Source organism: Shewanella frigidimarina (assembly GCF_003797125.1).
Lineage (GTDB): Bacteria > Pseudomonadota > Gammaproteobacteria > Enterobacterales > Shewanellaceae > Shewanella > Shewanella frigidimarina.
In genome coordinates, this window is the sequence record NZ_RKKE01000002.1 from 849,388 (window position 1) to 907,058 (window position 57,671).

The window sequence follows — 57,671 nt, forward strand, 5'->3', positions numbered from 1 at the left end:
TTGTATAACCGGCATTAAAACCGCTACCGCTAGTATTGGCCGCTGCGGCCCAAGGTTGGTAATTACTGCCTTTAACACCCGAGAATTCAACCGTATCTGTAAGCGCATTGCCAGAGGTTAATGTTTTTGTTTTAAATAACATCACTGCTGTTTTAATTGAACCTGTGGCACCTTTGATTGCTGCAATATGTGCATCTGTTTTTAAATTAATAAACTTAGGCGCTGCGACAACTGCCAATACACCAAGAATAATAATGACAAAGACAAGCTCTATAAGGGTGAAACCGGATTGACGAGAGGAAACGATACTGCGGTTAAGTTTGATCATATGATGAATGCCTCCCGATACAGTAAATAAACTGTTCAGCTAGAAAGAGTTTACTTAAAACAATTACATGAGACATTATTTTAACCTAAACACGAGCTTAAGTTATAGAGGCTTTCATCATAGTTTTGCGTATTGTGTTATGCCTTGTTGTATTGAGCCTTGTTGTATTGAGCCTTGTTGTATTGAGCCTTGTTGAGCACCTAGGTTATTTAGCCTTTAATGCCTGTTGCGAAAACAAAATACCATCCCAGCCATGTTGCATAAACTGACGAATATTTTGATGATCCGTCCCTTGAGGCGTTGCCACTACATCTCGGTAATGTTGGCCAAACATAGCCAAGGTTTGTTGCACCGTTAACTGATGAGTTTGCCCAAACGCAAACACCTTACAAGAACCTGAATTTTGCCCTGCTTCATTAAGCTGATCACCATTTTTAAATGCACTTGAGGTGAAGTCATAATGACCATCAATAACAGCCATAGTATCTTCAAAACGAATGGTATCTGCTTGTGATGTTAGCGATGAAATAAACGGGTTAATATCCGTTGATGCCATAAGTTATGCCCTGCCCTAATTTAAAGTTAAAACAAAAATCGAATTAAAAGAAAAATAAACACTACAAATCACGATGACTGTAGATCAAAACCTTATCAAAATGATCACATTTACTATAGTGAAAAAGACTCAAGCGAACGATTAAAAACTCGAAAGCAAAACGAGGCCCAGACCCTCTGTAACTGCCTACTACAATGTTAAATTCAATAGCGTTTACAAGCATAAACCATCGACAATTAATCCAACTTTAGTGCAGCAAAATCTGGCCGTGGTAGCTTTTCCAATATACTGTATAAATAAATCACCACTAACGACAATAATGCGCCGATGATAAACAACCAATACCCACCAAGATGATCCAGTATGATCCCGCCGCCCAGTGGTGCAAATGCAAACCCCAAATCATAAAATGAAGCTGCGCCAAAGTACGCGCCACGTAAATGCTTAGGAGCTAGCCTGTCAATGTGCACGTTCATCGTTGGGAATAAAATGGTTTCAGCTAGGCTCATTACAACAACGGCGCCAATCCAGCCCCAAAATAAATCAATGGGGTTATACGCTAGCCAAACTTGCGAACAAACCAGCAGCATCAATCCAAACTGAATTCGGTGTACCAAACTGTAACCAGCCATTAATCTTAATAATAAAAATTGGGTAGAGATAATGACTAAGGCATTGGTAAAAATCATTGCCGAAATCAGTGTCAATAAATCGGGGGCATTTGAACGAGTAAGATATTGGATCAACGAACTGTCCATTTGCGCATAAATAAACATACACAAAATATTCGCAAAAATAAGACCTTGCAGTAATTTATCTTGCCATAAAATCGACATTATTTGCCGCCGATTCATTGCGGCAGGTTTACGCTTAACAGCAGCTGTTGCATCACCCATAACAGGAATGAGTCCATCTGCAACCAGCTCTGGAGCCGATGAATGAGTCTGGCGAGCTTGATGCCTAAAACCCCAGAATAATAATCCCAACAAGGCAGCAAAAGCCGCCGCAGTAATATAAAAACTCGACTGTTTTCCGGTTAAGCCTAACCATACACCTAACATTGGCCCGACAGCGCAACCTACGTTAACGATAAAATACAGAGATTGCATCGCCAGTTCACGGGTTTTGGGATCGTCAATAATGTCGCCAATGGTGGCAGACGTTAGCGGTCGCCATATAGCTGTAGCAATAGAACACAGAGTCATGACGACCACATAGCCTTTGACTGAATCGACTTGTGCCAACAATGAAAACGAGATGATATAAAGCACACCAGTAAAGTACATTAACTTGTGGCGGCCGATTCGGTCGGACAGTGCACTACCAATAAAACTGGTAAAAACCGATATAATCGCCGCACTCGACAGCACTAAACCAACTTCGGTCGCGCTTAAGGCAAATTTTTCATACAAAATGACAGCCAAAAATGGCCACACCATGTAATAACTGCCGCGGGTAATAAACGAGCCAAATAACAGTATCCACATTAATCGTGGAAATTGCTTAAAGCGTGCTACAGAAATATCGCTATGCACTTTTTATCCTTAAAGAGTGATGCTGAAATAGATTATGACAGACTGAATTGATTACATGATTATTAAGGTTAATCTTAACGTGGCGAATTCGATTGAACCACTATTTATTACCTAATCCTATGTTATTCTTCATCATATAAGCTAATAGCTGTTTTTCATCAACCCTATTTGACAGTGATAATCCTTGCGCCACACCTTGTTGATCACTTTGGTTACGGTGCTGCCCTAACTTTTGCTTTCCTTGTAATTCATCAATGACAATCTTAAAGCCAACAATACCCTTGGCTAATTTTTGTTGATAACCATCGGGAATAAAGCCATTACCTTCTAGCAATGAAGGTTCGTATTGTTGGATGGTAGATTCAAGTACTCGGGCGGTGGTCGCATCATCAATTAATTCAATAATGCCTTTTACATGTACTACGCTGTAATTCCAGGTCGGAACAGCTGGATGGGAGTCATACCAGGTGGGTGAGATATAAGAGTGTGGGCCATTGAAAATACACAGCACTTTTGTGTTTTCTATGTATTTCCAATGGGAATTACTACGAGCAAAATGGCCATACAAGGTACCATTTTCGCCCTCTGAGGCAATGAGTAATAAAGGTAAGTGCGAGCCCTCTAAATCGTTAGACACAACAGTCGCAAAACCATATTGGTTAATAAACTGATGGATTAACTCCCTAGACCCCATATCCCACTTATCAGGCACTTGCATAATTCACTTTTCACTAAAATAATCAATAACCTCTTATAATGAATGTGATGACTAAATGCCATCGTTTTATGGGTTTGTAGCGATTATTACAAATGGCCTACTTTGACCAAAATCACCGTGTCTTGCTCCACATACGGATTATGCTGACTTAAATGCGGACTGCGGATCCACGTACCTGCAGGATAACGACCAAGTTCATCGATAAACTCTCCGCTAATGACATAGATTTCTTCACCGCCAAAATGACAGTGCGGTTGAAAGTGTGTCCCCGCAGGCCACTTCACTAATGCAGTCGACTCAGTACCATGTTGGTGTAGCGGCATAACCTGCAACTGACCATGACCCGGCAACCATTCTGTCTCATTGAAATTAATGGCCACTTGTTGTGAGTCTGTAGGTTGAAACTGGTGCAGCTTAACCAACAACGTACAACCTTCTACGCTAAATGGCGCATGGACAAAACCTTCAGGATTACGCAAATACGTGCCTGCAGGATAGTCACCGGTTTCATCAGAAAACACCCCGTCGAGCACTAAAATCTCTTCGCCTAACGGATGAGGGTGTGAGTTAAATTTAGCACCAGCTTGATAGTTTACAATGCTGGTCGCATGGCCTCGTTCGGCTTCTTCACGCGCTAAGCGTTTACGTAATACGCCCGCAGCGGGGCTATTTTGCCATTCAAGATCGGCAGTGTTAATCACCACTCGTTGGCTAAAATCCATGTTTAACATATTGCTACCTTACAACCGTTTAATTGCCATTAGTGTAAGGCTTTAACAATCGATAAAACAGCAGGTACTTTATGGTACCTATAGATATTAATAAGCCAATATTAAAAGTGTATTGATAAAAAAAGCCCATTCAACAAAGTGAATGGGCGTTAATTGTGGTCATTCAGTAGTTAAATACTGTTATTCAGAATCGCTTGGCGTTGTTTTTTATAGGCTTTAGCCGATGCAGGGATCGGTGTTGTACGCCCAGTCTCTAGCCAGTTCTTTAATCGGTTGGCATCTGCCATGTGGGTGTATTTACCAAATGAGTCCAGTACCACAAATGCCACTTTACGCTTGTTCATTTCAGTTAACATCACTAAACAATGGCCCGCTTTATTGGTAAAGCCCGTTTTGGTTAATGCAATATTCCAATTGTTTTTAAATACCAGTTTATTAGTGTTTTGAAAATCTAAGGCATAACGTGGTGATTCAAAGTTAACGTGCTTTTTAGTGGTCGAGCTCAGCTTGCCTAATAACGGATATGTTTGACTGGCTTTAAGCAATAATATGAGATCGTTAGCGCTAGATACATTGTCAGGTGACAAGCCTGTTGGTTCAACATAACGAGTTTGGCTCATGCCCAGAGCGGTCGCCTTGTCGTTCATTGCACGCACAAAAGCCTTAAATCCACCAGGGTAATTATGTGCAAGTGAGGTGGCTGCACGATTTTCTGACGACATTAATGTTAATAACAACATGGTTTCACGAGTCACCACGCTGCCTAAACGCACACGTGAATAAATATTGCGCATCACAGGTGAGTCAGTAATTTTTACGGAGATTTTTTCATCTAATGCAAGCTTGGCATCCAATGTCACCATGGCCGCCATTAACTTGGTCACTGACGCTATAGGCACAGGTTGATTTGGATTACTTGAATATAAAACTTCATTGGTGGTTAAGTCGACCAACATAGCACTACCGGAGGCTAACTCTTGCTGAGGTTTGTTTTGCACGGCTTGTGCTGCAAAAGACATTGGGCTGCTCAACGAAGTTGAACATAATAAGGCACAGGCAAACAAGAAACGAAATTTCATCACTCTCACTTGAAAAGATAGACCGGATAATTCACTGAGTATACGATAAAGGATTAGAGCGACAATAGATAAATAGTCATAATTAGTAAGTTTTTAGTAACTTTTTATCATAGATCAAACCAAAAACATTAGTTATGACTAATATTTACTCGTTTTGATTACCACTGTCATCACCTTGCATTGAATCTATCATTATCCATCGTATTCGTTAATGTATGCGTCTGGCACCAATACCGCTTTTTGTTTACTTCATGTTAAGATTAAATAAATCGTTTAAAAAGAGAGTATAGATGGACATTAACTTGCGTTTTTTTAGTCGATTAAATCCATGGCTCAATAGCTTATTTACCTCTAAAGCTACCCTAAAAACAGAGATAGATGAAGCACAACAAGGGCAGATGTCGCTCAAGACCATAGCCAACCAATATCCGCTTCAAGCCCGTCGTGGCCCAATTACTCAGGTGATGCTATATCAGTCACTTTATGCGAGTGATGATTTTGTTGGCCGAGAAAAACAACTCAACCAAATTACCGATGTGATAAACCAATGGCGTAATCATCATGGAGAAATCAGTGCAATTGTCTCGCCAGCGGGATCTGGAGGATCATCTTTTTTAGGCCAACTGCCACCTTTACTGCAAACCATTATTGCAGATGACGTTAAAAAAGCACCGATGCCTAACGTAAAACCGCTGCCGTCCAAGTGGCTTCTGATGAGCTTTTTCCAAGCGCCATTAGGCGCAAATGGCGCCATAGCCCATGTTTGTTATTGTTTTGGCATTACGCCACCAAACACCATCACAGAGACAATTGCCGCCATTAACCAACAACCACCACAGCTAATTATGATAGATGATATGCACAAGCTAATGTTGAGAATGATGGGTAATAATCAAGCCTTGGTGACCTTTGCGACTATCGTGATGGAAACGCGTAAACATCATTGTTGGATCATGGGCTGTGAAATATTTGCATGGCAACGATTAAGCGCACAGTATCAAATTCATCACTTTATTAAGCATGTTTTTCAGCTCGATTATTTCAGTGAAACCGAATTAGCCACCATACAAACAAAGCATCTGCTTGATTTAGGGTTAATCAGTAACGACGTGATGAACAAAGAAACGACTACCACACCCCCTAACAACACCAATAAAAGTACTAAAGAGCAAACAGAGCAAGCAAACATTGAGCAAGTGGATATTGTAAATCCTTATAAAGACCAACTAAAACAGCTGTACACTATCAGCCAAGGGCACCCCAAATTAGCATCATTGTTGCTACAGTATTCTCTCGCGCACCAAGTCGATATCGGTTCGGATAATAGTTCAAATAGTCGTTCAAATAATGGCATTGATATTTGCCGCATTAACTCATCTGTATTGCAACAATGCCAAGACAATGACCTATTTTCAGTAGCTGAAATTTATGTTCATGGTGGCTTACGTGTGAGTCAGCATGCGCATATTTTTGCCATTACGATTGAACAAAGCAGCTTGCAGTTAGAATATTTAGCTCGCCAAGGACTTATTATTGCACAATATTCGCAACAAGATTTTGCCGAGCATTTCTACTTTATTACTCCAACATTAAGCAAAATTATCGCCAACCATTTGGTGAATAACAATAAGTTGTTTAATTAAACGAGGCGACTATGGAAGATTCACGTAAAGCATTACAAGCATTTTTAGATATTATTTCGTTTGATCGAATAATCAGTATTTTACTGCTGTGTCTAATGGCGTGGCTGTTATTGGTATTGATCCAATTTTGCTTAAATCAACTGAATAAAGCGTTGCCTAAATACCGCTTAATTTGGAATCGGTCATACCCTTTTGTGCGTTTATTTGTATGGCTTAGTGTGATTGTTTATTCGATCGTTGGCATTATCGACCCGCATGAAAATCTCATTCTAGCCGTGGTCGGGTCTATCAGTATTGTGGTGGGGTTAGCGACACAGGAACCGGCTAAAAATATGATTGCAGGGTTTATTATCATGATTAACCCGCCATATCGCGTTGGCGACATGGTCACATTGTCAGGCCATTACGGCGAAGTCATTAAGCTAGAATGGAGCGTTACCTGGTTGCGTACTTTTGATGACAATACTGTCATGATCCCCAATGCTGAAGCCTTAAAAACGGCAGTGTCTAATGCCAACAGTGGCGCTTTAGACGAAATGGTTGTGGTAAAATTTACTTTGCCTATGCTTGTTGACCACAAAAAAGCCATTGCCCTTGCCCGCGAAGCCACACAGTGCTCACCTTATACTTTTCTAAATAAGCCCATTATTGTCAATTTAGGTAACGAATATGACTTAGGCGAGTTTTTACAAACCATTACCGTTAAGGCCTACGTAATGGATGTACGTCTAGAGAAAAAGTTCATGAGCGACATTAATATCAGAGTATTGAGTGCGTTTAAAAAAGCACGTTTTTATGATGGACAGCAAACGCCGACACACTAATTTGCGCTATAATCGAGCCAATTAGAGAAGAAATAACAGATTTTTTAGCATTGGGAACACTATTATGACACAAGATGAAATGAAAAAAGCAGCAGGTTGGGCAGCACTGCAGTATGTCAAAAAAGACACCATCGTCGGTGTAGGTACAGGCTCTACAGTTAATCACTTTATTGATGCACTTGCCACCATGAAAGATGATATTGAAGGTGCGGTATCAAGCTCTGAAGCATCAACTAAAAAACTCATTGAACTTGGCATTGAAGTATTTGATTTAAACAGTGTTGATTTGATAGATGTCTATGTTGATGGCGCGGACGAGATTAACGACCGCATGGACATGATTAAAGGCGGCGGAGCTGCATTAACTCGCGAAAAAATTGTCGCGGCGGTAGCAAAACGGTTTATTTGTATTGTAGATAATACCAAACAAGTGCCAATTTTAGGTGAGTTTCCATTGCCTGTTGAAGTCATCCCGATGGCACGATCTTATGTGGCACGTGAGTTGGTAAAATTAGGTGGAGATCCAGTTTACCGTCAAGGCGTAATAACCGATAACGGCAACGTTATTTTAGATGTCTACAATATGAAAATTCTAGACCCTAAAGTGATGGAAACTAAAATCAACGCCATCGTCGGTGTTGTGACAAATGGTTTATTTGCGAACCGCGGCGCCGATGTACTACTCGTAGGCACCCCTGATGGCGTTAACACCATCACACTGTAAAAGCTAAAATATTCGCTTAGCCTATCTGATTGTTGAGCAAACACATTTAGCGTAAAAAGTTAACATACAGAGTTAGCTTAATTAGCTAAAAAAAATGGCCAAGCAGCAATGCTAGGCCATTTTATTATCTGTTTTGTCACTGTGACAAAACCTTACACTCTAAACTGGCTAACCGCTTCATGCAGTGCTTTGGCTCGTATTCTTACATCTTCAGAAGCCGCGGCATTTTCTTCAGCCGCTTGTGATGATTCATCGGCAATATCACGGATAACTACCACGTTTTTACCCACCTCTGCAGCTACCATACTTTGCTCTTCAATTGCCGCAGCAATTTGAGTACTCATGTCCATAATATTGGTCACGTCATTGGTAATTGTGCGTAATACTTCACCCGCGATGGCAGCTTGTTCAGCACTTTCTCGCCCTTGTTGCTGACTTTCTTGCATAAGCTCAACAATAGAATGAGTTCGGGATTGTAAGGTTGAAATGATGCTGGAAATTTCTTGAGTCGACGTTTGTGTTCTTAAGGCTAGCGTACGAACCTCATCGGCAACAACCGCAAAACCACGACCTTGCTCCCCCGCTCTTGCTGCTTCAATCGCCGCGTTTAATGCTAATAAGTTTGTTTGATCTGCAATGCCCCTAATCACATCAAGCACGCTACCAATCGTGACACTGTCTCGCTCAAGTTCGGTAACCACTGAGGCTGAATCGGCTAATTGCTTAGCTAGCAGGGTGATTTTTTGAACGGTAAGTTCTACACCCTGTTGACCAGATTGAGCGTTCTCATGAGTTTGACTGGCTTTACCGGCCGCCAGTTCTGTATTTTTGGCAATTTCGTCAATGGTAGCCCCCATTTCGGTAACGGCTGTGGCCACCATGTCGGTTTCATTAAGCTGACGTAACACACCTTCCGAAGCTGTCATTGCATTTCGAGACAGCTCTTGGCACGACTCATTCATTGCAGTAACCGACTCGTCCACTTGCTGGATCAATTCTTGGAACGTTATTACCATTTGGTTGAAATGATAGGCGATTTTCGATAATTCATCATTACCTGACTCATCGCAACGCATTGATAAGTCCTTACTTTTTTCAATTGACGAAATTACATCGGTTATATCTTGTACCGGTTTAATAATGCTACGAATAATTAAATAGGTGAAAATACACAGCACTGCAGCGATTAACAAAAATATACTTAAACCAATAATAAAAGCCTGCTTTTTACCATGCTCTATTTCGGCTAACGTTTCCTCACGTAGGGTAACGGTATCATTATCTGTTTGATGGATTTTCTCACGTAACTCGGCCATTTTACCGTCTTCGTCCGTTAAACCAAATAGCACTTCTTTATCAACTAATTTTTTAAAGTTAACTTGGTAATCTTTAACATCTGCAGTCAATAGCTCTTTTTGAGAAAACATTATATTAGACTGTTGTATTTGAGTTAAAAAACGGGCGATTCCGTCATCAAAAGCTTGTATATATTTAGGGTCACGGCGGAGCATAAAGTCTTTCTCACTTCGACGTAGCTGTAGCATCGCCACCAGCAAAGCATCCTCTGCATTATCACTCAGCACAATTTCGACTTTTTTAACTGCCGAACGCAAATCACCATATAAACCTGACTCTGGAGTTAGCCCTATCTCTACTTTTAAGGCAATAATCTCGTTGAATATCGTTTTATAATCGTTGAGGTTCTTTTTAAAATGATCTAAAGCATCGACATTCATGCCTTGATGCTCTAGCGCGACACGCACTTCGGCCATATAAACCACAATATCATCCATGCTATGTTTAAATTTTTCAATATAAACAGTGTCTGCACGATGGAGAAAATCCTTTTCTTCAGTACGTAACTCAAGCACTTTCTTTTCAATTTCAACAATGCTGTTTGATGCTGTTGATAATTCCAACAGGACTGATTCAGAATAATTTTGTAACCCGAACATAGCCAGCACTGAGGATATTGAAATGAGCGAACTTAAAATAAGTTTCGATCGAATAAGCATATTTTCTACCACCTAAAAGTAAGATTTAACGTTACTGTTATTATTGTATGATCTGATAAGGATTTTTAGATCATTATTGCAACATAAGTATAGCAACTAGTTATCGGCTAATATAAAAAAATCTTAAACATATTCCAGAAAAGTGATTATTTATAACCACTCATATAAACCTTTTGCCGACTTGAGGCTGTCAAATAACTACACCATCATATTGGACATGTTGTGACATTAAGGATGCCGCTATTAATCAGTCAACAAACGAGCAATTAAGCCACTTAGCGGCACTTGACGATAATCAGTTGGTCGCAATAGCGGTTACTGGATGCAAGCAGGCATTCCAGCAACTCTATAGCCGCCATCATAAGCGGGTTTACGCCATTTGCTTTAGATTGAGTGGCCAAGCTCATCTTGCTGACGATATGACTCAAGTCTGTTTTATACGCTTATGGCATAAATTGGACCAATTCAGAGGCGACAGCCAATTTACCACTTGGTTGCATCGCTTGTGCATCCGCCAAGCGATTAACGAGCTAAAGGTACAGCAATCGTGGTGGCGACGCTTTATACCGACAGAGCAACTTGAGCCGCTGGACATACCCACGGTTGCATTTGATGAGTATCACCAATTGGATAAATGTATTGCAAAGTTACCTCAACGGACTCGTATCGTATTTGTACTGTGTGCGATTGAAGGTTATCAACATAAAGAAATTGCCGCCCTACTCAACATTGCCGAGGGCACCAGTAAAGCGCAGTACCATAATGCTAAACAATTTTTACAGGAGATGCTTGCATGAACCAGTCACCGCAAGACCTCGATAGTCTAATCAAGTCATTGCCGCTAGAGATGCAACCGACAACCGATTTGTGGCCAGAGATTACAGCTCAGTTGTCGCCTCAATCTCAGCAAAAAACACATCTGACTCGACCTTGGCTTATTGCCGCTAGCGTTGCGGTTTTGTCTTTGCTAGCGATGCTGCTTTGGCAACGCCCTGATGGTAATTCATTGCTGCCGCAAACAGCCACAATAACGACAACAGTCCCAGGGGCCACATTGAATACAGAGGCAACATTAGCTGAGTCAACGTTAGTCGAGTTGGTCGATCAAATCGCTTTGACTCATCAGACTCAACTGGATGTTTTTAATCAAAACCAATACACCGTGAGTTGGCAATTATCATCAACTGATGCTCCACAACAGATACAGAGCGATATTAGCCAAGCACTAGCCGAGCTGGATACCGCCTCAAAACAAGTACAAGCCGCATTGAAGCAACAACCAACTAATCAACAAATGTGGCAATTATGGCGCTGGATCATGCAACGTCAAATAACCCTATTACAGCAAGGCCAAAAGCTCCCATTTACGTCTAAACGGACATCACAAGGAAATACAATATGAGCATTCTTAAATACGTGTTAATCGTGCCGTTAATCGGTATCAGTTTTATTTCAATGGGCAAAGAAGCCGTTGACCAGCAATTAAGTGTTTCTGATAACCCTTCTGTCAGCATGAAAATACAACGCGGTAATGTTGAGCTAGTCAGTTGGGATAAAAATAGCATTCAAGTAAAAGGTGAACTTGATGAGTTAAGCCAAGGCTTAATATTTGAAGTTAAAGGCAATAGCGTTATTGTTGAAGATAAATTACCACGCAGTTATCAAGGCAGTAATAAACAAGGATCACAACTGACCATTTACCTGCCTAAAAAACTTGGTTTAGATGCCGAGGGAGTATCAGCCAGTTATCAATTATCACAGCTAAATGGCCAAATATCGTTAGCGTTAGTTAGCGGCAACATTAACGCCCAACAACTTAGTGGCAATACTAAACTCACCACGGTGTCAGGCAATATTAATACCTCTGAGTTAGCGGGGAAAATTAACCTAGAAACGGTATCGGGCGATATCACTGACAACAATAGCCACGGCGAAGCTGAGTTGCGCTTAGTGAGTGGCGAACTGAAAAGTCAAAGTGCCTTTACACAATTGTCTGTCGACCAAGTGTCTGGTGATATCACCGCAACAGTTAGCCAAGTCACTGAGTTAAACATTGTTACCATCAGTGGTGATGCACAAATAACCTTAGGGGCCGATTTAAACAAAGCTCAACTCGAAACCATAAGTGGAGATATGGCACTAACATTTACTGCTATGCCTAACATCAGTTTTATGATTGATGGCGGCCCTGGTGGAAAAATTGACAATCAATTAACCGATGATAAACCGCTAAAACAAAAGTACTCACCAGCCAAAACGTTGCAGTTCAAAACTCAAGCTGGCACAGGTCAAGTCAACATCAATACCATTAGTGGCAAAATTAGCCTAACTCAATAAGTGTAAATAACATTAGCTCGAGGTAAGCGATGCTTATAAAAGAGCAATGTCCTCGCAATTGATTCTGTATTCAGAAAGTGATTTGCAATGAGCAGATAAAAAAGACCCGGTAATCATTATATGGTGACAACCGGGCCTTTTTATATATTCAAATGATAACTACACAGACTTGACTTCAGCATCGGTTAAAAAGCGCCATTCACCTGCGGCTAAGTCAGCATTTAACTCGATAGCACCAACCGCTTCACGATGTAAATTAACCACTCTATTACCCACAGCGGCAAACATACGCTTAACTTGATGGTACTTACCTTCACTAATCGTCAATCGCACATGAGTTGAGTCAATAATATCGAGCAAAGCAGGCTTAGTCAGTCCGTCTTCATTGCGCAGCTCAACGCCATCGGCAAATACCTGGATTAAACTGTCATCAATAGGTTCGGCTAATTCCACCCAATAGCGTTTGCCACAATCTTTCTTTGGCGAAGTGATTTTATGCGACCACTGACCATCACTAGTAATTAACACTAAGCCTGTGGTGTCGACATCTAATCGGCCAGCAATGTGCAAAGTATCCATTTTCTCAATATCAATCAAACTCAATACTGATGGGTATTCTTCATCAATGGTTGAACAGATGGTGTCTACCGGTTTATTTAACATGATGTAACGTTCGCCAATCACGCTAATTAACGTACCGTCTAAATGCACTGCCATTTGTGGTAGTACTTTAAAACCTGAATTTTTTACCACAACACCATCACAGGTAACATCACCACGGTGCAAGGCTCTCTTGGCCAATGACCGAGTTAGTTCGGTACTTTCACAGATAAATTTGTCTAAACGCACAATGATTACTCAATCTAAAAATATTGGCGCTATTATGCTGCTTACACGCTCAAATAGAAATCAATCACCAACATTTTTCACTGCTAAGGTAATTTTTGGTTACACATCCTCACAAAAAACACGCTAAAAATGCCCCTTTGCGGCTTGTTTTATAGACGGATAAGGCTTTAACATACAATTCACAATAAAAGTAATAGCTTTTCCCTTTGGATAAAGGGGTTATTACTGAATTAAGCGACACTGATCGCAATGCCCCATTGAAGGGCTCTTTACATCAAGCAAAGGAAACAACATGAGAAAATTGGTTATTGGCGGTCTATGCGCCTCATTAATTGCAGGCTTGAGTGCTTGTAGTGATGACAAGGCAGTCGTTACGCCTGCTGCAGATGTCGCAAAAACAGCTACTGCTGCTGCAGTAGAAAAAGCACTTACATCTGGCATCACGTTTGACAACATCGACAAGTCAGTGCGCCCACAAGACGATTTTTACATGTATGTTAACGGCGCATGGATGAAAAATGCAGAAATCCCTGGCGACCGTACCAACATTGGTGCATTTTACGACCTACGTGAAAATGCACGTGATGACGTTAAAGCCATCATTGAAGACTTAAGCGCGACGCCAAACCTAGCCGATGGCACTGATGAACAGAAAGTAGCTGATTTATATCGTTCATTTATGGACGTTGAAACGCTAAATAAATTAGGTATTGCGCCAATTCAAGCTGATTTAGATAAAATTGCCGCACTAAAAGATAAAAAAGAATTAACCGCGTTTTTTGGTGAAAACCAAGCAAACGGTGGTGGTACACCTTTAGCATTCTATGTTGAAATTGATGCTAAAGATTCAAGCCGTTACGCCACACACATTTGGCAATATGGTTTAAGCCTGCCAGAAAAAGATTACTACTTTAATCAAGAAGAACGCTTCGTCAACATCCGTAAAGCTTACGTTGAACACATTGAAAAAATGTACAACCTTGCTGGTTTACCTAATGCAAAAGCAAACGCTGAAGCCATTCTTGCACTTGAAACTCAAATTGCAGAAAAGCATTGGGACGTTGTTGAAACGCGCGACAGTACTAAAACATACAACCTATACCAAGTTAAGAATTTGCCAGAATTAGCATCAGAAATTAACTGGGATGGTTATTTAGCAGCGCTTGGCGGCGACAAGCAAACTGATATTATTATCAACCAACCAAGTTATATCCAAGGTTTAAACGAGGTGCTTAAAAATAACGACCTTGATACTTGGAAAAACTACATGACTTGGATGGCATTGACACATAATGCCAGCAATTTATCTGAAGCATTAGATAATGAAAACTTTGAGTTTTTCTCTAAGACACTTAATGGTCAAGAAGAGCAAGAAACTCGCTGGAAGCGTGGCGTGAGCACGGTAAGTGACACGCTAGGCGAAGTTGTGGGTAAAGTGTATGTGAAACGTCACTTTGCACCAGAAGCTAAAACCCGTATGGAACAGTTAGTTGAAAACTTACGTGGCGCTTATAGTTCAAGCATTGACTCACTAGATTGGATGAGTGCTGATACTAAAGTTGCTGCAAAAGACAAACTGGCTAAATTTAATCCTAAAATTGGTTACCCGAACAAGTGGGATGACTACAGCAAACTGACCATTAAAGCAGATGACTTAGTGGGTAATGCTAAACGTGCGGCGATTGTTGAGCATAACAAAGGCTTAGCTAAGTTAGGCCAACCAATCGATAAAGACGAGTGGCACATGACGCCACAAACCGTTAACGCTTACTACAACCCAACCATGAACGAAATCGTGTTCCCTGCTGCGATTTTACAACCACCATTCTTCAACTTAGAAGCTGATGATGCGGTTAACTATGGTGGTATTGGTGCGGTTATTGGCCACGAAATGGGCCATGGTTTTGATGACCAAGGTGCTAAATTTGATGGCGAAGGTAACATGCGTGACTGGTGGACCGAAGCTGACTTAAAAGCATTCGAGTCAAAAGGCAATGCATTAATCGCTCAGTACAATGGTTATCAAGTATTTGACGACCTACACGTAAACGGCAGCCTAACATTAGGTGAGAACATTGGTGACTTATCAGGTGTGACTATCGCCTATAAAGCTTACAAAATGTCACTTGATGGTAAAGAAGCACCGGTTATTGATGGCTTAACAGGCGATCAACGTTTCTTCATGGGCTTCACTCAAATTTGGCGTGTGAAGATGAAAGAAGAAGCAATGCGTAACCGCGTAGCAACTGATCCGCATTCACCAGGTCATTTCCGTGCATTAGGTGCGTTATCTAACATGCCTGAGTTCTACAGCACTTATGACGTGAAAGAAGGCGACAAGATGTACATTGAGCCAGCTAGTCGCGTAAAAATTTGGTAATCACCAAGGCGAATGACTGACTTAGGTCACATTTACACAAAAAAAAAGGGCATCGAAAGATGCCCTTTTTTATGATAAAAAAAATAACCACTTGATAATAAAAACGAATACAAAACATAGCCAAGTTAATATATATCATTAAACCTTGTTCATTCAGCCCCTATTCAGCCAAAAAGCGGTACATTGGATTAACAGACATTATGCTGGAGCTATTCAATGAATAAGTTGTTTCGTACCTTCTTTATATTCTTAATTTTACTGTCTACACGTGGTGCTATTGCCCAGCCTAACGAGCTTAAATACACCAAGCTAGCTCAGCCATCTGACTTCAGCCAAAAATCATCTAATGATATTGAGCAGCTAATGGCGCTTTATGATCACAACACCGACTTGGTGACACAAGATAGTGATAACTTGCATGCTCTGATGTCACGGGCACCGGCGGCGCAGCAAGAACTGATTGACCTACTTCACTTCATTGACCAATCAAGTAATACCAAAACCATTCTTCCTGCTACCAAAAGTTATCAGCGTGCGGCTCAAAAAGTGCAAACTAAATTTAATGGAGATGCCAGCCAACTAACCGATATAGCACGGGCAAGTGTGGTGGCCTATGACGTAAAAAGCTTGCTATCAAGTTACCAACAGTTGAGCCAATACACCGAAATTGTGCAATTGAAAAATCGTTTTGCTCACCCTAAAGTGTCAGGTTATCGTGATTTAAATGTATTAGTGAAATTACCCGTAAGCCAAATGGTGGTTGAAGTACAATTTCATTTAAATGATATTGCCGACATTAAAAGTGGCCCTGAACATCATGTTTATGAGCAAATCCAACAGATTGAGTCTCAGGCTAAAGCCACATCAAGACGCTTAAATGACATAGAACAAGCCACTATCGCTAAACTGCGTCAAGACTCTCACAAGCAGTATCACAAAGCGTGGTTAAGCTACAAACGTCAAAGTTTATACAGTTCACAACGCCAAGTTGCATAGTATCCACACCACCCTTTAGCGCTCATATGAGCGCTTTTTTTTTGCCAAACAAGATCCGCAACAATCACATCTGCTATACTCGCGCCCATTACGAAACGATCTGCTGGACAATGCAATGAATGACATTATTGAACAACTACAAGAATTAAGCGAAACCGTACCGGTGCCGTTAGAATTGCCAACTTTTGAGCAACTTGTAGAAGTTGAAGAACAGATCTTAATTGGTTTACCCAATGATTTAAAAGAATTCTTACTGTATGGCAGCGATGTTATTTATGGCACGCTTGAACCTGTTACCGCAGCCGATCCATCTTCACATACCTACTTACCTGAAGTAGCTTGTTATGCTTGGTCTATTGGATTACCTCGAGAACAAATTGCCATTTGCCAAATCGGTGATAGCTTTTATTGTATTGATGAAGAAAGCCAAGTGTTGTTTTGGAAAAAAGGCCGATTTAGCGACAAAGTATGGGAATCATTTTGGCATTGGGCCGAAGACGTGTGGCTTAATCGATAGTCTTATCTATTAGCCTAGGTTGGAGTTAACTAACCCAACGCGAGATCATAAGCGCTTATTAAACAAATTATCACTAACAATGAGAACTATCATGTCGAAAAACACCGGTTTAAATGCAATTGAAATTCAATGTTTACGTCAGTCTTTAGGCCTAACAACTGAACAGGTTGCTAGCATCACTAAAGCCAGTAATGAAGACGTGATGGCATGGGAATCTGGCGAGCAAGAAGCGCCGATTCCGGCTCAAAAAAAGTTACTAGAAATCGATGATATTATCGAGATGCAAGTACTAAATACCTCTGACGGTATTGAAGAGCTATTTAAAAAAGAGCCTAAGCGTCGGTTAGCGTTTGTGGTGTATCCGACTCAAGCGCTATATACCCAATACAATCCAGAATTTTTAAGCACTTTGCCATTAACTGAATTATACAATGTTGCAGCTTGGCGTATTAAAAAAGAATGCAAACTTGTACTTGAAGTGGATGTGAGTTTGGTGGCACTAGATGCTGAAGCATACAAAGCTTATCGCGCTGATAACGGCATGAGCGAAAGCCGTGAAAGCCGTGCGAAATGGGCTGCTACTCAATTATAAATAGTCTGTATATTGCCAGTAAATAACCAAAAGGAAGCCTTGTGCTTCCTTTTTAATGACTGTTATTTCGTTGCATTAACAAGTGGTGCTGTTTTGGCGAGTGCTGCGGCCAAAGCAGGACGTTGCTTTAATCGATCGCGATAAGCGGACAGCTTAGGCGGCAGATGTTGTTCGAATCCCAAAGCCCAACCTAAGGTTTGTGCGAGTAAAATATCGGCAACCATAGGCGAGCTACCACACAAAAAGCCAGACTCTGGTATCCAAGTTTCTGCAATAGCAGCAGCTTGATCAAACTCCCATTTAGCCACAGCAAACATGGCGTCTACGCGCAATTCTTTTGGCAACGCAAAACGATGCTTCCCCATGCTCCACAGTGGTTGTTCAAGTTCGCTAATCACAAAGCTCATCCAGCGCTCATGAATACCCGACGCTTGAGTACCCGGTTTTGGTAACCATTTACCTTGGCCGTACTTTTCAGCTAAATAACGCATAATGGCCGCGGATTCAGTTAACACAAAGTCACCATCGGCGAGTACTGGCATTTTGCCACTAGGGTTGAGGGCTAAAAATGCGTCACCTTTATTTTCACCTTTGGCAAAATCAATAAAATGAAATTGCCATTCAACGCCTAATTCTTCTAAAAGCCAAGATACTCGGAGTGCTCGACTTTTTTGAGTTCCGTATAACGTAATCATGTTGAATCCTTTTGGGGTAATCCAATCAATTCGTACAATAAAAAAAGCCACATTGCACCTTAAGTGAATGTGACTATCGATATCTTATGACGTTGCCATTAGAACTTCATTGTGACTTTAGTATAAATATAACGGCCTAGTGGGTTATGTACGCCCATTGCGTAACCATAAAGGTCAGCATCGCCATCACCAATCGCAAATGATGGCTCTTCATCAAACACGTTATTTACACCTACAGATAACTTAACAGTATCGTTGAAACGATATGAACCAGACATATCAACTAACAACTGTGCATCAACAGTACGAGTTTTGTTGTAGTCTTCAAACTCACCGATATAGCTTAAGTTAACGTTAGCCGTAAAGTCGTCCATGTTCCAGTTGGTTGTTGCCAACCAACGGTGTTGTGGATACTCGTACTCACCGGTGTAGTCAATCGTTGTTCCATCAACTTCTTTTTCAAAGCTGATTAAGTAGCTGTACTCTAAACCAAACTTAATATCACCATAGCTGTTTAACTCAAGACCGTAATGGCTAGATAAATCGATACCTTGTACTTCTTGTGAGCCAATATTGACAAATGCTGACTTGATTACGTCAATTGAGCCAAATGTTTCGCCCGCTTGCGGTGCATTACGTAAACAAATAGTGCTATTTTGATCATTACAGTTTTCGTCGTAAAGATCTTGGTTTTGCAATGAGTCAATTTTGTGATCTTGGAGAATATTGTATAAATCAAAACCAATATCAAACTGCTGACTTGGTGCCCAAATCATACCGACGTTCCAAGTCTCAGACTCTTCCGCTTTAAGATTCGGGTTACCGGCAAATATAAAGTTGTAGTCAAGCAATTCACAGTCGACGTTATCAGCTGCACAACGATAGCTATCGGTTAAAAAGTCACTTTTTTCAGAAGGGCCTAAACCAATTTGCGCTAATGATGGTGCACGGAAACCTGTGGACCAAGAACCACGTGCAGTTATCTCGTCACTAATACCCCACTGGAAAGCAATTTTAGGGTTAGTGGTTGAACCAAAGTCACTGTAGCTGTCATAACGACCGGCAAGTTGTAATTCAAAGTTATCTGCAATAGGAATTGATAATTCTACATAGGCAGCATGTTGATCACGCGAACCAAATGCAGACACCGCTTCAGTACCAAAAATAAGACCGCGTTGGAACTGCTCATCAGGAATGTCACTAACGCTTTCTTCGCGGTATTCTGCACCTGCAGCCATCATGATATCGCGATCTGCGATGGTAAATGCATGTCCCGAAATACTCGCATCATAAGCTGTGATGCTCGACTTACCTTGTCTTACTAGACTTGTGGTGATGCGATCAATCACATCTTGCGAGTTCATAGTGCCGCCAAACGGGTTGTAGTTACCGGCATCAATTTCGGCTTGTAAGTAATCGGTTCTTACCCAACCTTGTGAGCGGTCACCAGTTTGAGTAGATTCACTGCGGCCACGTTGCGCTGATACTTCCCAGTCCCAATCATTGATAACGCCACGAAGACCGGCAACAATACGCATGGTATCTGATTCGATATCCCAACGACGTGCGCCAGCATCAACTGTACGGTAACGACCGATATCAATGTCTTGTCCAAATGGATTGTTAGGATGAGAACCTGGCACGGTTAAACCAGCATCTTCATCTAATGGCGTTGGTGCACCACCCGCTTCAGAGGTGTTATGTTGTACAGATAACTCTAAAAATGCAGTTAAATCTTCTCCGAGCATGTAATCAAATTGGCCAATAGCACCAACACGCTCAGACGTTGGAATGGTTAAATTGTATGGACCGTAATCAAACAAACAACTGCCACTTGCTGTGGCATTCTCAGCGGGGCAATCAGGATCGATGGTTTTCACACCATTAACATAAAAATACCCTGGAAAGCCTCGTGATGAACGGTAATCTTCACCACCGTAAGGTGATTGGTTTGCAGTGCCAAAACGGCCCATATCGCTTGCTGACAAAGTGCCATTAGTAAAGTAATCAAGAATAACTGACGCACTGCCTTTGTCGGCTTTTACGCCCCACACTAAGCTGGCTGTGGTTTCGTCATAACCCGTACCGCTGTCGTCGCCATAACCTAGGTTAATTTCAAGCCCTTCGATGTCTTTTCTTAATATGATGTTAACCACACCAGCAATAGCATCAGAACCATAAATAGCTGAAGCACCGTCTTTAAGAATATCAATGCGCTCAATTGCTGATACAGGGATGTTGTTGATATCAACAAATGAATTCGAAATCCCTTCAGCAAAGGCACTCGATCCCACTCGGCGACCATTGATAAGTACCAAAGTGGCATCTGGCCCTAAGCCACGTAAACTGATTGATGCGCCACCGTTAGCGGTAGAATCTTGGCTGTTACCACGAGTAGAAAATGCGCCAGAACCGTTTGCAGGCATACGTTCAAGCAATTGTTGTAGGTTATCAAAACCCATGTTGGCAATATCGTCTTTATTCAACGATTGAACTGGCGATGGTCCTTCAATATCAGTCCGTTTGATACGAGAACCGGTCACTTCAATTCGTTCAACTTTTGATTGTGCACCTGCTTCGGCAGCTTGAGAAACGAGTGCGATAGGGGCAAGGGACAGTGAAACGGCGATGGCGCAAGCACTACGCAATAGGTTAGTTTTTTTCATGATCATCCTTAACGTTAATTTATTGTTTTACATCCTTGACTGCTGCACACTGCCGTTTAAAACTATAACGACGTGCAACTCGTACGGATTTATTTTTACGTAACCAAGTTAAGTTATTTCTTAACAAAGTCAACACAAGCCAGTAATGTAAATGTAACTAGTTACTTACACAAGAATAAATACTTAAAAAAAGTGAATTTAAAAGCTTTTGATATGGAGATCAAATGAGTGACAAAACCCTAGTTAGTGCCCACTTTCATGCAAACCTAGGTCTGTACTGGTTATTGTCTGGCAGCGTATTCATTTTCCTAAGTGTCGTTGGTATTCCATTGTTATTATTATGGTTTCCCCTAGGATTACTGGCGACAAAGCGTTACATCAATAACATGGGTGCTGAATTAACCGAGCAAAAACTCATCGTCCGCAAAGGGTTGTTTACTCGAACAGAAAATACTGTTCCATTGGATAAAATCACCGATATGGCACTTATCCAAGGTCCCATTATGCGCATATTTGGCATTCATAAACTTACCGTAGAAACCGCCGGGCAATCTGGCGCAGGGGCGTTAATTAGCTTAATTGGCGTCATAAATGTAGTCGATTTTAGAGCACAAGTACTGGCACAAAAAACACAACTCAGTGAACGGCAAAACAGCGCATCAGCTCGTCCAAATACCGATGTATTAATCCTCGACAATCTACAACAAATGAACGCCACCTTATTGCGAATAGAACGATCATTAACCGCTAAACAATCAAACTAGGTCTTTTTTAACATGCTTAATCAACAAACTGCATCAGCCTTACCGTGGGTCTCTCGTGTTAGCACACTGTTTAAAGCCACAGGACCAGGAATCTTAATGGCCGCCGCCGCAATTGGCGCTTCTCACCTAGTGGCCTCAACTCGAGCAGGTGCCGAATTTGGTTGGCAACTGGCGTGGCTCATTTTATTAGTCAATATCGTTAAGTATCCTTTCTTCGCCGCTGGCGCTCGCTACACCGCAGCAACTGATGAGAGTTTATTGCACGGTTATCAAAAGCAAGGGCGCGGGTATTTGATGCTGTTTACTGGGCTTAATGTTATTGCCGCCATTGCCAGTACGGCTGGGGTATGTATGTTAACGGCGGCAATGTTAACCCAGTTTATTCCGCTATCAATTGACGTATTAGCGCTGATTGTATTGGCCAGCTCATTAGCATTATTAATTTTCGGCCACTACAAACTGCTTGATAAAATGACTAAAATTATCATGCTGGCTCTTACGCTAACCACCTTAGTCGCCGTGGCATTAGCCTTTAATCGTTATAGCGGATTCGGCACTCCAGTGGTCAGTGAATCTCCTTGGCAATGGGCATACGTCGGTTTTTTAGTAGCGATGATGGGTTGGATGCCAGCTCCGATAGAGGTAAGTACTTGGAACTCGTTATGGTTAATAGAAAAACGTAAAACCCAAACGGTAACTGCCAAGCAGGCTATTTTTGATTTTAATCTAGGCTATGTCACCACGGCATTACTGGCGATTGTATTTTTAGCGTTAGGCGCATTAGTGATGCACGGCAGTGGCGAGCGTTTTTCAGACTCAGGTGCGGTATTTGCCTCACAATTGATCACCCTTTATAGCCAAGTCATGGGCAATGAAAGCCGCTATCTAATTGGGATTGTTGCATTTTTATGTATATTTAGTACCACGGTTACCGTGATAGATGGCTACAGTCGCACACTTGATATGGGCTGGCGATTACTGTCTCACAACACGTCACCACGCAGTTATTTAACCCAGGTGATGCTCGGGATCAGCGCGCTTGGTTTATTACTCATTTTATTCTTTAAAGGCGCCTTATTACCGCTGCTTGAATTTGTGATGATCCTTGCCTTTATGACTACCGTTATTTTTGCATGGCTTAACTTCCGTTTAATGACAAGTAACACCTTGGCTAAAAAACATCGTTATGGCCGTGTGATGGTTGGGTTGTCTTGGATTGGTTTATTGTATTTAGTTAGCTTCGCTATCTTGTTTATTTATTGGTATTTCACAAAATAATCTCACTAAAAGCCTAGAGGCTAGGACGCTACGCGGCTAGATCCTATAAAATCAACAGCCTAACAGCGAAGCGACACTAGCTGCGTTAGAAATCGATTGCAGCTCAAGCAGGATTAATCTGACTAATCAGTGATTACCCGCTATAATAGTGTTTCGTCAACTGACCTAAACCATTTATGCGCAGCCGCGCCAGAGAACCTTATGATTAACAATGATATTCTTCGCCGTATTCGCTTTGTGTTTGACTATTCAAATGCCAAAATGATTAACATTTTCAGCCAAGCCAAAGTAGACATGTCTTCAGAGCAAATTATTGCGCTGTTGAAAAAAGAGGAAGAAGAAGGTTATCAAGCGTGTAATGACACATTAATGTGCCAATTCTTAGATGGTTTGATCATTCAAAATCGTGGTTTAAAGCCTGGAGCTGAAGTACCAGTGCCTTTAAAGCAACTGACTAATAATCTTATATTCAAAAAATTACGCGTAGCGCTAGAAATGCGTGAAGAAGATATTATTGCCGCATTAGCTTTAGCAGATTTTTCAATGACTAAATCTGAACTAGGTGCGCTATTCCGTAACCCTGACCATAAAAACTATAAACCTTGTGGCGACCAGGTGTTAAGAAACTTCGTTAAAGGTTTATCAATCAAACATCGCGGTAAGTAATATTCGTTAGGATGTTGAGATAATACTTTATTAATGCGTAGCTTAGGCTGCGCATTTTTGTTTGTGGCGTTTACATTTAAACAATAATAATTTTGCATTTACACCATGCGATTGTTCACATAGTAATGACACAATAGTAAGTGATGAGTAGAAGTACCTAACAATAATGTGATTTTACTCACTTAACAGACCACAAAAAAGATCAGACGTGATAATCTACAAGCACAAAAAACCAGCCCAATTCTAATAACGATCTAACTGGATCTCACACATTAAGGTTCCCCATGGACGATAACAAACGCCCCCTCTATCTTCCTTTTGCCGGCCCAGCGATTCTTGAATCACCCCTGCTTAATAAAGGCAGTGCATTTAGTGAAGAAGAACGAATTTATTTCAACCTCGAAGGCCTCATTCCTTGGGTCATTGAAACCATTGATGAGCAAGCCGCTCGTGCTTACGCACAGTTTAAAAACTTCACCAATGATCTCGATAAGCACATTTATTTGCGCAACATTCAAGATACTAACGAAACCTTATTTTATCGTTTAGTGCGTAATAACATCAGTGAAATGATGCCAATTATCTACACGCCTACGGTTGGTTTAGCCTGTGAACGTTTCTCAAAAAACTATCGTCGTAACCGTGGTTTATTTATTTCGTATCCTAACAAAGATCGCATTGATGATATTTTAAATAACTCAACCCGCCATAAAGTCAAAGTCATCGTGGTGACGGACGGAGAACGTATTCTCGGTTTAGGCGACCAAGGCATAGGCGGTATGGGGATCCCAATTGGTAAATTATCGCTATACACCAGTTGTGGCGGCATAAGCCCGGCGTATTGTCTTGCGGTGACCTTAGATGTTGGTACTGATAACCCACAACTTCTTGAAGACCCTATGTATATGGGCTGGCGTCATCAGCGTATTGGCGGTGATGAATATGCTGAATTTGTTGAAGAGTTTATGCAAGCAGTCAGCCGTCGCTGGCCAGATGCCTTAATTCAGTTCGAAGATTTTGCACAAAAAAATGCCATGCCATTACTTGAGCGTTATAAAGATCAATATTGCAGTTTCAATGATGATATCCAGGGCACGGCAGCTGTTACGGTTGGCTCACTATTGGCTGCTTGTAAAGCCGCTAACAGTAAACTCAGCGAGCAACGCATCACCTTCTTAGGTGCGGGTAGCGCAGGTTGTGGTATTGCCGAAGCGATTGTGGCAACAATGGTGTCTGAGGGCATTAGCGATCAGCAAGCTCGCTCACAAGTGTTTATGGTCGATCGTTGGGGCTTATTACTCGATAATATGCCTAACCTACTCCCTTTCCAACAGAAGCTAGCTCAACCTTGTGCCACGATAGAAGCATGGGACAATTACAGTGACAATATCTCGTTACTTGATGTAGTTAACAATGCTAAACCAACGGTACTTATTGGAGTATCAGGCTCTCCAGGGTTATTTACTGAAGAAATCATTAAGGCAATGCACAGCCATTGTAAACGTCCGATAGTATTCCCATTATCGAATCCGACAAGCCGTGTAGAAGCGACTCCTAAGGACATCCTTAATTGGACATCGGGCCAAGCACTCGTGGCAACGGGCAGCCCATTTGAACCAGTAATAGTCAATGGCGAAACTTTTGAGATAGCGCAGTGTAATAATAGCTTTATCTTCCCAGGTATTGGCTTAGGTGTATTATCTTGTGGTGCAAGACGTGTATCTGATGAAATGTTAATGGCTTCAAGTCGTGCTTTAGCGGAATGTTCACCATTAGGTAAAGACGGTGTTGGCTCGCTATTACCTCGCCTTGAAGATATTCAAACTGTTAGTAAATATATTGCTTTTGCTGTTGCTAAAGCAGCTATTGATCAAGGTTTAGCATTACCTTGTACCGATGAGTTACTGCAACAATCGATTGAGGCTAACTTCTGGGAACCTGAATATCGTCGTTACAAACGTACCTCATTCTAACAATGATTAAGTACGACTCAGCGCTTTAGAATGATAAAGCGCTGATCATCATTACTGTGATAGCAAAACTCATTAATTGAAACGGTTATGCGCTTTTTAACCATAAAAAAATCCCAACCTAAGTTGGGATTTTTTGTATCCGCTATAACAGTAAATTTATGCCGACATCACTAGCTTAAAACTATTTAACAATGGACGGTCGGTGCGCGATTTTTTAAGCTTACGTAAACACTCTTTCAACGACTGCTCCGCTAAGCGACCGAATACACCATCATATTCGTTATTATTCATCTCTTCTTCAGAGTCCGCACTGTCAGCAATTTCTTGCGCAACACGGCTTAACTGCATCCACGCATTGGCAATATAAAAGCCATGAAACTCTGCTTTAGTCATTAACTTTTGCGCACTCGCTGGCAATGCATCCCAAGCATGAGTAAACGTATTGGCTTTATCTTCAATAAGTTCGGTAAACAAGCCTTCATAGGCCTCAAGTAATGTTTCAGGTAACTTATCCATCGGCAGCACTTTGTTTGCTACGTTATACGAAATTTGTTTTGCTACTTCTTGATACTGCGGGTCAACTTTTGTCATGGTTATCTCTCAATTAAAATTCTCCACATAGATCCGCATCAGAATGTTTGATGGCACAATAATCAAACTATTTAGTGAAATTAGGCCAGATCAAACGCATTCTTATGTCATATCAATGCAGTGATATGTCTTTTTCTCATGTAAATTAAAACAAGCTGGTTCAATTATGACATGATTTTTTACTGTTTGTATTATCAGTTTTTAAAGTAATACTCCGCCGATATATCAACCTGATGGGCAGATACTCCTTTAAAATTGGACTTTAATCTGCAGGTCACATTAATTTATCCTTGATAAAAGGCCTGTTGTGCACAATAATTGCTCATCGATAGTAAAGATACATACAAAAGTATTACAACAACGCTCACACAATAATTATTGTTGCCAACAAAAAAACTATAAATAAGCAGCTTATTAACTTGAAAACATCACTTCAGATTCACTTTTTTATTGCCATTTTTATAGCAATATTTTTTTTACCCACATCAGTCTTTGCCGCTTATTACGACAACGTCAAAGCTGATGCTATCTATAAAAAAATAGATTTAGCTGATTATGTTGATCAGGTTTCAGGTGAAGAGTTACTCAACGAATATAAGCGGCTCATTGCCTCTGACGATGAGATCCGTCAAAAACTCTATGTCCGTTTATACTGCTGGAACCAGCCTTCTACTACAGATAGTGAACTTGCCAGCGCCATTAAGTATGCAGAGCAACAACTGCTGATATATTCAGTACCCTATCCATCAGCAATTCATACTGATTTATTATTATGTTTAGGTTATTACAAACAGTTTTCAGGTCAATTAGACGAAGCTCTTGACGATCTTTCTAATGCAATAAATAACGCATACGAACTTGAAGATCCTCGACTTATCGCTGACGGCCGAAGCATTCGAGGGGCAATGCTGTCATATCAAGGCAACTATTCATCTGCATTAGAAGATTTAATTACATCGCAACAATTGTATGAAAATCTTAATTTAACTTATTGGGCAAATGATAACTTAAGTGAACTTGCTGCAAGTTATCGGCGTTTTGGTGATGCTGAAACCGCTCTGAAATACCAAATAAAACTTGAACAAGCTTACCTTAAGGCCAATCAACAAATAGAAGCTGATAATATCAATAATCAGATCGCGTTTTCACTTCTAGAGCTTGGGCGTATTGACGAGTCTACGGCACGATTTAAACAGTCGCTTACCTTCTGGAAAACCCAAAAAGATAACATTGCTATTGCAGATGCCAAAACCAATATTGCAGGAAACCTGATTAAACTAGATAAAATAGATGAAGCACTAGTGCTGTTAAAGGAAGCAGAAAAAGAAATCCCAGTCAGTAATGATGGGCCGCATAGTTCATTAATGTTATACCTAGCACAAGTATATTTAGCTAAAAATGAATTAGATAAAGCCCTTGAATACAGTCAGCTTGCATCAATTGATTTTAACCGTGGTGGCAATCAACGCGGTGAAAATGAAAACATCTATCTCAAAAGCGATATCTACCAAGCTAAAGGTGATATTGAAAATGCATTAAAAACATTACAAAAATTTATTAAAATGCACATGGCACTTGATAAGCAAAATATGTCTGATCGCAACTCAGAAATGCAAGCGCGCTTTAATACCAACAAAATTCAAACCGAAAACGAATGGTTAATACAACGCGACAAAGATAAAGAGCAGCAGTTACAGATTTTACAGCGTAACGAAAGCATGCAAATTATCATTATTATCTTAGTTGCGATTATTTTAATTATCGTATCAATGTTTGCTTACAAGCAAGTTATACGAAAACAACTCTTTAGGCGTTTAGCCCTAACCGATGAGCTGACTAAATTGGCCAATAGACGTGATACCTATTCTCAGGGGCATTACTTCTTAAAATCATCCAAACTATCAGGTAATCCGTTTTCCATTATCTCTTTTGATGCTGATCATTTTAAAATGGTCAACGATACATTAGGCCATGATATGGGCGATAAAGTGCTAGTAAAGCTAGCGTCAATTAGCGCAAGCATGATGCGCGATACCGATGTTGTTGGACGTGTTGGCGGTGAAGAATTTTTGATTTTACTGCCTAATATCGACAAAACTAAAGCCATTGAAATCGCTAATCGTTTAATTGAAACCATTGCTGATTACGATTGGACTCAGATTGCGCCGAACTTACATCAAACCGTCAGTGCCGGGGTTGCCAGCTATAGTAATGAAGAAGACTTGTCACCATTGTTACTAAAAGCCGACAAAGCGCTCTATTCTGCCAAAGCTGCAGGTCGAAATTGTGTCAAAGCTGAGTAAAACGCGTATAATTTTAGCGTGTTTACTCAATGATAGTGTTATGACAACAACGACCGTAGCATTAACTCCAAATCCTATTCCTGATCTAGGAACCGATCTAACAACTGAGCCCTGTCCATTGACCGCGGCTCAACTTGATGTGCTCAATAGACAAATCAAGCTTTGGGGTAAAGAACTTGGCTTTGCTCATATTGGTGTTGCTGATGTCGACTTAAGCCAACATGAAGCAGCATTACAAGATTGGTTAGATAAGGGGTATCACGGTGAGATGGGTTATATGGCTAATCATGGAATGATGCGCGCTAGACCTGCAGAGTTACATCCAGGAGCCATTAGAGTGATTTGTGCTCGGATGGACTATTTACCACCTGACGCCGGCTTTGCCAGTAATTTAACTGACCCAAATCTTGGTTATATCTCTCGTTATGCGGGTGGACGTGACTATCATAAACTCATCCGACAACGGCTTAAAAAGCTCGGCGATAAAATCAACCAGTATTGCCAACAACTAGACTTTGATGCGACTGATTTTAGACCATTTGTGGATTCTGCACCTATTTTGGAACGTCCATTAGCCGACAAAGCCGGACTAGGCTGGACTGGCAAACACTCGTTAATTTTACACCCTGATGCAGGCAGTTGGTTTTTCCTCGGCGAGTTACTCATTAACTTACCATTGCCGTTAGATATCCCGATTGAAGAAGGCTGCAACACTTGCGTAGCCTGCATAAAATCATGCCCAACTGATGCGATTGTCGAACCCTATGTTGTCGATGCAAGACGTTGTATTTCTTACTTGACCATTGAATTACAGGGTGCTATTCCAGAAGAGTTTCGCCCGCTTATAGGCAATCGTATTTATGGTTGTGATGACTGTCAGCTAGTGTGTCCGGTAAACGCTAAAGCACCACTGACTAAAGAGACTGATTTCCATACTCGCACTGCGCTTATTCAACCCGATTTACTGACTTTATTTGCTTGGTCTGAAACTTATTTTCTCAACCAAACAGAAGGCAGTGCGATTCGTCGAATAGGTCACAAACGTTGGTTACGTAATATCGCGATTGCATTAGGTAATGCTCCCGCTAATCCGGCCATTATTGAGGCATTGGAGCAACGTAAACACAGTGAAGAAGTGGATGATATGGTACTTGAACATATTGAATGGGCATTAGTGCAACAAATACAAAAAGCGCCACAGTCGGCGCTTTCACGGAAAACTCAACGAGTGATTAGATCAATACAAAAGGGTTTACCAAGAGACGCATAAACGAAAAGCGACAACTAGGTCCTAAGCATTAGAGTCTAAGGTAAAACCCACTTTAATAGTTACTTGCCAGTGGGCAATAAGACCTTCTTCTAAGTGGCCACGAGTTTCGATAACTTGAAACCAGCGCAAATGTAGTAAACTTTTATTGGCTTCTGCAATCGCATTTTTAACAGCCTCATCTGAACTGATTGGTGATGAACCAACAAGTTCAATGACTTTATAAGTGTGACTCATAATAGCTCCTATTGTTAACTGCACATCTTTAGTTTTAGTGTAGTAAACAATAGTACAGTTCACCGCAAAATCACTGCGTAATAACCAGTAAAATGGAGTAGCAGAACCAATCTAACTCAATTGATTTCTGCAAGTTAATCAATTTGAATAATGCCAATAGCTGCTTTTTCTAAATTGACCACTTCGTCACGTACTGCTAACGTAAGTTGGTTAAGCTTTGCGCATCGTTAGCCCAGTCGACCGCCATAGATTTTGGACGAGAACATCGCCATAAGTCAACGGAGGCTTAATGCAGCGAGAACAATAACGTTCACCCAACCAAATTAAGTAAACCTAACCCACTCTAATTATTCACAAAAATACTCCACCATGTCATTTCGCTCAGCTTCGCCGTGAACTAGCACGTCGATACCCAATTTAAGCTGACGTGAAATAGTGTCTTGAGTGACTTGCTCAAGCTGTAATCACGGCATTGATTCATCTTTCGCTAGCGACTGCGTAACGCCCGCATGACAGTAGTTCAACACCTGCATCTGCTTGCCACTGCCAATGAGTGGTTTTAATTCACTGGCACGTTTTTCAACTCCGTTAATGTTGCTTCACCGCGCCAATAACGCTCTAAAATAAACTTCAATTCACGCTGACGGCCTATGCGAGGAAACCCTAAACTTGAAATTTTCATACTGCTTTACTTTTCGTTGAGCAAAAAATATGGCTATTTATGCAGAAAAACCGCATAGGCGTCTGGACGTCTAGAAGTTTATTGTGTTACTCTGCTGTCAAGCAATCGAATTGATTTCATCAGCTAGTTGAGCAAGATTCATGTGGAGAGAAAATGATAGAGCTTAGACACCTTCGCACCTTGATGGCGTTAAAGGAAAGTGGCAGTTTAGCGGGTGCAGCTAAAAAAAGGTTTGTAACCCAGTCGGCGCTTTCTCATCAAATAAAAGAGTTAGAAACACGGATAAACTCAACTATTTTTGTGCGTAAGAGCAAACCATTGACGTTTACTCACGAAGGTTCACGTCTGCTGAATTTAGCGGAAGAAATCTTACCAAAAGTGATTGCAACCGAGTCGGATCTTAAACGCGGTTTAGAGAGTGAAAGCCAACAACTTAAGCTTGGCATTGAATGCCACAGTTGTTTTCGTTGGTTAATGCCTGTTATTGAGCAATTTAAACAACATGCACCAGCAGCTCAAATTGACATTTCGAGTCGTCATTTATTTGATTCACTCAATGCATTGGAAACAGGCAGTTTAGACATAGTGCTAACATCAGACCCTGTGCCAGGACATAGCGTCGCTTATCAGCATTTATTTGATTTTGAAGTAAAATTAATTGTTGCCAGTGATAACGAATTAGCGGCACAAGCGTTTGTCACGCCAGCGCAATTGGCAAAGCAAACCTTAATTAGTTACCCCGTGCCTTTAGCGCGTTTAGACATATACAAACACTTTTTAGAGCCTGCTGGTATTGAACCTGGCGAGCAAAAACAGTGTGATTTAACCTCAATGTTATTGCAACGAGTTGCCTGTAATGACGGCGTAGCAACCCTACCAACTTGGTCTATCCGAGAGAGTCAGGGGCTAAGCCTTACTGCGGTTAAATTAGGATCGGAAGGCCTGAAACGTCCATTATTTGGGGCTTATCGTCGCGACGCCACTAATGCAAATTTAATCCAAAAGTGGCTCGAACTGGTAGCGAGTGAAGGCATAAATCTACAACGGGTTGATTAATAAGCCTCGTTTAGATAGCACGCGTCGAAGCACAAGTCCTGGAGAATCAGGGTTTTGTGTTTGACGTAAATTATGTGCAATCAAAAATTCTTCGCGTAAATCTTCATCTAGTCCTAGTGACGCAAATGCTTCAAGCGATAACTGCTGCTGTTGTTTATCAATAAGTGACTTCAATACTTTTAACGATACTGGCCGAGATAACTCTGCATTTAAATAAGCAAAAGCCGTTAACGCAATCACCTGCCCAAACACACTAAACAACGCTAACGTTTGCATTTCATCCGCATCGATTTTAGTACCAACACCAATGTCATTGTCTTCGCGCAACAGTTCTATGCAATCCATCGCGATGATTTCATTTAATGCCCAATAACCTTGAACGAGTTTTTTGTAAGGCTCTGAAAGTTCATCAAGTCTTTCTTTAAGGTAAAACGAAAACGCGTAGCGATAAATGTTCACTTGGCCCAATCGGATTAAGGCATCTTTTACACTACGGCTTTTTGTTGATATGACACCTGCTGTTTGCGCGGTATTACTGCGTAACAATAAATGGGCTGCCAAAGCAGGATCCGCTGAAATGATATCGATAACGACTCGAATATCAGCTTCGTTAATCAGAGATTTTTTTAATGGAATTAATATGCCACGACGACCAATGACTTGCTCTTCATTGCCAATAATAGCTTGAACTTGAGTAAGGACTTGTTGCTCAAGATTAGTCATATTCATCAATTACCTTTTCTTAGAATAAATCACTTTATTCATTAATTTAACGATATATTAAAACGAAAGCCAGTAATAGTTTACTGGCTTTCGAAAGGTTATTCGCTAAAAAAGATAATCTAGAAACGATAACCCGCGGTAAGTCTAATTGAGCGACCAGTACCAGAATAATAACCACTGCCATAAGCCGAGTAATAACCGGTGCCAACATAATCTTCATCAAGCAAGTTATCTACACGTAAGCTACCATTCCAACCTGAATAGGTATAGTTAAGCGCAAGGTTTGTTAGCACGTAACTGTCTAACTTATCACCGGTATTGCTGTTGTCGCCTTCCATGTAACGCTCACCAGTGTAAACACCTTCAACAAAAGCTTGCCAATTATCAGCAAAATCATAGCTTACGAATGCTTTACCTGAATGTTTTGCTACCCATGATAACGCTTTACCGTCATTCTCACCTTGAGTGAACTCAGCATCAATATAGTCGTACGAAGCTCCTAGCAGCCAGTCATTAGATAACTGTACATCATAAGCAGTGCTCACACCAAAACGGCGAGATTCATCGGCGTTTACGTTAGCACCACCACCATAAGGCCCATCAGTACGACCGCCTTCGTAAACAATCTCATCTTCTAACTCAAGTTGATAAGCATTGATTTTTAATGTCTGAGTCGTAGTGGTAAAGTCCCAGCCCGCTTCGTAAGAACGACCTGTTTGTGGATTCAAACCTTTTACATCAAGCGGGGTGTAAGCTTGCTCATCGACTTTAGCAAAACGGAAGTTATCATTTGCACGGACATAAAAACGATTTTCACTGCTTGGGCGATAATTTAACCCCAACTCCAACGCATGGGCGTCATTATCGATTTCAATGCGATTCGGATAAAGTAATTGGTCATATAAATCGTCTGTCACTTCAGAATAACGACCACCGACGACATAAGATAAAGTCGGCGTGATCGGTACCGATGCTTGCACATAGGCGCTCTTTTGTGTCTGTTCATTATTTCGTTGCGTATAGAGCGTATCGAAATCTGCTTCACCTTTACTCACATCAATACCGGCAACAAAATTTAAATCGCCATGTTCTAAATGATAGTTAGCAGTAGCTTTAGGCGAGAAACTCAATAGATCGCGCTCAATACGCCCTGCTCCACCAAATAACAAGCTCGAGGTTGATGTATCTGAGTAGGTTAAATCAGCACCTAAGGCCCAGATTTTATTCAGCTGATATTGATAACCACTGCGCAATGCTGTGGTTATTTCATGAGAGAACTCACCTTCAGAAAATGATGCTACTTGGCGAGGATCGGCTTCATATTGCGCCAGCGTTAGCGCACCCGGTGCTTGGCGATCGTTATCAAAATGATTCACTTCAACAAAGAAGTCTTCGATATCTGTTTGATATTGCAAGCGACCTAGAATAGAGCTGGTTTCATTGTCATTATTATCGCGGTAATTATCGCTTTCGTTATAGCTCGCCGCTAAAAAGTAACGCCATGCATCGTTGATAGCCCCTGAAATATCACCTTTAGCTTCATAGGTATCAAAACTGCCACCAATAACCTGTAAGCCACCACCAGTTTCTGTTGGTGCTTTGGTAATGATATTGATAACGCCGCCAACGGCTTGGTCACCATATAATACCCCTGCGCTACCCGATAAAATCTCAATACGCTCAACTAAGTTAATCGGGATCGATTCAATACTCGGCGCTGAAATATCGATATTATTCAGTCTGCGTCCATCGACCAAAATTAAGGTGTTATTAGCGGCTTGTGATGCAGAAAAACCACGCATAGAAAATACAGTGCCCGAGTTATTATCCGACACCTGAATACCAGATTGTCCACGTAATAAATCGGTTAAATTGGTGGCGCCGCTCATTTGAATATCAGCAGCATCAATGACATTAACATTGGCTGCAATATTTAATGGCTTGGCAGCATTACGGCCAATAACCACAATGGTTTCATCCATGCTGATAGCCGAAGACGAGGGGGATGTAACAACTGATTCAATCGCAACAGCATTAACACTTGCGACACTGAAGACAGCACTTAATAACAGTGCGATTTTTGTTGGTTTAGTACCCATTTACCTTTAACTCCTGAAAGGAAAAATGGGGCAGTAGCGCCGCAATATAGAGCACCACTTTCGTCCTATTATATAGAAAAGTTCTATAAAATAAGTCACTAGCGGTATCACATTACATTTCGAGATCTGCCCACCGAAATCATCGAAATCACCTTTAAGGCCGGTCTCCGGACTGAGGTTGTGGCGTTACACTAAAGGTAAACGCACGCGAGCCGAGATGATTAACGCAACACTGTTGCGCACCTGACTCTCACCAATCACCGTTGCGGGGGCAGTACCAGATTTACACTGGTTTCCCGATTATCCTGCTTTGGTCTATCGATCCAAAGCAAGCACCGTAAAGATTGACTATTAAATTATCATGATTTGATATTCAGCTCATGATTGAAAAATATGTGTTGTTATGCCGGCATTAGCATTGAGTACCTTGGTACTGTCTGACGAATGAGTGGCATCATAAAATATTCACGCGGCGATTATAACGGATTCAAAGGTAAACTTGATACTAACAAAAGCTTAACTCACAGATTATTCAACTTGTCTGGCATTCAACATGTTGGGAAGTGACACAAGAAATGGCCAACAACGCTATCAACACGGCACTAATTATATTAACACGGCGCTAATATATGAACATGTCGTCAATGTTAGCGATAAATGTCGACGTTAGGGTTGGCTCATGAAGGCACGATAATTATCGATTGTGATTGGAACGGTCTCGATGGTAAAAATAGCTGTACGAATAGATTTATGGATTAGGTAGACATTCTCGTCATCACTTATCACCGTAAAATAGCCCATCTCACCTTGTGGACGAGAGATATAAGACGCTTCAACCACTGCGGAAGAATGATGAATATTAGGCATACTGGTGCAGCCTAATAAACCATGTACAGCCTCGAGCCCGCCTACTTTAGAGCTGCCCAGCTGTTGATAAACAATTTTGCCTTCACAATTTTCTTGATATGTCGCTGCCATCGAATCTAAAAACTGGTCCGGTTCCACATCATTTGCTAAGCCTTTAAACCCCTGCATGCAGACTAAACGAGACCAATCATTTAATGATTCATTGGATGGAATAAACTCAGCCATTGTCATATCGCCACGTTTATCGCTGAATGCAAGCTTCCAATCTAATGGCGGTAAAAAACCAAATTTTGCAGATAAGGCCGTGAGCTTTTGGACATCCTCAGACATCACCATAGCACCTGATGAGTTATCAACGTCGTCAAATGTCATCAGTGCAGGAGATATAGCCGATGCACCGCTCGGGAACAGGAACATAATCCCCAGACAGCCCGAGCAGCCGATAATTGCAGCAATCTTGTTCATCCAAATGAATCCTTATTTGGTCAAGAAAGAGATAAGTTGACTAAAAATCATTCTAATTATGTATATCCTATCCTGAACATACAACAATTGACACTTATCGATAACCTTTACATTGTCGGTAAATGTTAGTTTAGTTCTTCGTCGTCTTCGTCTTCATCTTCTGCATCGAATAACTCTTCTTCATCAACGGCAGATTCTGCAGCAATAGCGGCAGCTAAGCTTTTAGCCTTAAGATGCTTTTCAGTTTTACGCTTGTTACGATCAGCTTGCTTAGATAAAAAACCTTGTAGAGCTTGTTCGCCCCATGCTGTTGCTTCTGCTTCTGAAGCAAAACCATCTTGGCTTTTTGATACTATGGTTTTTGTCGCTGTCATACGACGAGTGATTTCGGTTTTCCAAGTGTTTTCGATTTGAATAACACGTAAACCATATTTTTTGCTATCGCTCATAATCTATTCTTTCCTACTTAAGGTATCACAGGCTAAAACCCATGAAATTTCAGCCGCGCAGTGTACTCGAAACGCACGAGTTTGGGCAGCTATTTAATGGTTATTTTTGCAGCTTATTTGAAAAACTAACTCAGTGGCAAGCGTAATGCTGCCACTGAGAAAAATATGATGAATAAAATCTCGCTGCGCTGAGGTTATTGTTTCACTAATTGGTTAGAACCAACAATCATCATTTCACATTTATGGCAGTCAAACACCAACTTCAATTTATCTTTACCAACATCTAAAAACATTGGGTCGGCTTTAATCCCTTCAACTTCTTTCGGGCATAAGTTAAAGCTGTAACGTAAACAATGTTTGGTCACCATTAACGGTGCATCATGCAACACGTTATTTTTCTCATAGGTATCTTCAATTTGAATCACCCCATGCTGATGATAAAACGATTTCGCTTTTTCGTTCGCCACGTTAGATAAAAAGCTCAATGCTTTTTGTGGGAAACGCGCCGTTTTATCATGTACCCAACGCTCTGGTCGTTGGTAACTCGTCACCCTTGTGGCCATTAATGCACTAACCGCATCGCGGCGCAGCTCGTTAACCACCGATGCAGGTAAAAACCACATTTGCTCAGTCAGTAAATTAATCTTGTTCAATACAAAATCACTACTGCCAAGTTTGCTGAGTTGCTTTTTGAGGTTTTCTGCCGTTTTAGCTTGATCATTTGCAGGAGCTTTATCGCAAGCTAAGGTAACGGTTGCACTTATACCGTGTATATCTGTAATGGTTAATCCAACGCCGTCATCGCTATCAAAAAATTGCATATCAACAGCAATTTTACGCGTGGCAGAATCTTTATTCAGGATAGCTTCAAACTTATGATCAAAGTTACGGAACATCATCACGCCAATTTTAAGATCTTTAGGTACCTCAGTTAAATACAAGGTATTACCGTCGGCGCGGTTAATGCGCACGCCGGAGAGCTTATCGTCAGACAACCGCTGGGTTTCATAATGTTCAACAAAGAAACATAAGCCATCACCATTGTTAAAATGAATGTCTTTGCCACTTTCACTGGTATCGATTTTAATGAAGTCTTTACCTACTTGGGTGATACGGCCCACTTTCTCACCAATAAACTTAGGCGAACTAAAATGCTCAATGGCCTCAGTACGTTCATTGACAAAATAATCTGTTTTACCGCGGTTAAAACTTTTATCAGGATCGGGCGTAAAATTAAACTCGCAACGACCATGAGAAATAGATTCCAAATCATTGCGTTTAGCAATAATGGCATCCAGTTGTTGGCGGTAATGTGCGGTAACATTCTTAAGGTAAGTAATGTCTTTTAAGCGGCCCTCAATTTTAAATGAACTAATGCCCGCATCAATTAAGGCTTCTAAATTATCTGTTTGGTTATTGTCTTTTAGTGATAATAAATGCTTATTTTCAGCTAATACTTCACCTTCACGCGTAGTTAAATTACACGGCAATCGACACATCTGTGAACATTCACCGCGATTAGCACTGCGATTAGAATACGCATGGCTTAAATTACATAAACCGCTATAACTGACACATAACGCACCATGAATAAAGAACTCTAACTTCATCTTTGTGCTAGCAGCAATGTCGCGAATTTGTGGAATATTCAACTCACGAGCTAACACGACTTGTGAAAAACCGACTTGTTCGAAAAAGACTGTTTTTTCTGGGCTGCGGTTATCAGTTTGAGTACTCGCATGTAACGCTATAGGTGGAAGATCTAATTGTAAAACCCCCATGTCTTGAACAATCAAGGCATCGACACCGGCTTCATAAAGTTGCCAAATAAGCTTTTGCGCTTTATCAATCTCGTCATCCATTAAAATGGTATTAAGCGCCACAAACACTTGGGCATGATAACGATGAGCAAATTCAGCTAAGCGAGCGATGTCTTCAACGCTGTTGCCAGCATTATGACGCGCGCCAAATGCTGGACCGCCAATATAAACGGCATCAGCGCCATGACGAATAGCCTCAATGCCATAATCAGCATTTTTAGCCGGTGCTAACAGTTCAAGTTGGCGCTTTACAGGCGCCTCAGGGGTGAACAATTCTACAGAAACCATAATGTTAACTAAATTTCGCATTAATTCGGATAAAAAAGTGCGCCAACATTAGTATGTTGACGCACTCGCATAGCTGCATACTTTAGCAAACTTTGAACAAAGTTCTAAGTAAATTCGTTGCTAATGACCGCCTAAAAAACGGTCGAATAGAGCTTATAAAAATAATTCTTGGATGTTTTTAAAGTCAGCTTTGCCTTCAGCAATTTCTTGCGGATTAAGCCCAGACACTTCATGGGGAAACACTAACCAATCTTCAGATGAATGAATAAAATAATCTGGTTTTAGCTCTACTTTAGTGTTTTTTGGCTTGTAATAAGGACATGCGATCCGGATATCTGTAGGCATGTTTAAACGCATGAACTTTCTTAATTTACCAATCAGCGCATCAATACTGCGGCCAGAGTCAAAAACGTCATCAACAATCAACAAACCATCGCTAGCATTGGCGTTTTCAATAATGTAATGCAAACCGTGTACTTTGATATTTTTATCTTGTTTGTCAGTGCCGATACCATAATAAGAAGACGTTCTAACGGCTATATGATCGGTTTCAACTTTTTTAAAATCAAAATACTCTTGGACTGCAATACCGATTGGAGCACCACCGCGCCAAATACCCACGATAAACTGTGGTCGAAAGCCACTGTCATATACTTGCGCAGCGAGTCTAAATGAATCTTCCAGCAGTTGTTGCGCACTAATATAATGTTTATCTGTCATTGGTTAAGCCCCCGATTATTTTATTGCGGAGAATTTTATACCAAATAAAGCTTTCTTGCCTGTAAGAATAGGAATTAATTGATCAATACCCATAAAAAATAAGACATGTTGGTCAAATAATATATGACTCAATATTGATTCCTACTTATTTGATGCATGTTCACATCAAGCATTTGCGTACGTTAAATCACTTCAGCATCAATAGAAGTCCTATCAACAAATCTCTAGTTCACTGCACGAGTCAAGTGACCGAGCGAGCTTATCAATGGAGATAAATCTACTTGTCATTAAAAACGACTATGGCATAGTGGGTTTAATGACAAGTAGATTAATCGCCAATTCAGGATGAATACGCCACTATGCTGCTCAATAAAACCTTACACAATAATTACGGTACTGGACTGGCAAACACCACGGACAGCAACGAACTCAATGTGCCCAAAGGTGACAACCCGCTCATATGGCCTGTGCTGAGTTTATTACAATCGTCAAATCAAAGTTGGAAAGTGCATCATTTAGCCAGTGAATTACAAACTAAAGGTTTAATGCATAACCTAGACCCATTACCCGAAAAAGACCTATTCAAACGCAACTTTCTACTAATGAACGCCTTGTATGAATTACAAGACATACTCATGCCTAAACAGTGGTTGCAAGTGAAGGCGATGGAAATTCAAATATTTCGGATCATTCCAGCCAGTGCTGATATACAACATATTCGCGATGGTGCATTACGTGACTATTACCTCGATTGGAACAATTATGACTCCAGCGTTAACGTTGTACGTGAAATGCTTGAGTCATTTTGGTCGAGCTTTCAAGAGTATATTGGTGTTAATACACAGTTGATGCACAAAGGTCATGCGTTAAAAGTGTTTGAACTTGATGAAACCGCAAGCGATAGAGACATTCGTAAACAGTGGCGTAAATTAGCGCTAAAATGGCATCCCGATCGTGAACAAGGTAATGCTGAACGCTTTCGAGAAGTGTGCGAAGCATGGCAGACACTCAGAGATTAGCGTTGGTCGGTAAACTACTGTGGTTGAACACTCTTTATCTACAGCCGTGATCGTAGTCAGCATGAAGATGATTAAGATGACTGCTCTACATTAATACTTCAATATTTGCCCTGCTTATTCACCATGCCATATCGGCCTTTCCACATAACCCATCAATAATGAACAACCCATTATCACTTAATGGTGACATTGGAAGAGATCATTAAACTCACATCAATATTTGGCCTTTATTAAGGAGTTATCTTCATAAAACACGCACCGATCACGAAATTAGCGTCTTTTTGATTGATGATTTAAGCCATAATTCAGCTAACAAACTTACCCTATTTAGCTAAAGTAGATTAATCGAATCCTAGTGACTATTTACTACTAATATTGATTTACTACTACCATTAATTCGTTATTAACACTGATTTACTACTAACAGTGATTTGCTATTAACATAGATTTGAGGTTTACATGATTAAATATTTCGCCATTGTACTAACGCTCATCACGGCCTCGTTTAGCACATTTGCTACGCCATTTGTTGCAGGCAAACATTACACCCAAATATCTAACAACATGGTTCCGAGTGAACCTAAAGTCACTGAATTTTTCTCGTTCTATTGCCATAACTGTTTCAATATGGAAAGCCAGTACTTACCTGAAATCAAGGCGGGTTTAGACAAAAAAATCACCTTCGACAGTAAACATGTCGACTTTATGAATAGCGACTTAGGTACAGAAGTCATGCGCGCATTAGCGGTTATTCATGAATTAGATAATAAAGAAGCGCTAAAAATAGCCATGTTTGGCGCAATCCAGGGCAAAGATAATACTGGCGGGCACGACCACGCTGCCGCAGGACATGAACACAAATCACAAATTAATAACCGTGATGATATTAAAAATGTTTTTGCTCAGTTTGGTGTTGATGCAAAGCAATATGACACGGTAGCAGACAGTGCAGACACCAATAAAAAGTTAACCATGTGGCGTCAACAGCAAGTAACGTATGCAGTGCAAAGTGTACCGGCATTTATTGTTAACGATAAATACGCCATCAATTTAAATGAAATGCGCAGTTTGGACGATATCATTGGGGTCATTAACTACTTAGCATTAAAACAGTAGTGTTGCCAACCGATACAAAAATGGCTATCCACTGGATAGCCATTTTTTTATCTCTATTGCTTAACTTGCAGTGGTATAAATTGCATAACTTAATCGCGGTAAGGTCACCGTTAACTCTGCTGATGCGGCCTGTGTGGCATCTTCAATTGATGGCACGACAACATCTGGCCATGTGGTCATTAAGCGATAACGCTTACCCTCTTGAGTGACATTAATCGTCTGCGCTTGCTCACCGCTATTAAACACCATCAAAAATTCTGCCCCTGTTTCAGGGTCTACCCTAGCGAATGCAAACATGTCTTTGTCTGCTTGGTAAAAGCGGTCTTGATATTGACCACGACGCAAAATAGGATATTGCTTACGCAGTTCACTCAGTTGCGCTATTGCTTGATACAAAGGGTGTTTAGGGTCAAAATTATCATCTGCGGTCGTCGCTTTTGTGCCCAGTAAAATGTTGTCATTGTAGCTAGCAACGTGAGATACAAACATATCCTCTCGTGCGTCAATGTCATTACCATCACCCGTAAACCCTTGCTCATCACCATAATAAATCACAGGAATACCACGAGATAAAAACATAAACGCATGAGACAAAATACTGCGTTGCAATTTATCGGCTGAGCTCACATCAGGATAGGCTTGATTGATAAAATAACCAGTGCGTCCCATGTCATGATTACCTAAAAAAGTCATCAATAAATCAGCCTGGCTGTCGTCATCTTGATATAACGAATCTTGGGCAAATAATTGCTGGGCTAATACAGGACTCTTGCCGCGATAAAAAATATCTGCCGCAGTTTGTTGAAACGCAAAGTCCAATACCGAAGGTAACTTGCCTTGGGTGGTAAAAACACTGAGGTTGTTAGGGTTGGTATCGTACACTTCACCAAACACATGAAACTGAGGAATGCCTTGCGCCTTGGCAAAGTTAACGATTTCAGGGCTAAACGTTTGCCAAAATGACAAGTCCACATGTTTAACTGTGTCGATCCTAAATCCATCTGGCTTAAATTCTTTAATCAGATTTTGGTAAATATCAACCATGCCAGATACCACTTCAGGATCTGCGGTATTAAGATCATCTAAGCCACTAAAGTCGCCATTTAACGAGCTTTCACCTTTAAATGTGCTATCACCTTGATTGTGATAAAAACGTGGGTCATTTAACCAATCAGGCACTTTTACTCTCGCTTGATCTTGAGGCACAAACGGCGTGTAACTGTCGCCCTTTTCCACTTGAGCTAACGACTTGTATTCGCAATGGGTTTGCGGCGCAATAAACTCACCCGACGCTTGATGACACTCTTGATACTTGATGACATCGGCAGTGTGGTTAGTAATAATATCAAAAAAGACTTTTATACCGCGTTGATGTGCAGAGTCTATAAGCTGCTTTAAGTCTGCGTTAGAGCCAAAATGCGGGTCTATTTCGGTAAAGTCGACAATCCAATAACCATGATGCGCAATGCCATCTGATTGAATGGCTTTATTTCGCAATAATGGCGTCATCCAAATCGCGGTAATACCAAGGTTTTGTAGATAATCTAACTTTTGTTCAATACCTAAAATATCACCACCATGAAAACCGCGACTGCTGCTAGTATCAAAACCACCAGCTGAAATGGGCTTGGTTGCTGAGCCGTTGTCATTACTGCTATCGCCGTTATAAAAACGGTCTGGCAATACAAAATAGAAAATATCGTCCCGAACATCACGATGTAAGTAATCTTGGTATATATCAGCTTGTACGCTTGGTTGTGGCAAAGGCTGAACGGCCGACGCTACCACTTCTGTTTCTGCCTGCTGACATCCACTTAACACCAATGCTGCACTCAATAGTGCCCATGTTGTCTTGTTCATATTGTCTTAGAATCCTTTAATTGAATGGCATCGATAAATGCTCGGGTATTGATCAAACATGTTGTCGTAATGTTTAAGGTAACTCATGTCCTTTAGCGCTGACATACAATGCATACCAGTGCTCACGGCTTAACGAGACGTTAGTGGCTTTTGCACAAGCCTTAATACGCTCTAGGTTGGTAGTGCCAATAACAGGTTGAATTTGGCTAGGATGCTGCATTAACCAACTTAATAACACGGCTTCTGGGCTAGTGTGATATTCAGCGGCTAACGTAGCAACAAGCTGGCTGGTTTGCTGCACGGCTGTAGACTGTTCCGTTGTTGCGATGCCACTGTAAATCCCTTGGCATAAGCTGCCCCACGCCTGAATTTGTATATTATGTTGATTGCAGTACTCGAGCGTACCAGGGGTAAAGTTAATGTCTTTACCGTCTTGATTACCCGCATAAACGGTTTCGTCTACCCATGCGTGTTTTTGCAGACTCATTTCAATTTGGTTTACCACTAATGGCTCTCCAAGCATACGCTGCAGCGCGCTAATTTGATGTTGCTGCATATTCGAAACACCCAGAAAACGTACCTTACCAGCAGATTGCAGCTGTTGAAATGTTTCGGCAATTTCTGCTGGTCGCATTAACGGATCGGGGCGATGAAGCACTAATACATCAAGGTATTCGGCATTGAGTTGCTTAAGGCTGTTATCAACAGAATACTTAATCCACTCTGCTGATAAGTCGTAACGCTTAGGGCCCTTGCAGTCTTCAAATCGAATACCGCACTTGGTTTGCAGGTACATTTTTTCACGCAACTCAGGGCGCTGAGCCAATACTTTGCCAAAAACTGATTCAGCTTTACCAAAAGTATAAATATCTGCGTGATCAAAATAGTTTATTTGGTTATCCAGCGCAGTATCAATGACCTCATGGGCTTGCTGAATATCCGCTTGAGTAATGGCATTGTTATTCCAACCGCCACCCAGCCCCATACAGCCATAAACGATAGGGCTAACGTTTGGTAAAAATTCTGTTAAGGGTAAACCCGTCATATTGATGCTCTTTTTATAATGGTAATGAATATGAGTGTATTGGATCCTGCATAAAAATGAACCGTAAAAACCAAAATCATTATTTGGTATATCTACCAATAACAGATTACAGTTCTCTATAAAATATTATTGATGGTTATAATCATGAGCCGTGAACACAAAAAATTTGAGCGATTATTCTTATTCAGCGAAGTCGCCAAACAACTTAGCTTTACCGAAGCGGCTGCCTCATTAGGGATATCGAGAGGATATTTATCTGAACAGATTAGGCAACTCGAAAAAGAAGTAGGCCGGCCATTACTCATACGCACAACACGCAGTGTAAGGTTAACGCCACAAGGTGAGATGATTTTATCGAGCATGGGACAAGTAAAAGCCGACTTACTCATGCTAGACAAAAGAATTCGTCACGACAACGACGATATCTCAGGGCGGATAAGCATTACAGCGCCTAGCCAACTAACTCAACGACATTTGCTTAATATTTGCCATGAGTTTACTCAATTACATCCGCAGGTACATTTTAGTATTGATTGCAGCTATACCCTGCACGACTTAACCCGTAACGATTTTGATCTCGCATTTAGGGCTACCGCAACACCACCGCAAAACATGGTCGCTAAAAAGCTATTTGATTATCAGCAAATCTGTTGTGCGGCCCCAGCTTATCTTCAACAACACGGCACACCTGATTCGATTGAGGATTTGCACCATCACCAATGCTTAACCGCAACAGAACAAACACACTGGACCTTCAATGCTCAGCCGATATTAATCAATAGCTGCTTGAGTGTTAACGATAATCATATGCTTAAACAGTTGGCATTATTGGGTCGAGGGATTATTGTCGGGCCAGAGTATTTAGTCGATAAAGAAATACAAGCAGGCACATTACAAGCCATCTTAACCACAGAAACCATGAACGCATCGACCGCCTATTTAATTCACCCTCAGTTGGTACAGCAATCAGCAAGGCTAAGCAGTTTTATTCAGTTTACGTTAAATTGGTTTCAGCAATTGAATGCCCAATAACGAGTCGATTTGAACTAAGCCACTCTACTGATGACAATGCCGATTTGCGAGTAAACCGTTAAGGTTATAGTTAATTAAAAAAATCCCGAAGATGTAAAAGAGCCAATAAACAATGAACCACAATAAAGCCAATAAACCCCTGAGCAAACACAATATGATAACTGCGCCATGCTAAAGCATTACTAGGGCCTGCTATGTACCAACCAGCTCCGCTAACCACTACTAGCAGCAACAAAATAACCCCAACGCCTTCAATGACACTGATTAAGCCTTTACCCCCAGAGTGTGGCAATTGACCGTGCACTAACCCTCGCACATCTGCAAGCAATGGCGTTAATTCAAAGGTAAGCCAAGGAAAAAACTGACGCCACTGCCCGGCCGCACACACTTTATAAGCAAACATCAATGCTAACAGTGCAGTAAACAAGCCACCATAAACATGAAATACATCCCAAACACTGGCGCGATGACTTAATTGACGTCCAATGAATATCCATGGGCTGGTGCAAATTAATAACAACGACATAAATATCATCAATGGATGCAATACTGCCTCAATACGCTGCCATAACAGCTTTAATGCCATTAATTAAGCCTCTATTATTTGCTGAGCAAACTCATCAACTTTCTGCCAATCGGTAAACTCTACTTTGGTATTAGGGTCTGTCGGCCCTTTGGTTAGCCACATAATAAACCGAATAATATTCCGGTCCATAGCACCATAACCTTGGTAATCTAAATTACCGCCAAACACCTGTAATAACTTGGGCTGCCAAGGGCTTTGACTTAAAAACTGTTGCATATAGCTGTTAGTTTGCGGCGTATTCTTATTGGGTTTGCGCGCCACTAAACTCACCGAGAAAAAACCACTGGGTTTATTGTCCAATTCCGCACGATGATCTTCAATAAATTGATACAGGGCTGGGCGATGTTTGCCATGACGAATGCTGGCCCCAATGTACACTTTATCAAATAGGGCCAAATCGGGAGCTTCCGCTAAGGGTGCTACCGTGACCAGTTGATCTTGCTCAATCAGTTGACGCTGTAAATATTCACATATTTTTTGAGTGTAACCATGGACACTTGAATGGATCAGTAAAATTTGGCTCATGCTGACCTCGAATAAAATCATTTAAAAGTAATACAGTATCTTAGACCACTGGCGCGAAAATTTACATGAAACAGATCACGTCATCATCATCCATAATTACCGCAGTATGAACTACCGTAATGCAATGTGAACTACCGCGCAAAAAAAGACCCTAGCCATAAATGGCTAGGGTCTATTGAGCTTTACAGCAATTTACAACGACTGTAAAAAGGCGATAACTTGATCACGCTCTGTTTGAGTTAAGGCCATAAAGTCTTGCTTAGACGTTTTAGATTCTCCGTCATGCCACAAAATGGCTTCTTCCAAGGTTGCTGCGCGGCCGTCATGTAAAAATCCGGCTTGTGGATTAACCGTTTGGGTTAAGCCTATGCCCCACAATGGTCGAGTACGCCATTCGTTACCGTCGGCTAAAAAGTCTGGACGACCATCTGCCAGTCCTTCACCCATATCGTGCAACAACAGGTCACTAAATGGATAAATAGTTTGGCCTTTTAAGCTTTCGCTCATCGGTAATCCGCCAATATCACCTGAAGTTTTGGTCACAAACGACGGCGTATGACAACTGCTGCAATTGAGTTGCTCAAATAACCGAGCGCCTTCACGCACTGCAGTTTTATCAACATTACGTCTGGCTGGCACCGCTAATGTTTCGGCATAAAATACCACTGAGTCACTGAACTCTGCGCTCGCCTCAGGCGCGCCATTAACATCTTCACCAGTATCAACAAACCCAGTTCGTGTTAAATATGAATCATGTAAACTGGTGCCAACAATACTTTCATCAGGAAATAACGAGTTAGTAATACCAATATCACCACGTAATGCACCTAACGATTGTACCCGCACACTTGGAGTGTTGGCTTTCCAACCAAAGCGACCTAAAGACACGGGTGTACTGTCACCATTTTGTGCTTTTATGGCATCAAATACCCAATTAGCCCGTCCAGAAACATCATCTTTATTGCTGTCATCAGCATCAACATTGGCGAGAATACTTGCCTCAGGTATTGCTTCTAGCAACCCTAAACCAAACACAGGCATGCCGTTACGCCAACCCATTAACACATCATCTTGTAATAGATTTGAAGTTATATTGGCACTTTGTTTGGTTTCGCCTGGTGCATCATATGGATTTTCGACCGCAAAAATCGGCTTCTTCAAACTAATGGTACGTCCATCTGCATACACTTCATCATGGCGCTCATAAGACAAATACACATCGGCTTGACCAACAAATGCATTGTCTTGCCAATCAGGGCGCGCTTTTAACACTCCGCGATGAAATAGCTGGTCACCAAAATCTGGCACTTTAATCGGCGCACAGTAATTATTATCTGCAGTTCCTACAGTACAAGGTTCAGCAGGAGCTTTGCTGATACGTAAGAAAATACCCGCTGCCGAACCCAGTTTTACCCGAGTTTCATCTGCGGCCAAAAAGGGAGTGGAATTTCGACCATCGCGTTGATGGCAAGAATTACAGTCAGCGTTATTAAATACAGGGCCTAAACCATCAAGCTCAGGGTGTTGATCATTCGGCGCTGTAGTAAACGAGACTTCAAAGTTGGTATCACCTCGTAAATGTAACGCGAGTTCATCTGCCGTTAAATTTAACGATGGCGTTGAAAAGCCATGGCCAGAGTTACTGGCATCGAATGTCGTGGTGTCACCACCTAAAGCAACAATTGAGGTATAGCTAGGATAAGTCACTACCGGATCAATGGGATCTGGCGAGGTTTCATAATCGCCGCTGCCACCACAAGCACTAAGGCTAAGCCCCAGTAATGCTACAAACCAATAAGGTTGTCGTAATAATTTGTTCATCTTTGTCTCACACATTCACACTGAAATTGAGTTTATGTAGCAGTAATGCGACCTTGTTATGAGTTGAGTCTCTATTTTTTTGGTCACACTTACCCTCTCAATAAGGTCGTTCCATGGCCTTATTGAGACGGTAACAGCTAAATTACGAGTTCCAATCAGATAATAAAGGCAGCACATCTGACTGCAGCGTCGTTTGTAACTTTGTTAATGCATCCACGGCGACTTGGGTTCTAGCACGGCCATCAGCATCGAGAATCGCTTGGCGGAACGGCATGCTAGTACTACCCGAAATGGCTTGGATTTTTAAAATGGCATCATCAATTTCGCTGGCGACACGCGTAGCTAAAGTCGCATCAGCTGCTGTTACAAAATCAATTAAGCCTTGCTTATCGGCACCACCCGTAAACTCACCTTGATAAACGTTACGCACACCAATGATGTTATTTGAAAAGTCGGTTAGTGAGTTCCACGAATACTGCGACTCCACCTTAGAGGTGTCTGCCGTAGTTAATGACTCTCCGAATGGATCGGCAATTTTACCGTTACCCACTTCATCGACAATACCAATCATGCCGTTGATCAATTCTTCAATAACCGCCAACTGAGAAGAGTAAATAGTGTTAGTTGCATCGCCAGGAGTTTTAAGCAACTCGGCATAAGGTTTGGCGTTAGCATCTTGTGGGTTATGGCTCACTTGCCAAGCATCGTCTAATTGAGTGGTGTAATCGCGGAACACTTCCGCTAAGGCGATTAAATACTCACGTTCTTTGGTGCTAAGATCTGCAATCAACTTTGTGTTGCTGTTAACACCATCGCCAAACAACAGATATTCCATTGTATGAAAACCTTGAACGTCATCATTCCAACCTTTAATGGTGTCGGCATCAAAACCATTACTGTTGGCTAACTGGGTTTGTAAATCTGTGGTGTTTAACGGCCAGCTGTCTAAATGCGGGTCGATACTCAATGAGTCGACTGGGCCAAAGATATGCGACTCCCCTTGTTCCCAAGGTTGACGAGCCGACTTCCACGCATTTTGTGCAGCCACTAAATCGGCTTGTACCGTTGAAGTAAGTAAGGTTTGGGTTGCCAATAATAAGGCATCACCTTTTGCCGCTAAATCAGCATAACCAGCCACAATCACATCATCGGTTAAGTTAGTGATCATTTCTGTCGCGACAAAACTAAAACCGGTTGTAGGTGTAGTTGGGGTTGTCGGGGTGCTAGTGTCATCCGAGCCTGAACCGCCACACGCGGATAATGTTGCCACTAGTGCTAGTGAGATTGCAGTGTAGTTAAAACGCATAATAAAACTCCATGTAAAAAATAAGTCAAAAAAGAGGTCAAAAAATTAAATTCGCTTATAGCGAGAACTGATATCCCACACCTAAAGCAAAGAAATTGGTGTCAGGAATACTGGCAACAGCCACTTGATGAAGACCACCTTCGGCTTTAATCACAATCTCAGGTATCGGGAAATAGTTAATACCTACACTGCTCCAAGTATTTTCATAACGCTTGGTTGCGGTGCCCGTTTCAACGGCCATAAGTGGATTGGAATAATCGATATTGGCAAACACGGTCATCGGAATATCAAACCATTCATCAAGTTTGACGCCCGCCTCGACAAAGAACGACTGCGACTCTGAACCCAGTTGGGCAAAATTACCTGGACGTAAACCTGGGGTGGTTTTGTTAGCCTGGGTAATAGCGTCAGCATTGTCTAACGAGCCATATAAATATTGACCGCGGAGGATCCATGGACCTTCAACAAAGGCTCCGGCAACAGACACAATGCTAAGAGCACCATCAACATCGAGTTTGTTACTCTTATGGCGATTACCACTGGTATTACCGTAGTAATAAGCCACGCCGACTGCACTGCCGGTTTTGAAATTGCCATAATCAATACGACCAGCAAATGCTAGGTCGTCAGCATTCACTTCTTCAAAGCGTTTTTGATGGCCTGATGCCACCCAATCATAAGTGCGGAAATACTCAGAGTTTAACCCACTGACAACTTGTGCCTGATAATGAAAATCGGCAATTTCCCCGTAAACACCAATACCGTTTTCGTTCCAAACAGTCGGCATCATCGCAGCTTCACTCTTGTGACGTTGCACTGTTAGATATTGATTAGGTTTGTGTAACATGCTCGATAAGCCAATAGGCAAGTGAATGTTACCGAATTTCACCCCAAAGGCTTTTGATGGACGGTAACGAATTTCTGCTTTTTCAACCACCACTTCGCCACCCGCTTCAACTTCGGATTCAAACTCACCAAATTCATCAAAGCCGTCATATTCTAGTGAGGTGCCAGTGCCACCGTGCTCATACTCAATTTCAACTTCCATACTCCAATCATCAGTGAACTGATAACCAAACTCGGTCACAATCCGCTCTAAATCAGTACGACTACGTCGCTCTGCGGATGTATCTTGTACGTTATCGAAATATTCATCACTGGTGTAAACAGCGCTGCCATATGAGTTAAAGCTAAAACGGCTTAAACGGTCTTGCGCTTTAGTGGTTTGTTGCACCACAGTGTCAACTTGAGTCGCCACTTGTTTGTTTTGCTGCTGTTGTTGTTTTTGCTCGGCGGCCAATGTGGCAAGCTGCTGTTTTAATATCGTAATTTCAGCTTCTTGCTTGGCAATGGCTTTGGCTAATGTTTCAGTATTCGTTGCAGCTTGAGCATTAGGTATTACGCTCAAACCCAATACACTTGCCACAGATACTGCCAACAAGGTTAACTTTCTATTCATCTGTTTCTCCGACACGTCACGTTAATGCTCCCTCTAAAAACGCAACAACCATATAATAATTGATAACGATTCGCATTATAATTTACATTAAGATTAGCAATTTAATTTACACTAAATTACATTTCACTTAACAAACCGTTTTATGTCACTATGGAAAACAACAATCTAAAAACTTCCTATAAACCGAGTATTTTCAATGCCAAACAGCAGTGATACGGCCTTATTCAGTGGTAAATCCGCCTTTATTGAACGCACTAACCCACAACATCTGCTGCTATGGATGACTTTTGTAATGTCCATGGTGTTTGCGGTTTGGCAGGCTTTGTTAAATAACTTTGTTATTGAACGCGCCGCATTCACGGGCGCTGAAATTGGAATGCTGCAGAGTTTAAGAGAGGTACCTGGTTTTTTAGCTTTTACCGCGGTATTTGTATTGCTGCTGATCAAAGAGCAAACCTTTGCCTTAACATCCTTGGCACTATTGTGCATTGGAGTGGGGATAACCGGCTGGTTTCCTGATGTCATCGGGTTGTATTTAACAACGATACTCATGTCGATTGGGTTTCATTATTTTGAAACAATAAATCAATCGCTTACGTTACAGTGGGTAGATAAAGCCGATGCACCTGGCTTTATGGGCAAAGCGTTAGCGTGGCGCTCCGCTGCGGCACTTGTCGGTTATGGCTCAATTTGGTTAATTATGAGTTGGCTGAGTCTGGACTACATCTGGATGTATAGCATTATTGGCGGATGTGGATTAGTTATGGTGTTCATTATGGCAGTGTATTATCCTCGTTTTGCCATAGGCTCTATTCAACACAAACACTTAATACTGAGAAAACGCTACTGGCTTTATTACTTGCTAACCTTTTTCTCTGGAGCGCGCAGGCAAATTTTTATGGTGTTTGCTGGCTTCATGATGGTTGAAAAATTTGGCTATTCGGTGTCTGAAATCACCGCTTTATTCTTAATTAACTATGTCGTTAACTTACTCTTTGCCCCTACCATTGGTCGCTTTATTGGAAAAATGGGTGAACGTAACGCATTAATTATCGAATACGTTGGCTTAGTGATTATTTTTAGTAGTTACGCTTATGTCAGCGACGCCAATATTGCGGCTGGACTGTATGTGATTGATCACCTGCTTTTTGCTATGGCGATTGCGATGAAAACCTATTTTCAAAAAATTGCTGATAAACAAGATATTGCATCAACCATGTCGGTCAGCTTTACCATTAACCATATTGCTGCGGTAATTATCCCTGTTTTATTAGGCATTTTATGGCTCAGTTCGCCTAAAGCAGTATTCTTCATAGGCACTGGATTTGCCATATGTTCACTCGCACTAGCGTTCAATGTGCCGCGTCATCCAGAGCCTGGTAAAGAAGCTCTATGGTCACCGTTAATGACAAAACGCTAAACGATTTAGCACAGATGTCATACCATACAAACATGGTGCAAGTGTAATGCAAAAAGGGGGTACTGATGACTGATATTGATGTGACGACAACGCAAGATGACAATACTCAAGTGTCCGCGCGCAAAAAAACCTTATTACTTGGGCGCATTATCGGTTTAGCCAGCGAAGAGGATTATCGTCCTTCAACAGCATCCGTTGCAGAGCGTGCAGAATACCGTCAACGCAAGCAACTCAGCCAGTATCAGACCAACCTTGAAAGCATTTTTGCATTAGCCATTAATTACACGCCATCTGATGTAACAGGTGTCGAATTAGACCCTGATTGGCGTTACCAATTTTTTCAAATGGCTGAGCAAATTCATAACCGTAAGATGCAAGATTTGTGGGCCAGAATTTTAGCCAGTGAAATTGTCAATCCAGGTAACTTTAGCCTGCGGACTTTAGCGGTATTACTGCAACTGACGTTTCGAGAAGCACTGATATTTGAAAAAGCCTTAGGTATGTCGGTTAAAATCAATACCGAGCCCAGATTTAAATTACTCAGTAGTTATCGTATTAACGGCGGGATGAAACAATATTTTCGTAAGCATACTCAAACAAACTTCGGCCTGTCTCAATTCGGCTTACCTTATTCGAGCATTTTAACCTTAGTTGATGCGGGGATTTTACATAAAAGCGAGTTTGAAACCGGACTCTTAAACAGTAATGAACATATTCAGTTAACCATGTGTAATGCCACTTTGTTGCTAAAACCTAAACATCAGCACTTATTATTTACTTATTATCGATTTACCACTGTAGGCGATGAGTTGTGCCAACTAATACAGGCAAAAAGTGATGATGAATTTATCAATGCCGTTAAAACCATGTTGGCCAAAGACTTTATGGTTAACAGTTAATCTTTTTGTAAAGGTGTGCATACTTTGCTTTGTGTTCGCTAAACAAAAATTGACGCAATATTTCACGAGACTCACCTTCTGCACTAATTTTTGCTGCCATGACCCCGTTTTCAGTTCGTACCGGTTCAAACACCATATCGAGATGCACACCATTAGGTAAAATAAGCTGTGTTAAGCGTGGCACTTTGGCGTTAAGTTCTTGCGGTACTTTAATAGTCATGCCTGAACTCGATAAAGAGAGTACCTCAACAAATTTAGCCGTATCGTTATCAATGACTTTTATGTTTTTGACATTATTGAGCCGCCAGCTACGTTCACCGCCGCGCATATCAATGACTTCAGGAATGCCCAACTCTGGCAAAAATTGCCCAAGCTCATCTTGCTTTAAGGTTAATGGAAACCATAAACGGTAATAACTAATTTCAGCTAATAGGGTTAATTTGGCATTCCCCAAAATATGAGCAAGCACTTGGGGTATTTCGGTCGCAACACTTAATGAATGTCTCGATAAAGTATTATCGGTACTGTCATCTTCCGGCGAGAATACACCGCTAAAATAAGCGAGCTCTTCATCAGATAAAGTAGACATAATCTAGCCTTTTTTTACACACTAACACGATCTCCATACTAACACCTTAGTATGATGGCGAACAAACTTTAACCAAATGCAGCCATTCATTATGATATAAAAGTCTTATTAATTAACAAAAAATACATCACAAAGAATAGGCTTGAGATGATTATCTATACTCACACCTAAATGAAAAAAGACGAACTCAGTTCGTCTTTTTAAGGCTAATACAATCTAATCATTATCGATCGTGTTCAGCTTCTATCTGCATGGCTTTTTTAAATGATGCATGGCTCATTAGCTGTTGATAGTACTTCGCAATATTAGGATACTTGTCAAACTCACCATTTTGGCCAACAAGCTCTGCAATAAACGACATCATAATATCTGCACCGCTAAGACGGTTACCGACTAAATATGACTTACCGTCTAAACGGTCATTAACATAGCTGATGACTTTTGCCGTTTCTGCATCGGCATATCCACCGATAAAGCGAGTTTCTGCACCATCCATTTTAACAAAGATTTTCAGTAATAATGGCAAAGCAGCCGAGCTTTCAGCAAAATGCATCCATTGTAAGTAATCGATATAATCTGCTGTGCCTATTGCTGGCATCAGTTTATCAGCGCCATAGGTTTGAATTAAATACTCGGTAATCGCGCCCGACTCAGCAATGGTATAACCGCTCGCTTCTAATACTGGTGATTTACCTAATGGATGAACCGCTTTTAACGATTCTGGCGCTAAAAATGTGGTTGCATCACGCTGATACGCAACCAGCTCATAGTCCACTCCCAATTCTTCTAATAACCAAATTATGCGTTTTGAACGTGATTTATTTAAATGATGTAGTTTAATCATTAAGCCATCCTGGTACTGTTAGTGAGTAAAAAAACAAACCCAATCAACAACTCACTGGGTTTGCTTTTATCAATCAACTTATTCTGTTATTTCGAGTTAACGTTAAGTGCAACCACTTAACCAAGCAGCTTATTAGCTTAATAAAGCTAACATTTTCTCAGCCACTAGCTCAGACGATGCAGGGTTTTGACCGGTAACGAGTTTACCGTCAACTACCGCATACGGATGCCAGTCGTCACCCTTAGAGTAGGTTGCACCATTTTGCTGTAGCATATCTTCAACCAAAAACGGTACAACGTTAGTTAACTGTACTGCTTCTTCTTCACCATTAGTAAAACCAGTGACATTTTTACCCGCAACAAGTGGGGTTCCGTCTGGCTTTTTAGGGTACTTAAGTGCAGCTGGTGCATGACATACTAAACCTAAAAGTTTATCTGTTTTGTAGCACTGCTCAATTAACGCAATAGAGTCTTTATCATTAGTTAAATCCCATAATGGACCATGACCGCCTGGATAAAATACCGCATCATAATCTGCTACATTAACTGATGCCAAAGTATGAGTATTGGCTAGTAACGCCTGCGCTGTAGCATCGGTGGCAAAACGGCGTGTTGAGTCAGTTTGAAAATCAGCTTCATCACTTTTCGGATCTAATGGTGGTAAACCACCTTTCGGTGAAGCCAAAACAACCTCAACACCTTTATCAGTAAATGTGTAGTATGGCGCCGCTAATTCTTCCAACCAAAAACCGGTTTTCTCGCCTGTGTCGCCTAATTTATCGTGTGACGTTAATACCATTAATACTTTCATGATGATTCCTTAAATACTGTTTGTTTAACTGTAATCAATTAGATTACAGAGGATTGTTTACTTTAATCACAACCTTGCCGAAATTTTCGCCCTTTAGTAGCCCAATAAAGGCTGCGGCCATATTTTCAAGACCATCGACAATTTGTTCACGATATTGAATCTTACCTTCACCAAGCCATTGGCCCATATCTTTGGCAAACTCTGGATAGCGGTCACCATAATCGTCAAAAATAATAAAGCCTTGCATCTTAATGCGCTTAACCAGCAAAGTGCCCATCAGTAATGACAAACGATCAGGACCATCAGGTAACGAAGTCGCGTTATACTGCGAAATTAATCCACACACTGGCACTCGAGCACCGGTATTTAATAACGGTAAAACCGCATCAAACACTTTGCCGCCAACGTTTTCAAAATACACATCAATGCCGTTATCACAATGGGCTGTCAGTTGCTGCGCAAAATCAGCCGCTTTATGGTCAATACATTCATCAAAGCCTAATACTTCTTTTGCGTAGCGACATTTATCTTCACCACCAGCAATACCAACAACTCGACAACCTTTCAACTTAGCAATTTGGCCAACCGTTGCGCCAACAGGCCCAGTAGCCGCGGCAACCACAATGGTTTCGCCCGCTTTAGGCACGCCAATATCTAATAATCCCATATAGGCAGTAAAACCTGGCATGCCCATAATACCCAACGCATAAGAAGGATGGCTTGGGTTATCGCCCAATTTCATCAGCCCTTCACCATTGGATACTACGTAATCTTGCCAGCCACCAAATGATAATACCCACTCACCCACTTTGTAGTCAGGATGATTAGACACTTCCACTTGAGATACCGATGCGCCCACCATCACATCATCAATAGCAACAGGATCAGCATATGATTTAGCGTCATTCATACGGCCACGCATGTAAGGATCAAGTGATAAATACACTGCGCGCAATAACACCTCACCTTCAGCTGGTACAGGTTTGTTGACGGTTTCTAAGCGAAAATTATTAGCAACTGGCTCACCTTGAGGGCGGCTAGCGAGTACTATACGACGGTTTTGAGTGTTCATCTTGTGTCCTTTAAATAACATAGGCACCATACAATGGTGCTGGAGAAGACAATATGACCTCGGTTGTTAAAAGCTATTGATAGCTGTAATACTGATATGAGCCAAACACTGTTACCATAACCAACCAAGGCCAAATAATACGTTCTTTTTACTTAAGTTGATCAATTCAAATATGATCAACAACTTTGCGAGCTAAGCGACTGATATGAATAAAAACAAACATCTATTACTCGAAAATCAGTTCTGTTTTGCTGTTTATTCAACGTCATTGGCGATTACCCAACTGTACAAACCATTACTCGACTCTATCGGGCTAACTTACACCCAGTATTTGGTGATGTTAGTCCTCTGGGAGCAAGATGGGTTAAGTTTAAAAACCTTAGCCAGCAAGCTTGGGCAGCAATCTGGTGCATTAACACCGGTCATAAAACGGCTCGAAACCGATGGCCTGCTAAAGCGCATTCGCGAGCCCTTAGATGAACGGACCTTGTCCATGCAATTAACCGAAAAAGGTCATCAACTTCAGCCCCAGGCAGAAAAAATCCATCTATGTATTCTTGAACAATGCGGTATTGAAATGTCTGAACTCGACGATCTAAAACAACAACTGGATCAATTTAGGCGAAAACTGCCTAACCATATTGAGTTCTAACGCACAAAATGTTGCAAAAATTTAGATTCAATTTGTTTTGCTTAACCACATGATAATCACGATAACTAATTGCGCGCAACTTAAATTAACAATTTTTAAGGTCAATAACCGATTACGTGATGCCGCCGCATTGTTTGAAAAAAATAAAACGCTATTAAATCCCGCTTTGCCAGCTGACTGAAA

The 57,671-nt window shown here is 41.2% G+C and carries 53 protein-coding genes, 1 pseudogene and 1 riboswitch (1 of these 55 running past the window's edge); of the genes and pseudogenes, 23 read left to right on the forward strand and 31 right to left on the reverse strand.

The features are described from left to right. From EGC86_RS08635 to pbpG, 6 genes are all read right to left on the reverse strand, one after another. Positions 1–328, reverse strand: the 5' portion of a protein-coding gene (locus EGC86_RS08635; protein ID WP_123777253.1) for a type II secretion system protein. The gene continues 221 nt to the left of window position 1, outside the view; 328 of the gene's 549 nt are visible here — the first part of the coding sequence; it begins with the start codon at positions 326–328; its stop codon lies beyond the left edge, outside the window. Between the two features lie 205 nt (positions 329–533). Further along, positions 534–884, reverse strand: coding sequence for a HopJ type III effector protein (locus EGC86_RS08640; protein ID WP_011636331.1), 351 nt, complete (start codon positions 882–884; stop codon positions 534–536). Between the two features lie 236 nt (positions 885–1,120). Further along, positions 1,121–2,419 (reverse strand): MFS transporter, encoded by a 1,299-nt coding sequence (locus EGC86_RS08645; RefSeq protein WP_123777254.1) that lies wholly within the window; start codon positions 2,417–2,419, stop codon positions 1,121–1,123. A 100-nt stretch (positions 2,420–2,519) separates the two neighbouring features. Next, positions 2,520–3,137, reverse strand: a complete 618-nt coding sequence (locus tag EGC86_RS08650) for an FMN-binding negative transcriptional regulator (protein ID WP_123777255.1) — start codon at positions 3,135–3,137, stop codon at positions 2,520–2,522. 86 nt (positions 3,138–3,223) lie between these two features. Further along, positions 3,224–3,868 carry a cupin domain-containing protein gene (locus EGC86_RS08655; RefSeq protein WP_123777256.1) on the reverse strand — a complete coding sequence of 215 codons (645 nt, stop codon included), beginning with the start codon at positions 3,866–3,868 and terminating at the stop codon, positions 3,224–3,226. 170 nt (positions 3,869–4,038) lie between these two features. Next, positions 4,039–4,947: a D-alanyl-D-alanine endopeptidase gene (gene pbpG / locus EGC86_RS08660; protein ID WP_123777257.1), complete on the reverse strand. Its 909-nt coding sequence runs from the start codon at positions 4,945–4,947 to the stop codon at positions 4,039–4,041. Between the two features lie 290 nt (positions 4,948–5,237). Here pbpG and EGC86_RS08665 point away from each other — a divergent pair, with 290 nt between their 5' ends. From EGC86_RS08665 to rpiA, 3 genes are all read left to right on the forward strand, one after another. Beyond that, on the forward strand, positions 5,238–6,590 hold the full coding sequence (locus tag EGC86_RS08665; RefSeq protein WP_123777258.1) for an ATP-binding protein: 1,353 nt from the start codon (positions 5,238–5,240) through the stop codon (positions 6,588–6,590). An 11-nt stretch (positions 6,591–6,601) separates the two neighbouring features. Next, entirely contained in the window at positions 6,602–7,414 is an 813-nt protein-coding gene (locus EGC86_RS08670) for a mechanosensitive ion channel family protein (RefSeq protein WP_011636325.1), read from the forward strand. Positions 7,415–7,478: 64 nt separating this feature from the next. Further along, a complete protein-coding gene (rpiA, locus tag EGC86_RS08675) occupies positions 7,479–8,138 on the forward strand; it encodes a ribose-5-phosphate isomerase RpiA (protein ID WP_011636324.1) in 660 nt (219 codons plus the stop codon). Positions 8,139–8,290: 152 nt separating this feature from the next. Here rpiA and EGC86_RS08680 read toward each other — a convergent pair whose 3' ends face one another. Continuing rightward, positions 8,291–10,153, reverse strand: a complete 1,863-nt coding sequence (locus EGC86_RS08680; RefSeq protein ID WP_011636323.1) for a methyl-accepting chemotaxis protein — start codon at positions 10,151–10,153, stop codon at positions 8,291–8,293. Positions 10,154–10,452: 299 nt separating this feature from the next. Here EGC86_RS08680 and EGC86_RS08685 point away from each other — a divergent pair, with 299 nt between their 5' ends. From EGC86_RS08685 to EGC86_RS08695, 3 genes are read left to right on the forward strand one after another with little or no spacing between them, the layout of a single operon-like run. Further along, entirely contained in the window at positions 10,453–10,950 is a 498-nt protein-coding gene (locus EGC86_RS08685; protein ID WP_123777259.1) for an RNA polymerase sigma factor, read from the forward strand. Then, the gene (locus EGC86_RS08690; RefSeq protein WP_011636321.1) at positions 10,947–11,555 is read left to right on the forward strand and encodes a hypothetical protein; all 609 of its coding nucleotides are present in this window, start codon (positions 10,947–10,949) and stop codon (positions 11,553–11,555) included. The genes EGC86_RS08685 and EGC86_RS08690 overlap by 4 nt, the downstream gene beginning before the upstream one ends. Continuing rightward, positions 11,552–12,490, forward strand: coding sequence for a DUF4097 family beta strand repeat-containing protein (locus tag EGC86_RS08695; protein ID WP_123777260.1), 939 nt, complete (start codon positions 11,552–11,554; stop codon positions 12,488–12,490). The genes EGC86_RS08690 and EGC86_RS08695 overlap by 4 nt, the downstream gene beginning before the upstream one ends. Positions 12,491–12,649: 159 nt before the next feature. Here EGC86_RS08695 and rsuA read toward each other — a convergent pair whose 3' ends face one another. Beyond that, positions 12,650–13,339 carry a 16S rRNA pseudouridine(516) synthase RsuA gene (gene rsuA, locus EGC86_RS08700; RefSeq protein WP_011636319.1) on the reverse strand — a complete coding sequence of 230 codons (690 nt, stop codon included), beginning with the start codon at positions 13,337–13,339 and terminating at the stop codon, positions 12,650–12,652. Positions 13,340–13,631: 292 nt separating this feature from the next. Here rsuA and EGC86_RS08705 point away from each other — a divergent pair, with 292 nt between their 5' ends. The 4 genes from EGC86_RS08705 (at position 13,632) to EGC86_RS08720 (ending at position 17,824) form a co-directional block, all read left to right on the forward strand. Then, the gene (locus EGC86_RS08705; protein ID WP_011636318.1) at positions 13,632–15,719 is read left to right on the forward strand and encodes a M13 family metallopeptidase; all 2,088 of its coding nucleotides are present in this window, start codon (positions 13,632–13,634) and stop codon (positions 15,717–15,719) included. 216 nt (positions 15,720–15,935) lie between these two features. Then, complete coding sequence (locus EGC86_RS08710; protein WP_011636317.1) at positions 15,936–16,715, forward strand: nucleotidyltransferase family protein; 780 nt, start codon at positions 15,936–15,938, stop codon at positions 16,713–16,715. A gap of 115 nt (positions 16,716–16,830) precedes the next feature. Next, positions 16,831–17,232: an SMI1/KNR4 family protein gene (locus EGC86_RS08715; RefSeq protein ID WP_011636316.1), complete on the forward strand. Its 402-nt coding sequence runs from the start codon at positions 16,831–16,833 to the stop codon at positions 17,230–17,232. A 91-nt stretch (positions 17,233–17,323) separates the two neighbouring features. Continuing rightward, complete coding sequence (locus EGC86_RS08720; protein ID WP_123777261.1) at positions 17,324–17,824, forward strand: DUF4447 family protein; 501 nt, start codon at positions 17,324–17,326, stop codon at positions 17,822–17,824. Between the two features lie 62 nt (positions 17,825–17,886). On the opposite strand, the gene EGC86_RS08725 is transcribed toward EGC86_RS08720, so the two are convergent. Then, positions 17,887–18,519, reverse strand: a complete 633-nt coding sequence (locus tag EGC86_RS08725) for a glutathione S-transferase family protein (protein ID WP_123777262.1) — start codon at positions 18,517–18,519, stop codon at positions 17,887–17,889. A 98-nt stretch (positions 18,520–18,617) separates the two neighbouring features. Beyond that, complete coding sequence (locus tag EGC86_RS08730; protein WP_123777263.1) at positions 18,618–21,185, reverse strand: TonB-dependent receptor; 2,568 nt, start codon at positions 21,183–21,185, stop codon at positions 18,618–18,620. Between the two features lie 224 nt (positions 21,186–21,409). Between EGC86_RS08730 and EGC86_RS08735 the strand changes: the two genes are divergently transcribed. The 4 genes from EGC86_RS08735 to EGC86_RS08750 all read left to right on the forward strand — a co-directional run bounded on the left by EGC86_RS08735 (position 21,410) and on the right by EGC86_RS08750 (position 25,866). Further along, positions 21,410–21,949: a PH domain-containing protein gene (locus EGC86_RS08735; protein WP_123777264.1), complete on the forward strand. Its 540-nt coding sequence runs from the start codon at positions 21,410–21,412 to the stop codon at positions 21,947–21,949. A gap of 12 nt (positions 21,950–21,961) precedes the next feature. Continuing rightward, entirely contained in the window at positions 21,962–23,227 is a 1,266-nt protein-coding gene (locus EGC86_RS08740; RefSeq protein WP_011636311.1) for an Nramp family divalent metal transporter, read from the forward strand. Positions 23,228–23,428: 201 nt separating this feature from the next. Then, positions 23,429–23,893: a YehS family protein gene (locus EGC86_RS08745; protein WP_011636310.1), complete on the forward strand. Its 465-nt coding sequence runs from the start codon at positions 23,429–23,431 to the stop codon at positions 23,891–23,893. A gap of 284 nt (positions 23,894–24,177) precedes the next feature. Further along, positions 24,178–25,866 carry an NAD-dependent malic enzyme gene (locus tag EGC86_RS08750; RefSeq protein WP_011636309.1) on the forward strand — a complete coding sequence of 563 codons (1,689 nt, stop codon included), beginning with the start codon at positions 24,178–24,180 and terminating at the stop codon, positions 25,864–25,866. A gap of 156 nt (positions 25,867–26,022) precedes the next feature. On the opposite strand, the gene EGC86_RS08755 is transcribed toward EGC86_RS08750, so the two are convergent. Next, positions 26,023–26,457 (reverse strand): DUF3069 domain-containing protein, encoded by a 435-nt coding sequence (locus EGC86_RS08755; protein ID WP_123777265.1) that lies wholly within the window; start codon positions 26,455–26,457, stop codon positions 26,023–26,025. 419 nt (positions 26,458–26,876) lie between these two features. On the opposite strand from EGC86_RS08755, the gene EGC86_RS08760 reads away from it, so the two are divergent. Then, entirely contained in the window at positions 26,877–28,760 is a 1,884-nt protein-coding gene (locus EGC86_RS08760) for a GGDEF domain-containing protein (RefSeq protein ID WP_123777266.1), read from the forward strand. A 40-nt stretch (positions 28,761–28,800) separates the two neighbouring features. Continuing rightward, positions 28,801–30,030, forward strand: a complete 1,230-nt coding sequence (queG, locus tag EGC86_RS08765; RefSeq protein WP_165872366.1) for a tRNA epoxyqueuosine(34) reductase QueG — start codon at positions 28,801–28,803, stop codon at positions 30,028–30,030. A 21-nt stretch (positions 30,031–30,051) separates the two neighbouring features. Here the strand turns inward: queG and EGC86_RS08770 are convergent, their stop codons facing one another. From EGC86_RS08770 to EGC86_RS21145, 3 genes and pseudogenes are all read right to left on the reverse strand, one after another. After that, entirely contained in the window at positions 30,052–30,264 is a 213-nt protein-coding gene (locus tag EGC86_RS08770; protein ID WP_041412796.1) for a dodecin, read from the reverse strand. Between the two features lie 137 nt (positions 30,265–30,401). Then, positions 30,402–30,725: pseudogene (locus EGC86_RS20975) on the reverse strand (5-methyltetrahydropteroyltriglutamate--homocysteine S-methyltransferase); the annotation flags it as partial. Between the two features lie 98 nt (positions 30,726–30,823). Further along, complete coding sequence (locus tag EGC86_RS21145) at positions 30,824–30,946, reverse strand: hypothetical protein (protein WP_102037289.1); 123 nt, start codon at positions 30,944–30,946, stop codon at positions 30,824–30,826. A 153-nt stretch (positions 30,947–31,099) separates the two neighbouring features. On the opposite strand from EGC86_RS21145, the gene EGC86_RS08790 reads away from it, so the two are divergent. Further along, a complete protein-coding gene (locus EGC86_RS08790) occupies positions 31,100–32,002 on the forward strand; it encodes a LysR family transcriptional regulator (protein WP_011636304.1) in 903 nt (300 codons plus the stop codon). Here EGC86_RS08790 and EGC86_RS08795 read toward each other — a convergent pair. The 6 genes from EGC86_RS08795 to EGC86_RS08820 form a co-directional block, all read right to left on the reverse strand. After that, entirely contained in the window at positions 31,985–32,725 is a 741-nt protein-coding gene (locus EGC86_RS08795; protein ID WP_041413393.1) for an HDOD domain-containing protein, read from the reverse strand. The two genes, EGC86_RS08790 and EGC86_RS08795, sit on opposite strands and share 18 nt — an antisense overlap. A gap of 119 nt (positions 32,726–32,844) precedes the next feature. Continuing rightward, on the reverse strand, positions 32,845–34,824 hold the full coding sequence (locus tag EGC86_RS08800; RefSeq protein WP_123777267.1) for a TonB-dependent receptor: 1,980 nt from the start codon (positions 34,822–34,824) through the stop codon (positions 32,845–32,847). A gap of 141 nt (positions 34,825–34,965) precedes the next feature. Next, positions 34,966–35,179: riboswitch (cobalamin riboswitch) on the reverse strand. 311 nt (positions 35,180–35,490) lie between these two features. Then, positions 35,491–36,156, reverse strand: coding sequence for a hypothetical protein (locus EGC86_RS08805; RefSeq protein WP_123777268.1), 666 nt, complete (start codon positions 36,154–36,156; stop codon positions 35,491–35,493). Between the two features lie 125 nt (positions 36,157–36,281). After that, on the reverse strand, positions 36,282–36,605 hold the full coding sequence (locus EGC86_RS08810; protein ID WP_123777269.1) for a DUF3622 domain-containing protein: 324 nt from the start codon (positions 36,603–36,605) through the stop codon (positions 36,282–36,284). Between the two features lie 194 nt (positions 36,606–36,799). Next, entirely contained in the window at positions 36,800–38,713 is a 1,914-nt protein-coding gene (locus tag EGC86_RS08815; RefSeq protein ID WP_041413389.1) for a peptidase U32 family protein, read from the reverse strand. 153 nt (positions 38,714–38,866) lie between these two features. Then, positions 38,867–39,433: a phosphoribosyltransferase gene (locus EGC86_RS08820; RefSeq protein WP_011636298.1), complete on the reverse strand. Its 567-nt coding sequence runs from the start codon at positions 39,431–39,433 to the stop codon at positions 38,867–38,869. A 359-nt stretch (positions 39,434–39,792) separates the two neighbouring features. Here EGC86_RS08820 and EGC86_RS08825 point away from each other — a divergent pair, with 359 nt between their 5' ends. After that, on the forward strand, positions 39,793–40,452 hold the full coding sequence (locus tag EGC86_RS08825) for a DNA-J related domain-containing protein (RefSeq protein WP_123777270.1): 660 nt from the start codon (positions 39,793–39,795) through the stop codon (positions 40,450–40,452). 459 nt (positions 40,453–40,911) lie between these two features. Next, positions 40,912–41,568, forward strand: coding sequence for a thiol:disulfide interchange protein DsbA/DsbL (locus EGC86_RS08830; protein ID WP_011636296.1), 657 nt, complete (start codon positions 40,912–40,914; stop codon positions 41,566–41,568). A gap of 60 nt (positions 41,569–41,628) precedes the next feature. Here EGC86_RS08830 and EGC86_RS08835 read toward each other — a convergent pair whose 3' ends face one another. Then, entirely contained in the window at positions 41,629–43,428 is a 1,800-nt protein-coding gene (locus tag EGC86_RS08835) for an alpha-amylase family glycosyl hydrolase (protein ID WP_123777271.1), read from the reverse strand. 73 nt (positions 43,429–43,501) lie between these two features. After that, the gene (locus EGC86_RS08840) at positions 43,502–44,473 is read right to left on the reverse strand and encodes an aldo/keto reductase (protein WP_123777272.1); all 972 of its coding nucleotides are present in this window, start codon (positions 44,471–44,473) and stop codon (positions 43,502–43,504) included. Positions 44,474–44,617: 144 nt separating this feature from the next. Between EGC86_RS08840 and EGC86_RS08845 the strand changes: the two genes are divergently transcribed. Continuing rightward, positions 44,618–45,505, forward strand: coding sequence for a LysR family transcriptional regulator (locus tag EGC86_RS08845; RefSeq protein WP_041412794.1), 888 nt, complete (start codon positions 44,618–44,620; stop codon positions 45,503–45,505). A gap of 70 nt (positions 45,506–45,575) precedes the next feature. On the opposite strand, the gene EGC86_RS08850 is transcribed toward EGC86_RS08845, so the two are convergent. The 5 genes from EGC86_RS08850 to EGC86_RS08870 all read right to left on the reverse strand — a co-directional run bounded on the left by EGC86_RS08850 (position 45,576) and on the right by EGC86_RS08870 (position 51,202). Further along, positions 45,576–46,091, reverse strand: a complete 516-nt coding sequence (locus tag EGC86_RS08850; RefSeq protein WP_123777273.1) for a cytochrome b/b6 domain-containing protein — start codon at positions 46,089–46,091, stop codon at positions 45,576–45,578. A 3-nt stretch (positions 46,092–46,094) separates the two neighbouring features. Continuing rightward, positions 46,095–46,616 carry a menaquinone-dependent protoporphyrinogen IX dehydrogenase gene (gene hemG, locus EGC86_RS08855; RefSeq protein ID WP_123777274.1) on the reverse strand — a complete coding sequence of 174 codons (522 nt, stop codon included), beginning with the start codon at positions 46,614–46,616 and terminating at the stop codon, positions 46,095–46,097. A gap of 192 nt (positions 46,617–46,808) precedes the next feature. Further along, complete coding sequence (locus tag EGC86_RS08860; protein ID WP_123777275.1) at positions 46,809–48,437, reverse strand: di-heme oxidoredictase family protein; 1,629 nt, start codon at positions 48,435–48,437, stop codon at positions 46,809–46,811. Positions 48,438–48,579: 142 nt separating this feature from the next. Continuing rightward, on the reverse strand, positions 48,580–49,743 hold the full coding sequence (locus tag EGC86_RS08865) for an imelysin family protein (protein ID WP_011636289.1): 1,164 nt from the start codon (positions 49,741–49,743) through the stop codon (positions 48,580–48,582). A 55-nt stretch (positions 49,744–49,798) separates the two neighbouring features. Beyond that, complete coding sequence (locus EGC86_RS08870; protein WP_102037412.1) at positions 49,799–51,202, reverse strand: porin family protein; 1,404 nt, start codon at positions 51,200–51,202, stop codon at positions 49,799–49,801. A gap of 280 nt (positions 51,203–51,482) precedes the next feature. Between EGC86_RS08870 and EGC86_RS08875 the strand changes: the two genes are divergently transcribed. Next, positions 51,483–52,622, forward strand: a complete 1,140-nt coding sequence (locus EGC86_RS08875; protein ID WP_425376025.1) for an MFS transporter — start codon at positions 51,483–51,485, stop codon at positions 52,620–52,622. Positions 52,623–52,687: 65 nt separating this feature from the next. Continuing rightward, a complete protein-coding gene (locus EGC86_RS08880; RefSeq protein WP_123777277.1) occupies positions 52,688–53,521 on the forward strand; it encodes a TIGR03899 family protein in 834 nt (277 codons plus the stop codon). On the opposite strand, the gene EGC86_RS08885 is transcribed toward EGC86_RS08880, so the two are convergent. The 4 genes from EGC86_RS08885 to EGC86_RS08900 all read right to left on the reverse strand — a co-directional run bounded on the left by EGC86_RS08885 (position 53,511) and on the right by EGC86_RS08900 (position 56,836). Beyond that, positions 53,511–54,110 (reverse strand): hypothetical protein, encoded by a 600-nt coding sequence (locus EGC86_RS08885; RefSeq protein ID WP_011636285.1) that lies wholly within the window; start codon positions 54,108–54,110, stop codon positions 53,511–53,513. The two genes, EGC86_RS08880 and EGC86_RS08885, sit on opposite strands and share 11 nt — an antisense overlap. A gap of 223 nt (positions 54,111–54,333) precedes the next feature. Then, positions 54,334–54,954, reverse strand: coding sequence for a glutathione S-transferase family protein (locus tag EGC86_RS08890; RefSeq protein ID WP_011636284.1), 621 nt, complete (start codon positions 54,952–54,954; stop codon positions 54,334–54,336). 132 nt (positions 54,955–55,086) lie between these two features. Continuing rightward, entirely contained in the window at positions 55,087–55,764 is a 678-nt protein-coding gene (locus EGC86_RS08895; RefSeq protein WP_123777278.1) for a type 1 glutamine amidotransferase domain-containing protein, read from the reverse strand. A gap of 43 nt (positions 55,765–55,807) precedes the next feature. Then, entirely contained in the window at positions 55,808–56,836 is a 1,029-nt protein-coding gene (locus EGC86_RS08900; protein ID WP_123777279.1) for an NADP-dependent oxidoreductase, read from the reverse strand. 205 nt (positions 56,837–57,041) lie between these two features. Between EGC86_RS08900 and EGC86_RS08905 the strand changes: the two genes are divergently transcribed. Further along, a complete protein-coding gene (locus EGC86_RS08905; RefSeq protein ID WP_011636281.1) occupies positions 57,042–57,488 on the forward strand; it encodes a MarR family winged helix-turn-helix transcriptional regulator in 447 nt (148 codons plus the stop codon). The last annotated feature ends 183 nt before the right edge of the window (positions 57,489–57,671 follow it).

Bases quoted from the DNA above. Each gene is read 5' to 3' on its own strand.
- EGC86_RS08640 (WP_011636331.1), bottom strand. From the start codon at position 884: ATGGCATCAACGGATATTAACCCGTTTATTTCATCGCTAACATCACAA.
- EGC86_RS08650 (WP_123777255.1), bottom strand. From the start codon at position 3,137: ATGCAAGTGCCTGATAAGTGGGATATGGGGTCTAGGGAGTTAATCCAT.
- EGC86_RS08655 (WP_123777256.1), bottom strand. From the start codon at position 3,868: ATGTTAAACATGGATTTTAGCCAACGAGTGGTGATTAACACTGCCGAT.
- pbpG (WP_123777257.1), bottom strand. From the start codon at position 4,947: ATGAAATTTCGTTTCTTGTTTGCCTGTGCCTTATTATGTTCAACTTCG.
- EGC86_RS08665 (WP_123777258.1), top strand. From the start codon at position 5,238: ATGGACATTAACTTGCGTTTTTTTAGTCGATTAAATCCATGGCTCAAT.
- EGC86_RS08670 (WP_011636325.1), top strand. From the start codon at position 6,602: ATGGAAGATTCACGTAAAGCATTACAAGCATTTTTAGATATTATTTCG.
- rpiA (WP_011636324.1), top strand. From the start codon at position 7,479: ATGACACAAGATGAAATGAAAAAAGCAGCAGGTTGGGCAGCACTGCAG.
- EGC86_RS08680 (WP_011636323.1), bottom strand. From the start codon at position 10,153: ATGCTTATTCGATCGAAACTTATTTTAAGTTCGCTCATTTCAATATCC.
- EGC86_RS08690 (WP_011636321.1), top strand. From the start codon at position 10,947: ATGAACCAGTCACCGCAAGACCTCGATAGTCTAATCAAGTCATTGCCG.
- EGC86_RS08695 (WP_123777260.1), top strand. From the start codon at position 11,552: ATGAGCATTCTTAAATACGTGTTAATCGTGCCGTTAATCGGTATCAGT.
- EGC86_RS08705 (WP_011636318.1), top strand. From the start codon at position 13,632: ATGAGAAAATTGGTTATTGGCGGTCTATGCGCCTCATTAATTGCAGGC.
- EGC86_RS08710 (WP_011636317.1), top strand. From the start codon at position 15,936: ATGAATAAGTTGTTTCGTACCTTCTTTATATTCTTAATTTTACTGTCT.
- EGC86_RS08715 (WP_011636316.1), top strand. From the start codon at position 16,831: ATGAATGACATTATTGAACAACTACAAGAATTAAGCGAAACCGTACCG.
- EGC86_RS08720 (WP_123777261.1), top strand. From the start codon at position 17,324: ATGTCGAAAAACACCGGTTTAAATGCAATTGAAATTCAATGTTTACGT.
- EGC86_RS08725 (WP_123777262.1), bottom strand. From the start codon at position 18,519: ATGATTACGTTATACGGAACTCAAAAAAGTCGAGCACTCCGAGTATCT.
- EGC86_RS08730 (WP_123777263.1), bottom strand. From the start codon at position 21,185: ATGAAAAAAACTAACCTATTGCGTAGTGCTTGCGCCATCGCCGTTTCA.
- EGC86_RS08735 (WP_123777264.1), top strand. From the start codon at position 21,410: ATGAGTGACAAAACCCTAGTTAGTGCCCACTTTCATGCAAACCTAGGT.
- EGC86_RS08740 (WP_011636311.1), top strand. From the start codon at position 21,962: ATGCTTAATCAACAAACTGCATCAGCCTTACCGTGGGTCTCTCGTGTT.
- EGC86_RS08745 (WP_011636310.1), top strand. From the start codon at position 23,429: ATGATTAACAATGATATTCTTCGCCGTATTCGCTTTGTGTTTGACTAT.
- EGC86_RS08750 (WP_011636309.1), top strand. From the start codon at position 24,178: ATGGACGATAACAAACGCCCCCTCTATCTTCCTTTTGCCGGCCCAGCG.
- EGC86_RS08755 (WP_123777265.1), bottom strand. From the start codon at position 26,457: ATGACAAAAGTTGACCCGCAGTATCAAGAAGTAGCAAAACAAATTTCG.
- queG (WP_165872366.1), top strand. From the start codon at position 28,801: ATGACAACAACGACCGTAGCATTAACTCCAAATCCTATTCCTGATCTA.
- EGC86_RS08770 (WP_041412796.1), bottom strand. From the start codon at position 30,264: ATGAGTCACACTTATAAAGTCATTGAACTTGTTGGTTCATCACCAATC.
- EGC86_RS21145 (WP_102037289.1), bottom strand. From the start codon at position 30,946: ATGAAAATTTCAAGTTTAGGGTTTCCTCGCATAGGCCGTCAGCGTGAA.
- EGC86_RS08790 (WP_011636304.1), top strand. From the start codon at position 31,100: ATGATAGAGCTTAGACACCTTCGCACCTTGATGGCGTTAAAGGAAAGT.
- EGC86_RS08795 (WP_041413393.1), bottom strand. From the start codon at position 32,725: ATGACTAATCTTGAGCAACAAGTCCTTACTCAAGTTCAAGCTATTATT.
- EGC86_RS08800 (WP_123777267.1), bottom strand. From the start codon at position 34,824: ATGGGTACTAAACCAACAAAAATCGCACTGTTATTAAGTGCTGTCTTC.
- EGC86_RS08805 (WP_123777268.1), bottom strand. From the start codon at position 36,156: ATGAACAAGATTGCTGCAATTATCGGCTGCTCGGGCTGTCTGGGGATT.
- EGC86_RS08810 (WP_123777269.1), bottom strand. From the start codon at position 36,605: ATGAGCGATAGCAAAAAATATGGTTTACGTGTTATTCAAATCGAAAAC.
- EGC86_RS08815 (WP_041413389.1), bottom strand. From the start codon at position 38,713: ATGGTTTCTGTAGAATTGTTCACCCCTGAGGCGCCTGTAAAGCGCCAA.
- EGC86_RS08820 (WP_011636298.1), bottom strand. From the start codon at position 39,433: ATGACAGATAAACATTATATTAGTGCGCAACAACTGCTGGAAGATTCA.
- EGC86_RS08825 (WP_123777270.1), top strand. From the start codon at position 39,793: ATGCTGCTCAATAAAACCTTACACAATAATTACGGTACTGGACTGGCA.
- EGC86_RS08830 (WP_011636296.1), top strand. From the start codon at position 40,912: ATGATTAAATATTTCGCCATTGTACTAACGCTCATCACGGCCTCGTTT.
- EGC86_RS08835 (WP_123777271.1), bottom strand. From the start codon at position 43,428: ATGAACAAGACAACATGGGCACTATTGAGTGCAGCATTGGTGTTAAGT.
- EGC86_RS08840 (WP_123777272.1), bottom strand. From the start codon at position 44,473: ATGACGGGTTTACCCTTAACAGAATTTTTACCAAACGTTAGCCCTATC.
- EGC86_RS08845 (WP_041412794.1), top strand. From the start codon at position 44,618: ATGAGCCGTGAACACAAAAAATTTGAGCGATTATTCTTATTCAGCGAA.
- EGC86_RS08850 (WP_123777273.1), bottom strand. From the start codon at position 46,091: ATGGCATTAAAGCTGTTATGGCAGCGTATTGAGGCAGTATTGCATCCA.
- hemG (WP_123777274.1), bottom strand. From the start codon at position 46,616: ATGAGCCAAATTTTACTGATCCATTCAAGTGTCCATGGTTACACTCAA.
- EGC86_RS08860 (WP_123777275.1), bottom strand. From the start codon at position 48,437: ATGAACAAATTATTACGACAACCTTATTGGTTTGTAGCATTACTGGGG.
- EGC86_RS08865 (WP_011636289.1), bottom strand. From the start codon at position 49,743: ATGCGTTTTAACTACACTGCAATCTCACTAGCACTAGTGGCAACATTA.
- EGC86_RS08870 (WP_102037412.1), bottom strand. From the start codon at position 51,202: ATGAATAGAAAGTTAACCTTGTTGGCAGTATCTGTGGCAAGTGTATTG.
- EGC86_RS08875 (WP_425376025.1), top strand. From the start codon at position 51,483: ATGACTTTTGTAATGTCCATGGTGTTTGCGGTTTGGCAGGCTTTGTTA.
- EGC86_RS08880 (WP_123777277.1), top strand. From the start codon at position 52,688: ATGACTGATATTGATGTGACGACAACGCAAGATGACAATACTCAAGTG.
- EGC86_RS08885 (WP_011636285.1), bottom strand. From the start codon at position 54,110: ATGTCTACTTTATCTGATGAAGAGCTCGCTTATTTTAGCGGTGTATTC.
- EGC86_RS08890 (WP_011636284.1), bottom strand. From the start codon at position 54,954: ATGATTAAACTACATCATTTAAATAAATCACGTTCAAAACGCATAATT.
- EGC86_RS08895 (WP_123777278.1), bottom strand. From the start codon at position 55,764: ATGAAAGTATTAATGGTATTAACGTCACACGATAAATTAGGCGACACA.
- EGC86_RS08900 (WP_123777279.1), bottom strand. From the start codon at position 56,836: ATGAACACTCAAAACCGTCGTATAGTACTCGCTAGCCGCCCTCAAGGT.
- EGC86_RS08905 (WP_011636281.1), top strand. From the start codon at position 57,042: ATGAATAAAAACAAACATCTATTACTCGAAAATCAGTTCTGTTTTGCT.